We start from the raw sequence: 57,671 nt of genomic DNA on the forward strand, positions 1-57,671 counted from the left end.
GGCGCGGCACGGCGCAGTGCCGCGGTGTGAGACGCTGTTTGCGCCCCATCGCGCCGTATCGCCAGCGCAGCATCGCCCGCCTTCACCGGCGCCTTCCCAGTAGCGCAGCCGCGTGCACCGCGTCACATTCGCCTGTGACCCGTGCACCGATCTCATGACCCCGACTCTCGTCTCGCGCCGGCTCGTCGCGGCGCTGCTGCTCGCGACGGCGCCCGCGCCGGTCGCGCTCGCCCAGGGCGGCGTGCAGCCTAACGCGACAGCCCAGACCGTCACCGTCACGCGCGCGCCGTTCGGCGCACTGTCCGACGGGCGCGCCGTCGAGCTGTTCACGCTCAGGAACGCGCGCGGCACCGAGGTGCGCATCACGAACTACGGCGCGATCATCACGTCGGTCCGCACGCGCGACCGCGCGGGCAAGCTGGACGACATCACGCTCGGCTACGACTCGCTCGCCGGCTACCTGCGCGAGACGCCGTACTTCGGCGCCGTCGTGGGACGCGTCGCGAACCGGATCGCGCGCGGGCACTTCACGCTCGACGGCAAGACGTACACGCTGGCGATCAACAACGCGCCGAACGCGCTGCACGGCGGCACCGTCGGCTTCGACAAGGTGCTGTGGACGGCGGCGCCGTTCCAGCGCGCGGGCGCGGCGGGGGTGGTGCTGCGCTACCTCAGCAAGGACGGCGAGGAAGGGTATCCCGGCAACCTGAACGTGCAGGTGCGCTACACGCTGAACGCGCGCGACGAGCTGTCGGTGGAGTACGAGGCGACGACGGACAAGGCGACGCCGGTGAACCTGTCGCAGCACACGTACTGGAACCTCGCCGGCACCGGGCCGAGCACGCCGGCGCACGCGCCGCTGCCGACGGCGCTGCAGCACGTGCTCACGATCGACGCGTCGGCGTACACGCCGGTGGACTCGACGCTGATCCCGACGGGACAGATCGCGTCGGTGGCAGGGACGCCGTTCGACTTCCGCACGCCGACGGCGGTGGGCGCGCGCATCGGCCAGAAGGACACGCAGCTCCGCTACGGGAACGGCTACGACCACAACTGGGTGCTCGACCGGAACGGGCGTACGGGACTCGTGCACGCCGCGCACGTCTACGAGCCGACGACCGGTCGCACGCTCGACGTCAGCACGACGGAGCCGGGGATGCAGTTCTACACGGGCAACTTCCTCGACGGCAAGATCGCCGGGAAGGCGGGCCGCTCGTACCCGTTCCGATCGACGGTGGTGCTCGAGACGCAGCACTTCCCGGACTCGCCGAACCACCCGAACTTCCCGAGCGTGATCCTGCGGCCGGGGCAGACGTTCCGCTCGCAGACGGTGTTCGCGTTCGGCGTGCAGACGCCGGTGCACAAGTAGCGCCGCATCGTGTCGACACCCGACCCGTTCGTGCGCGACGCCGCGCTCGTCGTCGCGCTGATGGGCCGCTTCGATCTGCGCGAAGCCGACCTGTGCGCGGTGCGCCTGTCGCTCGGCCGCGGCAACGTGCCGGAGCTGGAGCTCGACCTGCAGCTCCCCGGTGCCGGCACGCCTAACGGCCGCGACCACCGCGTCACGCTGCTGTGCACCGACGTGTCGGATCTCTCGCTCGCCGACTTCGGCTCGTCGAACCTCGTCTCGTCGTACGCGCTCGCCGCCGACGGCGTGGACGAGGACGGGCGGCCGATGGTCCACGTCGCGCTCACCTGCGCGCCGGGGTGCGACGTGGACTTCCGGTGCCGCGAGGTGGCGGTCGCGCGCGTGGCGCCCGTGAGCACCTGACGCGGCGACGGCGCGTGACGGCGGCGGCCGGCGGCTCGTCGATGAGTCATGCCGCATCGCCGTCTCGCCGCGCACCGTGCCGCGCTCGCGCTGGTCGCGGTGGCCACGGGCTGCGTGCTCGAGCCTAACGATCGCCGCCTGCACGACGTCCCGCAGTCGCCGGCCCTCGCGTTAGGCGACACGCTTCCCACGCCGACCCGGCTGTTCCCGATTCTGCCGGGCCATTCCGCCGCCGACACGACGGGCGTCTTCCTGCCGGCGCGCGCCCTCCGGCGGTGCGATCCCGTGCCGGCGGCCGCGGGCTGGGTGCGCACGAGCGTGCACGGCTCGTCGCAGTGGTTCATCGGAGAGCTTGCCGTGAGCGTGCCGTCGCGCGTTCGCGTCTTCCCGCCCGAGGTCACGTACCCGCCGCTCGACACGCTGCGCCGGCGGTGGTGGGGCAGCCACGTCTACATCCAGGACACGACGTCGTACACCGCACCCGGACACGTGACTGCACTGGCCTGGCTCGACGTCGGGATCTCACGGGGCTACATGCCGCACCGCTTCCCGGTGGAGAGCCGCCAGCTGTCCGTGGCCGAGTGCGCGTTGACGACGCACGGCGGCGCGGCCGTCGCGTTCGCGATCGACTGGAAGGATCGCGCGGCGTGGTGGAATCCGCTCGCCGGACCGCAGTCGCACGGCCAGATGCACGTACTGACCGCCGTGTGGCCCGTCGGGCCGGGCCGTTGGGCGACGTTCAGCGGCCACACGCAACGGATCGAGGAACTTCCCGTGCTCTGGGGGATGCTCGCCAGCGCGCGCGTCGAGGGCGTGGCGCCGTAATGCGTCACGGCGCGCTGTGGCCGCTCGTCGCGATCCTCGCGTGCGGCTGCTTCCTCGATCCCGTCGACCGGCACACCACACGCGAGCGATCGCCGTCGGCGCGGTGGAACGCGATCATGGACACGTTGCAGGGGGTGCTGCTCCCGGACTTCGGTGGTGCGAGGTCGTGGCGGCGCGCGGGCCCGCTGATCGCGCCGGCCGTCGACGCGCCGACGTGTGCATCGGCGGCGCCGGCGTCCGACTGGCGCGCGGTCTCGCTCGACGTGTACAGCCGCTACCTCTCGGGGACCGTCACCGCGAACCTCCCGGGGCAGCATCCCGTCGTCAGGCCGCTTACCGGAGCCGAGCGGTTCTCGCCCCCGTACACGTCGTGGCCGGTGTTCGGGACGTGGCATGCCGACAGCGCGGGCGGCCTGGGCGTCCTCGTCGCAGTCGATCCGATCGACGCCGGCGGTTACCGCGGCACGTCGGTGGACAGCACGACGCGCCAGGTCGCCTGGAGCGAGTGCGTGACCGACCGACCCGTGCCCGGCACCGCGATCCTCACCACCGAAGTCGTGGCGCCGAACGTCGGGCACGTCTGGTTCGTCGAAGCGGTGTGGCCGATCGGACCGTCCCGGTGGTTGCGCGCGCGCGGCTCGACGAGAGTCGCCGCCGACGTGGCGACGCTGCGCGCCATCGTGGCGAGCTTCCGCGTCACGCAGTCCGAGTAGTCCGTCGCGGCTGATCTGAGCCTCGGACGTCGTCCGTCAGCTTCCTCGCGCGAGCGGGTGCGCCGTGAGCACGGCAGCCCGGCCGGCGCACTTGTCGCTCACCTTGGAGAGCACCAGGCGCGTCCCGCGCACGCTGTAGCGGTACGTGGCGGGCATGTGGCACGCATACGGCCCGGTATCCTTCGCGTCGAAGTAGACGCGGTGTCCCGGTTTCGGCTGCGCCGTGCCCACGACGACCTGCCGACCCTTCCACTGAACCGTCATGTGTCCGGCGGCGTCGAACGTCACCACCCACGGACCCGCCACGCTGTCGACCTCTGCGGGCGGCACCCGGCCCTTCAGCTCCGCCTTCGTCACCGTCGTCCGATAGGTGCCCGCGGGGATTCCGCCGGCCTGCGCCGCGGCGGAAGAGGTCATGAACGCTGCTGCCGAGAGGAGAAGCAGGGCGTGCGGCAACGTGGGCATGTGGGCCTCCGGGATGGTGGAGGGGTACGCGGCGAAGCACCGCGTGGTGGCAGTCTGGTCAGGCGCGCTCTCCCGCACCGGCGAAGTCCGCGTCCCCGAAGCTCGCCGCGTCGACGTCCGCCGCCGGGAGCCGCAGCGTGAACACGCTCCCCCCGCCGACGCGCGGCGCGAGCGTGAGCCCGCCTCCCTGCGCCTCGGCGAGCGCCACCGCGACCGCGAGCCCCAGCCCCGAGCCGCCGACGTCCGCCGCCGCGCCTGCAGCGCGGTAGAACGGCGCGAAGATACGCGTTCGCTCGCCGTCCGGCACGCCGGGCCCGCGGTCGCACACGTCGAACAGCAGCCACGCGCCGTCGCGATGCACGTGCAGCTCCACCGGCGCGTCGGCGGGCGCGTACTTCGTCGCGTTCTCGAGCAGGTTGCACAGCACGCGCAGCGCGGCCACGAAGTCGAACCGGCCGACGAGCGCGCCGACGTCGCCGTCGAGCGACCGATCGAGCCGCCGACCGGCGAACAGCGCGCGCGTCTGCCGGATCGCGGCGCCGACGAGATCCTCCGCCGCGTTGATCTCGAGCGCGAGCGGGATCGCGCCACCGCGCGCGCGCGACAGGTCGAGCACGTCGGCCACCATGCGCGTGAGGCGGTCGGCCTGCTCCTCGATCGCCGCCGCGTCCTCGTCGCCGCGCTGCGCGGCAGCGTGGGCGAGCGCCTTGATCGTCGTGAGCGGCGTGCGCAGGTCGTGCGACACCGACGCGAGCACGAGGTCCTTCAACCGGTCGGCCTCGCGCAGCCCGGCGGCGTGCTCCGCGTCCGCGACGAGCCGCACCCGCTCGGCGGCGAGCGCCGCGTACTGCGTGAGCGCGACGAGGAACGTGCGCTGGCCGTCGTCGAGCGCGAGGCCGCGGTCGTCGACGAGCCGCAGCACGCCCACCGTGCGCCGGTGCGCGCGCAGTGGAAGGAAACGCTCGACCCACACGCCTTCGGGCGCGGTGCCTAACGCTTCGGGCGCCTCGGCGCGCAGGATCTGCAGGGCGGTGTCGGCGGCGGACGCGTCGCTCGGCAGCGCGGTCTCGTCGCGCGCGGCGGCCGTCGCCCAGCGCACCGCGCCGTCGTCGTCGGCGACGAAGATGTCGCACCGACGCAGCCCGAGCGTGCGGCGGATGACGTCCGCCGTCGCGCGCAGCGACTCCTCGGCCGGGCCCGCGGCGAGCGTCTCCGCGCCGAGGTCCGCGAGCCGCTGCACCTCCCCGGTGCGCCGCCGCGCCGCCTCGGCTTCGGCGCGGGCGCGAGCGAGCAGCTGCGTCGCGATCCCCGCTGCGGTGACGAACGAGCCGAGCACGAGCCAGTCGTGCGTCTTGTGCACGACGAGCGTGTCGAACGGCGGCTGGAAGAAGTAGTCGAGCGCCGCGAAGCCGAGCAGCGCGAGCGTGAAGCCGAGCGGGCGTCCGCCCATCGCGCTGCCGAACAGCACGACGATGAGCAGCGGGAGCACCACGTGCGCCTGCTCCAGCCGCGCGCGGTACGGCACGAGCGCGGCGACGACGGCCACCATCAGGCCGACCGACACCGCCCACCGCCCGCGCCCGGCGAGCCGCATCGCGACGCTACGCGACGCGCGTCGGCGGCTCGAAGCGGTAGCCGACGCCCGGCTCGGTGACGATCAGGGTCGGCTCCGACGAGTCCACCTCGATCTTGCGGCGCAGGTGCGTGACGTGGACGCGGAGATACTGCTGCGCGTTGCCGTGGTCGCGGCGCCACACCGCATCGAACAGCTGGCGGTGCGTCAGCGTGCGGCCGGCGTGCGCGGCGAGCGTGCGCAGCAGCTCCCACTCGGTCGGCGTGAGGTGCACGAGCACCCCGGCGCGCGTCACGGTGCGGCGCGCGAAGTCGATCGTGATGTCGCCCGAGCGCACCGCCTCCGGGGCCGCCGCGTCGGACGGACGGCTGCGCCGCGCGAGCGCCCGCGCCCGCGCCAGCAGCTCGCTCGGCCCGAACGGCTTCGTGAGGTAGTCGTCGGCGCCGGCGTCGAGCAGGCGCACCTTCTCCTGCTCGGAGTGGCGCGCGGAGAGCACGAGGATCGGCACCGCGCTCTGCGCGCGCAGCGCCCGACACACCTCGTCGCCGGACACGTCGGGAAGCCCGATGTCGAGCACCACGAGGTCGGGCGCGTGCGCGTTCGCGAGGTCGAGCGCCTCGCGTCCCGTCGCGGCCTCGAGCACCACGTCGCCGCGCTCCCCGAACAGGTTGCGCAGCGCGCGCCGGATCTGCGGCTCGTCGTCGACCACGAGCACCGCCGCCTGCGTATCCATGGGTCGCAGTGTAGGGGACGGCGCGGGATGCCCCAAGGGGGGCGGCCCGCTAAGAACGCACTAAGACGGGGGTGCTCCCCCGGGCCCAGGCTCGGTGGCTGCGGTCGGGCAGCGGGGCCATATTCGCGCCTTCCTTGCCGGAGGGCATCGCGTGATCGGCCGCCGAGTGTCCCACTTCTACATCGTCCGCGCGCTCGGCAGCGGCGGCATGGGCGTCGTCTACGAGGCGCAGGACACGCGGCTTCCCCGCTCGGTCGCGATCAAGTTCCTCAAGCCGAGCATGTGGCGCGACGCCGAGGCCGTTAGGCGCTTCAAGCGCGAAGCGCGGCTGGCGTCGTCGCTCAACCACCCCAACATCTGCACGGTCCTCGACGTCGACGAGGGGGAAGGCGAAGGCGAGTCGTTCATCGTCATGGAGCTCCTCCGCGGCCGGAGCCTCAAGGCGCGCCTCGCCGCCGGACCGGTGTCCCTGGACGAGCTGCTCGACGTGGCGGTGCAGGCGGCCGACGCGCTGGCCGCGGCGCACGGTCGGAACATCGTGCACCGCGACATCGCGCCGGGCAACATCTTCCTCACCGACACCGGACTCGTGAAGCTCCTCGACTTCGGCGTCGCCAAGCTGTTCGCCGACGCGTTCGACGGCGACGCGTCCACCGACGAGCTCACGACGAGCGGCCTCGTGGCGGGCACGGTCGCCTACATGGCGCCGGAGCGTCTCGTCGAGGACGCGCCGGTCGATCACCGCTGCGACCTGTACTCGCTCGGCGCGGTGCTCTACCAGATGGCGACCGGCGCCCGGCCGTTCGACGTGGCGCCGCTGACCGCGCTGATGCGCGCCATCGAGCACGACGCGCCCGTGCCGGTCCGCGATCTCGCGCCGCACCACCCCGAAGCGCTCGCGCAGTTGATCGAGCGGCTGCTCGCGAAGCGTCCCGAAGACCGGCACGAGTCGGCCCGGGCGCTGCGTGTCGACCTCGATCGCCTGCGCCGCGCGTCGCCCGTGGCGCGGCCATCGAACGGCGAGACGCCGGCCGATCCGTCGGTGGCGGTGCTCCCGTTCGAGATCATCGGCCCGACCGATGCGGCGACGGCGCACTTCCGCGACGGGCTGGCCGAGGAGCTGCGCCGCCGGCTCGACACGTTAGGCGCCCGCGTCGCGCCCGCCACCTCCACGCGCGCGCTCGCCGGCCGCGCGGCGCGCGAGATCGGCGAGACGCTCGGCGTCGGCCTCGTGCTCGAGGGCGCCGTGCAGGGCACCGCGGAGCGCGTGCGGGTGACCGCCACGCTGGTGGACGCGGCGCGCGAGCGATCGGTGCTGCCCACGCTGAAGATCGAGCGGCGCGCCGCAGACCTCCTCGGCCTCCAGGACGACGTCGCGCGCGCCATCGCCGCCGGCGTCGCGCCGGCACTCGGCCGCGGCGCGCTCCGCCGCTTCAGCCGCGAGCCGAGCGCCTACCACGCCTTCCGGCGCGGGCAGCACTACTGGCAGTCGTGTCTCACCGGCGGGTGGCGTCCCGCGATCGAGCACTTCCAGTACGCCGTGCAGCGCGACGACGGGTTCGCGCTCGCCCACGCGGCGCTGGCGACCGCGTACAACTTCCTGGGGCTCTACTGCCTCATGAAGCCGAAGCTCGCGTTCGGCGTGGCGGCGCGCGCGGCGCAGCGCGCGATCGAGATCGACGACGCGCTGGCCGAGGCGCACGTCGAGGCGGCGATGGCGAAGTTCGGCGGCGAGTGGGACTGGGACGGGGCCGAGTCGGCGTTCCGGCGCGCGATCGCGCTCGACCCCACCAACCCGCTCGCGCATGCGTACTACGCGTGGCTGCTGATGCTCCTGCATCGCGACGACGCCGCCCTCGTGGAAGCCGAACGAGGCAGCGCGCTCGCGCCGTCGTCGCGCCTCGTCACGACGGCGCGCGCGCAGACGCTCTACATCGGCGGGCGACCGGAGGAGGCGCTCGCGCTGTGCAGCGCGTGCCTGCGCGCGGACCCGGCGTACGTGTTCGCCGTGCACCTCCGCGGCCTCTGCCACCTCGTGACGTCGGACCGCGAGCGCGCGGTGGCGGACCTGGAGCGCGCCGCGACGCTGAGCCGGCGCACGCCCTATCACCTCGGGCTGCTCGGCCGGTGCTATGGGCAGTTCGGCATGCGCGACGAGGCGTTAGGCCTCGTCGCGGAGCTGGACGCGCAGTCGCGCGACGCGTACGTGCCGCCGCAGAGCTACGTGTTCATCCACGCCGGCCTCGGGGAGCGAGACCGCGCGCTCGCGCATCAGGAGCAGGCGTACGAGGACGGCGCGTCGCCGCTGAACTATCTCGCGCCGGCGATCCGCGACCTCTACGCGCTCGACCCGTACCACAGCCAGCGGCTGAAGCAGATGCGGCTCACGCTCTGAGCCGCGGCTACGGCTCCCACGGCTCGTCGCGCCGCGCGTCCTGCGCCGCGGCCGCCTTCGGGTTCGCCGCGCGCTGCTGCTTCTGCGTCTCCACCATGCGCGCGACGTCGGCGAGCAGCTGCCGCGCGTCGTACACGATGCCGTCCTTGATCGTCCACCGCACGCCGCCGACGCGCTCCGGCTGCCCGGTCGCGTCGTTCAGCCGCAGCGCGCCGATGCCGTAGAGCACCTTGAGGTTCTGCAGCGGGTTCTGATCGACGATCGCGAGATCGGCGAGCATGCCCGGGCGCACGACGCCGAACTCGATCGGCTTGCCGCTCGGCTTCGCGAGCGTCTCGGCGCCGTACATCGTCGCCGAGCGGACCACCTCCAGCGGGTGGAAGCCGGCCTCCTGCAGCAGCTCCATCTCCTCGATCGTCGCGAAGCCCGGTGTGCTGTAGATGAAGCCCGCGTCCGAGCCCGTCGTCACGCGGCCGCCCATGTTCTTGTAGTCGTGCACGAACTCCATCCACACGTGGTAGAAGTTGCGCCACGCCACCTCGTCGGCGGTCGTCCAGTCGTACCAGTACGAGCCGTGGTTCGTGCGGCTCGGCGCGTAGTACGCGTACAGCGACGGCAGCGTGTACTTGTCGTGCCACGGCGCGTACATGTGGTGGATGACGTCGCGCCCGGTGAGGTAGATGCTGAACGTCGGATCGAGCGTGACGTCGCGCTCCTTGAGCCGCTTCAGGAACGCGTTCCACTTCTCCGAGCGCGGCGTCACGAGCTGCCACTGCCGCGCCACCTGCCCGAAGCGGTCCTGCTCGTCGTTGTAGTTCATCGTCACCGGCCACGGCTGCACCGTCGCGCTGTCGTACATGCTCTCGAACAGCCCGTAGAAGTGCGTGACGGTGCCCAGGCCGAGCCGCGTCGCCTCGTCGGCGTTCATCTGCGCGACGCCGGTCTGCTGCAGGTGCGCGACGGAGCCGAGTCCGAGCTTCCTCGCCTCGTCGAGCAGCGCCGCCATGAGGTCGGGACGCTCGGCGCCCAACTTCAGGCCGTCGGCGCCGTGGCTCGCGATCCAGCGCACCCACTCGCGCGCCTCGTCCGGCGTCTTCACCGGGCCGCGTCCCCAGCCGGTGCCGGGGCGCTGGTAGACGACGTAGCGCGGTGCGGCGATCGCGTTCGCCGCGCTGCGCTGCTTCTCGTGCACGCCGTACTCGAAGCTCGAGAACGGCACGCCGCGCACGGTGGTGATGCCGTGGCCGAGCCAGAGCTTGTTGTAGTACTCGGACTCCGGCGCCTTCTGCGGCGTGCCCTGGTGCACGTGCAGGTCGACGATGCCGGGCATGACGTACATGCCCGTGGCGTCGATCTCGCGCGCGCCGCCGCGCGGCCGGCGCGCCGAGTCCACGCGCACGCGCGGCACGCCGACGTCGCGCACCTCGGCGATGCGGTCGTTCTCGACGACGATGTCGACCGGGCCGCGCGGCGGCCCGCCGGTGCCGTCGATGAGCGTCGCGCCGCGGATGACGAGCCGCGCGTACGGGCCGTCGCCCTCGTGCCGGTCGGGCGCGTACTTCGGATCGGTGCGCCGCTCCTCGGCGTTGATCCGCTGCGTGGCCGTGTCGGGGATGACGGTGTTCGGCTTCTTCGGCTGCGCGCCTAACGGGGCAACGGCGAGCAGGAGCGAGAGGTAGAGTCGCATGGCAAGGGCACGGTGGCTCGGTAGTGCTCACGCGGAGACGCGGAGCACGCGGAGAACTGCCTCAACAGCAACAGCAAAGACCTGGGGATGAAAGGATCCCAGGATCCCTCAGGATCCTTTCAATCCCCAGAGCTCTTGCTGTCCGAATGGTTTTCTCCGCGTGCTCCGCGCCTCCGCGAGAGATCGCAGTTCGCGCGCTCAGCTCCCGCAGGCCGGCTGCGTGCTCGGCATGTTCGGGTTCGTCTGCCGCTCGATGTCGCCGATCGGCAGCTCGGCGCCGGGGCAGGTGAGCGTCTCCCCCTGCGCCGACCACGCGGGGTCGACGATGCCGAAGCGGTACATGTCGTTCAGCCGGCGGCCCTGCAGGAACAGGTTCACGCGCCGCTCGTGGATGAGGATGTCGCGCGCCGACGGCTGACCCGCGGCACCCGTCCACGCGGGCAGGTTGTTGAGCGCCCGCAGCGCGTTGATCTGCGTCGCGAACTCCGTCGTGTTCCCCTTCGCCAGGGCCACCTCGGCGGCGATCAGCCGCATGTCGCGCGCGCCCGTGGCGATGAGCGTCGTGAGCAGGTTGCCCGTCACGAATTCCTGCATGAGCGACTGGAGCACCGGGTCGGGCTGGTTCGTGATCGGGTCGCGCAGCGCGACGGTCAGCGCACGCGTCGTGTAGTTGTAGCTGCCGAGCGCGGGGTTGAACGCGATCTCCTTGCGCGAGTTCGTGCACGACGGCAGGAAGCAGTTGCCGATCGCCATCCCCGTGGTCACGGTGAGCGGCAGCCGCGCGTCGGCGCCGCCCGTGGTACCGGCGAAGATCGTGAGCGCGGCCACGGCGTCGTCGGCCGCGCCCTGGTCGGACACGAGCGGGTCGGCGGGTGCCTTGCCCGACGGATTGAGCTTCTGCCAGATCGCGCGGTCGAACTTGGCGCGGGCGCGCATGGCGGTGAGCTGGCCGCGCACGAGCGCGGTCGCCGACGTCGCGGGGAGCAGCGCGAGCCCGCGCGTCGCCGCCGCCTCGGCCGAGTCGTAGAGCGTGACCATCTTCGCCGAACCGATCGGCGCGCCGGCCTCGCGCTCCGCCGACGCGATCACGAAGTCGTCGAAGTGGTTCGCGAGGTAGTCGTACGTCACCGCCGCGTACAGGTTCGCGAGCGCGAGCTGCGTCGGGTCGGTGAGCTGGTTCGCCGCCTTGAACTGCTCGAGCTGCGCGACGGTGCGCGCGGCCATGTAGCGCGCCTGGCTCATCGCCGTCGTCGCGTCGATCACGAACTCGATGGTGGGGTCGCGCACGAAGCCGCGGTTCAGCCGGTCCATGCCGTCGAGCGAGCCGGTCCACGTCAGCTCGTCGCTCGCCGTGACGACGAGCCCCACCAGCTCGTTCGCGCCGCGGGTGAGCGCGGCGAGCTCGCCGTTCACCTGGTTCGGCGCCGAGGCGGGGTTCGACAGCGCCTCGACGTTCACGTTGTTCGGGTTGTCGACCTGCAGCAGGTCGTTGCACGCGGCCGCGCCGGCGAGCACCGCGGCGGGGACGAGCGCGATGCGCCGGAGGAGGGCAGTCCTCGTCATGGTGTCCTCCTCAGAAGGCCAGGCGGGCGGAGAACGTGAAGCGGCGCGGGATCGGCAGGCCGAACACGTCGCTCGCCTCGTAGAAGTTGTTGTCCGTCTGCGCGGAGCTCAGCGAGTTCGACGTGCCGTTGTAGTTGACCTCCGGGTCGGTGCCCGGGTATCGCGTCCACAGCACGAGGTTGCGCGCCGCCGCGACGAGCGAGAGCTCCCGCGCGCCGATCTTCGACGCGAACGCATGCGGCGTGGTGTACGTGAGGCTCACCTCGCGCCATCGCACGAAGTCGCCCGGCTTGTTCTGGTTGTAGCCGTCGTACGGCGAGAGCGCCACGAGGCCGAGCCACTGCTGCGCGGCGGCGAACCGCTCATCCGCGGTCGATGCCGGGTTGAGCAGCGTCGCCTCCACCCGCGCGGCCTCGATCCGGTTGCGGCCTAACGTGGGGCTCGCGTTGCGGAACGAGTCGGTGAGGTCGCTGATCGTGTAGTGCCCTGCCTTGTACTCGAACACGTTCGCCAGCCGCCACGCCTTGCCGAGGCGCACGTTGCCGCCGAACGCGCCCTGCCAGTCGGGGAACGGCTTTCCCTGGTAGTGGTCGTCGAACAGCTTGTTGCCGTCGTCGTCGGCGCGGAGCAGCACCAGGTTCGTCGGGTTGATCGGGTTCGCGAGCACCGCGCGCAGCTGCGCCTCGGTGTCCGGCTTGCCGTCGCGGTTCTGGTCGTAGGGCGTCTCGCCGGCCTGGTAGCAGCCGCCCTTCGCGTCCGTCGCCGGGTTCCGGTAGCTCGAGCACGGCTGGAAGATCTTCACGCCGAACAGCGCGCCCGGCGTGTACCCCTCCTTGATGAAGCCGCGGATGCGCACGTAGCTCCCCTGCACCTTGATCGGTGGCGCACCGCCGAGGCTCACGACCTTCTGCGACAGGTACGAGCCGTTCGCGAACAGGTCGACCGCGAAGTTCGCGCGATTCACGACGAAGCCGTTCAGCGCGAGCTCGATGCCGTGCGCATCCAGCCGGCCGATGTTCGTGAGCTGCCGCGACGAGAAGCCGCCCGACACCGGGAACTGCTTCGAGATGAGCGCGTCCTTCAGCGTGCGCGTCCAGTACGTGGCCGAGAGCTGCGCGCGGTTCGAGAAGAGCCCCGCCTCGAAGCCCCCCTCGATCTCCGTCGTGACTTCGGGCTTGAGGTCGGGGTTGCCGAGGTTGTCCGGCACGAGCCCCGAGCCGGTCGACGCGTTCAGCGGCGCGTACGTCGTGAACTTGTCGAACGCGCCCGGCTGCCGCCCCGACTTGCCGATGGCGGCGCGCAGGCGCAGCGACGAGAGCGTCGTCCAGTTCCACCCGCCGCGGTCGGAGGGCACCACCGACACGCTGAGCTTCGGGTACAGCACGCCGCCCGCGCTCTCGCCGAACGCGCTGTTGTAGTCGTAGCGCGCGCCGACGGTGCCGAAGATCCAGTTGTGGAAGCCGAGCTGCTCCTGCGCGAAGTACCCCGCGTTCACGACGCGGATGTACCCCTCCGACGACGACTGCGTCGCGCCCGCACCGGTGACGGCGAGACCGGGGCCGGGGAAGTCGCGGCCGCTACCGTTCTCGCTCTTCTGCGTCACCATGTAGCCCTGCGCGCCGAGCGTCAGCTGCGACTCGAACGCCGAGCCGAGGCGCGACGTCCAGTTCCCCTTCGTGTCGACGGTGACGTTCTGCGTCCGCAGGTCGTTCACGCTGCGCGTGCCTAACGGCGCCTGGGTGCTGATCAGGTCGACGTTGTTGCCGAACGGGTAGTAGCTGACGGCGCGCACGTCGGTGTTGTCGAGCCCCACCGTGGCGGCGAGGTTCAGCTTCTCCTGCGGCGCCCACCGCGCGCTGAGCGAGCCGGTGTAGTGCGTGCCGTCCTGGTACGCCTGCTGCTGCACCGACTCGCGCAGCGACGTGAACGTGCTGTTGCCGAACGGGTTGCCGGTGAGCTGACAGCGTGCGACGCCGCCGATGTAGTCGAGCGAGTGCTTCCCGTCCGGCCCGTTGCACGACGCGGAGTCGGGCTTCGCGTACATCGACTCGGCGTACGGCGAGTAGATCGAGTTCTGCCCCTGGATGCCGTCGAGGCGGAACACCGTGTAGTGCGTCTGGAAGCCGATCGTGATCTTGTCGGTCGGCAGCACGTTCAGGCTGACCGTCGCCTGGTTGCGCTTCAGCAGATCCTGCGCGAGGTCCGCCTTCACGTCGGTCGGGTTGGCGATCTTGTTCGACGTGAACGGGCCGTCCTCGTACTCGTAGCGGCCGCTCACGAAGTAGTTGACCTTCTCCGCGCCGCCGCTCACCGACGCGCTGGCGGTGTTGTTGAACCCCGTCTCCCAGAGCTGCTTCGTGACGTTGTACTCGAAGGGCTGGAACGGCTGCAGCGTGAGCCCGAAGATGCGGCCCAGCGTGTCGGCCTTCGCCTGGTTGCGCGCGAAGCCGGCGTTCGGCGCGACGCGGTCCGGGTAGGTGATCGCCGAGCGCGAGAGGTCGACGGTCCAGCGCGCGGGACCCTGCGAGCCCTTCTTCGTGAAGATCTGGATCACGCCGTTCGACGCTTCCGTGCCGTACAGCGTCGCGGCGGCGGCGCCTTTGAGCACCTCGACGCGCTCGATGGAGCTCGGGTCGATGTCCTCGAGGCGCGACGAGTTCGACGCACCGCCGGCGCTGGAGCCGCCGTTGTCGGCGCGTACGCCGTCGATGTAGATGACCGGGTTGTTCGACTGCGAGAGGCTGGCGTTGCCGCGGATGCGGATCCGCGCGCCGCTCCCCGTCGTGCCTCCGGACGGCAGCACCTGCACGCCAGGGGTGCGCGCGGCGAGCAGCTCGGAGGGGTTCTGGATCGGCGCCGACTTGAGGTCCTCGGTGTTGATCGTCGCCACCGTGTTGCCGAGCTTCTTCGTCTCCACCGCGGCGCCGGTACCGGTGACGACGACCTGGTCGAGCTGCAGCGCGGACTGCTGGAGGTCGAAGTCGGCGCGCGCCGTCTGGCCTAACGTCACGGCGACGGTCTTGCTCTGCGCGCCGTAGCCGATGAGCCGCACGCGCACCTGCACGGCCGGCCCGACGGGCACGTTCGCGATGCGGTAGGTGCCGTTCTCGTTGGTCGCCGCGCCGAGCGTGGAGTTGACGATCAGCACCTGCGCGTTCGCGAGCGGGCGGCCGCTGGCGACGTCGCGCACGGTGCCCTCGATGGCGCTGCCGCTGCCGCGTGGCGCGGGCTGTTGCGCGCTCACGACGCGCGCGCTGGCGACCGTGAGCGCGACGGCAGCCACGGCAGCGGCCGGCCGGAACGATCGGCGGACGGACTCTCGGATCATCCTTCGTCCCTCGAAGCGGGTGATGGGGCGGTGACCGATCGGCGGCGGCTGCGACCTGGGACGGCGACGTGCAAAGGCGACGTGCGACGGCGAGGCTACGGGGACGGACCGGTGGGCCCGCCGGGCGGCTCGGGGGTACCGCCGCCGTGCTGCGCGATGAGCACGAACATGGCGGCGAGCGCGGCGCCGGCGGCGCTCGCGGCGACGGCGATGGTGCGCCGCCGGTCCAGCACCCGCTGCTCGGCGCGCGCGATGACGGTGGTGGGAATCGTCACGCGCTCCCCCATCCACGCGATCGTGCCGCCGTACGTCTTCGTCGTCTGCGATACGACGACGGTCACGCCGCCCGCGCCGACGCTGTCGACGCGCCCATCGACGGCGAGCGTCTGCGGGCCGAGGCGCGGCTCGAGCCGCGCGGTGCCGTCGCCGGTGAGGTACAGGCGCACGGCGGCCCCGGGGGCGAGCGGTGCGGGGTCCAGGGGCACGTTCCGGTAGCACGCGGAGGCCGCGAGCGCGAGCCCGGTGGCGAGCACGCCGCGGCGCCTAACGATCGCCGGGCGGCGGGACGGACGGGGAGGAACGGCCACGAGCCGGCTGCGGGGGGGCGTCACGGTCGAGTGGATATGGTATCCAAAACGGGAGGCCGCAAGACCGTGGACCCGCCGTCTCGCACCCGCGTCACGGCCGGGTGACGGCCGGCGCGGGGGACATCCCGCGCGCTACCGATTCCCGCGATGGCTCCTCGGCGCGCGCATCGCGCCGGTGACTGCCGCGCCGGTGCCCGCCGCGCGATGATCGCCGAGGAAGTCGAGCAGCGACCGCCCGGCGCCGAGGACGTGCTCGCGCAGCAGGGCCGCGGCGCGCCGGACGTCGCGCCGCCGCGCCGCGTCGAGGATGGCGCGGTGCTCGCCGCTCGCGCGGTGCTCGCCGTGCGTGAGCGCGAGCTGCATGCGCAGGTAGCGGTCGCACTGCTGGTGCAGCCGCTGCACCACGCCGAGCGTCACCGGTCGATCGGCCGCGTCGTAGAGCGTGGAGTGGAACTGCCAGTTCAGCTCCCCGTACGCGAGCACGTCGTGCACGCGCAGCGCGTACTCGTAGCGGTCGAGCACCTCCGCCGCGCGGTCGAGCGCCGCCGCGTCGAGGCGCGGCACCGCGCGGCGCAGGAGCACCGGCTCGATGTCCGCGCGCAGCGCGAACACCTCGTCGATCTCGTCGAGCGACAGCGACGAGACCACCGCGCCGCGGTGCGGCGAGAACACGGCGAGGCCCTCCGCCTCGAGCTGGCGCAGCGCCTCGCGGATCGGCACGCGGCTCACCCCGAGCTCCGCGGCGATCGCGTCCTGCCGCAGCGGCTCCCCCTCGGGGTACGCGCCGCTGAGGATCCGCTCGCGGATCGCGTCGAGCGTCATGCCCGTCAGCGTCTGGCGCGGCAGCGGGACCGGCGGTCGTGCCTCGGGGCTCGAGCGGCGCGTCGCGGGCATGCGGGGATCTCGGTGTGGGGAAGCAGGGACGCGGCTCGCACGGCCGCGCGTGTGGTAGTCGAAATACGCGTACCGGTCATTCCCGACCCTTGCGTTCGCGGGCGATCGTCCGTCGACATCTCCCGCCATCGAGAAACTCCTCGCCAGAGCGAACCCCTCGCGTGGTTGGTGATCGCTCACGCGATGCCCGCTCTCGCCTTCGCCCGCGCGATGATCGCCGCCATCGTGTCGCGGTGCTTCGTGAACGTGTCGTCGACCACCTGCAGCGTGGGGATCGTGCTCGGGTAGAGGCCTAACGTTTCCGTGTTGAAGCGGCCGAACCCCGACTCGTGCACGCCGCTCGAGCCGCGCCCCGGCGCCGGTGCGCTGAGGTGCGAGTAGAAGCGCGAGTACTTCTGCCAGAGCGGGCCGCCGCCGGCGTGGAACATCGGGATGAAGCCGTGCAGCGCGTCGTACGGCATCTCGCCCACGGCGACCACCTTGGGATATTTCGCGCGCAGGTTCGTGATCATCCGCCGCGTGCCCTCGTGCATGTCGCCCGTCGTGCTGTTCACGTGCCCGCCGACGATGTCGAGGAAGTACGCATCCACGCCATAGCGCTCGATCATCTCGGCGATGCGCCCCTCGAGCCAGTTGCGCCACGGGTCGGCGCCGAGGTTCATGTACTCCAGCCAGCCGTCTTGGTGCCGATCGTTGTTCCAGTCCACCCAGTTCAGGTGGTACGTGTCGCCGTCGATCTTGCGCGTGACGCCGCCGGCGATCTTCGGCCACATGGCGAGCTTGCGGTTCGCCGAGTTCGTGCCGTACATCGGCATCATCTTGAACCCCATCCGCTGCCCCTCACCGATGAGCCGGCGGAAGCCCGCCTCGCCACCCATGCGCGCCGGGACCTCGTACTTCGGGTAGTCCCAGTAGTAGCGCCCGTCCCACGCGGCGAGGAACACGAGCACGCGGCTCGCCGGGATCTGCGTCGCCATCCAGCGGAGGATCTCGAGCTGCCGGGCGTAGTCGTTGAAGATGAAGCCCGTGTAGTGCTGGCCGTGCAGCGTCGTCACGAGCGCGACGTCGCGCATCCATCGCGGCACGTCGGTGCGCGCCTCCCACGTCTCGAGGTCGAACGCGCGCTCCACGTGCTGCATGTGCTGCTGCACCGCGGCGTCGAGCGACGTGGTGCGCGCGAGCCGCCACCGCGGCACGGCGACGCGCCGGTCGTCGCGCCACGCGTCGTGCTCGTAGATCGCCTCCACGCGGTAGGCGCGCTCGCCGGCCTGGAAGTAGAAGCGCTTCGGGCGCACCCGGTCGTCGAGCGTGGAGAGCGCGTACACGTCGCCGTCGCTCGGCAGCGCGGCGGCGATCGGCGTGGTGATGCTGATCGGCACGCCGGCGCCGTGCAGGTCGCCGGCGCCGAACGTGTAGCCGGCGAGCACGTCGCCGTCGGTCGGGTCGAACGGTGCGCCGCCGCCGACGGCGATGCGGCCGCGCGGCACGTCGCGGATCACCGTCGTCACGGTCTTGATGGGGTGCGGCATCTCGGCGACGACGTCCCACTCTATGGTGGTGCCGGTGCGGCGGAACGTCGCGGTGAGCGTGCCGGGCGCCTTCTCCTGGCCGCCGGCCCAGGTGAAGCCGTCGCAGGTGAGCTGCAGCGCGTCGCCGGTGCCGCCGGCCCGCATGCGGGCGCGGTCCAGGGCGTACGTGTTCTCCTCGGTGAAGACGAGGAAGCCGAACCGGTGGTCGCCGAACGCCACCGAGGGCTCGGGGAAGTCGAAGCTGAACTTCATGAACGACCGGCCCCGCGGCGGGATGAACACGTCGCTCGTCGACACGAGGTCGACGATGTCGCCCGGGGCGTGGACGTCCCGCACCTGAACGGCCGTCTGAACGGCGGGCGCGGGTGTGGGGGGCTCGGCGCCGGCGGGTGCGGGGGCGGCAGCCGATACGGCGGCGCCAGCGCTGGCGCCCGCGACGGTCTTGAGCCAGTCCCGCCGGGAGAAGGAGTCGGTCATGGGCGTCGCGGGTGGGGCCGGTGGGACGGCGCGATGAATGCCGGCATGGTGACGGGCGATCCCCTTGCCGGGTCTCGGGGATCGTATACGTTATTCAACCTGTCGAATGTTGGATACAATATGCGATGTAGCCGCCGTCGTCGCGATCCGGACCACGGTTCAACGATCCGGGGGGCTCCCGCATAAACAAAAGAGGCACTCGGCCACCCGGGGCGCCTCACGGGATCTCCCCGGCCGTTCACGCCCGGCCGGCGCCGCTTCACGTCCGTCCGCCTCCCCGCGCGCACCCGACGAAGCATCGATGTCCACTCGCCGCGACTTCCTCCAGCGTTCGGCGTCCGTCACCGCCGCCCTCGCCCTCGGCCCCCTCGCCGCGAAGGCCGGCGCCGCCGCGACGCTCGACGACGGCATCCTCGACCCCGGCGCGCTCGTGCCCGGCGCCGCCGGTGCCACGGGCGCCGCCGAGGTGGCCCACGCGGCCGCCGCGCCCACGACGCCGGCGGCAATTCGTGCGTTCGAGCGGCGAATGCTGCGGGCACGCCCGATCCCCTTCCATCAGGTCCGCGTGACCGGCGGCCCGCTGAAGCACGCGCAGGACCTCGACGTCGCGTACCTGAAGGAGCTCCAGCCGGACCGGATGCTCGCCTACTACCGCAAGGAGGCCGGGCTGACGCCGAAGGCGGAGGGCTACACCGGCTGGGACGGCGGCGGGCGCAACCTCACCGGCCACATCGCCGGCCACTACCTGTCCGCCATCAGTTACATGTATGCCGCGACCGGCGACCCGGAGTTCAAGCGCCGCGCGGACTACATCGTGAGTGAGCTCAAGCTCGTGCAGGACAAGCACGGCGACGGCTACTGCGGCGCCCTCGAGGGCGGCCAGAAGGCGTTCGAGGAGGTGTCGAAGGGCAACATCCGCTCGGGCGGCTTCGACCTGAACGGCCTCTGGTCGCCGTGGTACACGCTGCACAAGACCTACGCCGGGCTGCGCGACGCCTACCGCGAGACCGGCAACAAGCAGGCGCTCGACGTCGAGACGAAGTTCGCCGCGTGGGCCGAGCGGATCGTCGCGCCGCTCTCGTACGAGCAGATGCAGCGCATGATGCTCACCGAGTTCGGCGGTATGAACGAGGTCTTCGCCGACCTCTACGCCGACACCGGCGACGAGCGGTGGCTCAAGCTGTCCTACCGCTTCGAGCACGACGGCTTCACCCGTCCGCTGAAGCGTCACCAGGACAACCTCGGCGGCAAGCACGCCAACACGAACATCCCGAAGATGATCGGGTCGGCGGCGCGCTACGGGTACGTGGCCGACGCCGCGGACCTCGAGGCGGCGTCGTTCTTCACCGACCGCATCGCGCAGCACCACACGTACGCCACCGGCGGGCACGGCCAGTCGGAGTACTGGGGCCCCGCCGACCAGATCGGCGTGCGCGTCGACGGCCGCACGAGCGAGTCGTGCAACGCCTACAACATGGCGAAGCTGACGCGCCGGCTCGCCTCGTTCCGCCCGGACGCGGACTACGCCGACTACAACGAGCGCTGGCTGTTCAACCACGTCCTCGCGTCGATCGACCCGGAGGACGGGCGCACCTGCTACATGGTGCCGGTCGGCCGCGGCGTGCAGCAGGAGTATCAGGACATGCAGCGGAGCTTCACCTGCTGCGTGGGCTCGGGGATGGAGAACCACGCGCTGCACGGGCAGAACATCTACTTCGAGAACGACGACACGCTCTGGGTGAACCTGTTCATCCCGTCGACGGCGCAGATCGACACGGGCGCGCTGAAGGGCGTGCGCGTGGCGCAGACGACGGACTTCCCCGAGGGCGAGACGGCGACGGTCACGCTCACCGTGCCGCAGCCGCGGAAGTTCACGCTCGCCGTTAGGCGCCCGACGTGGGCCGGGGACGGCTTCCGCATCGCGGTGAACGGGGAGGCGCTCGCGCAGCCGTCGCTGGCCCAGCTCCGCGCGAGCGGCGGCGGCCGCGCGTCGCGCGAGGAGGAAGCGCGGCCGCAGCCGAGCAGCTACGTCGAGATCGAGCGGACGTGGAAGACCGGCGACACGATCCAGCTCACGCTCCCGAAGTCGCTGCGCCTCGAGCCGACGCCGGACCAGCCGCAGGTCGCGGCGATCATGTGGGGCCCGCTCGTGCTCGCGGGCGATCTCGGGCCGCGCCGCGAGGGACGCGGCCGCGTCGCCGACGGCTCGGCGACGAACGCGCCGGCGCCGCAGCCGGTGCCGGTGCTCGTCACCGGCGGGCGCGCGCTCACCGACTGGGTGGTGCCGGCCGGCGCGCCTAACGAGTTCACGGCGAAGGGCGTCGCGCTGATCCCCGAGCAGAAGAGCGCGCCGGGCGACGTGGCGCTGAAGCCGTTCTATCGCACGCATCGCCGCCGCTACAGCGGCTACTTCGACATCCTCACGCCGGCGCAGTACGAGGCGCGCGGCGCGGCGATCGCCGCGGAGCGCGAGCGCGTGCGCAAGCTGGAGGCGGCGACGGTGGGCTTCGTGCAGCCGGGCGAGATGCAGCCGGAGCGCGACTTCAACTATCAGAGCGAGCCGCTCGAGCGTCCGGTGTTGCGGGCGGAGGGGCGGGCGAATCGCGCCGGCCAGGGGTGGTTCTCGTTCGATCTCCCGGTGGACCCGTCGGCGCCGACGGCGGTGGTGGTGACGTACCTGAACAGCCAGGGTCTCGCGCCGGCCGCGGGCAACTTCCAGATCCTCGTCGACGGCACGCCGGTCGGCACGTTCGAGCCGAACGCGACGGCGATCGGGTTCTGGGACGCGCAGTACGCGGTGCCGCAGGATCTCGTGAAGGGCAAGAGCAAGATCACGGTCCGCTTCCAGGCGGCGTCGAACGGGCGGATCACGCCGGTGTTCGGCGTGCGCACCGTGCGCGCGACGAGCTTGTAGCTGCGTGGCTGCGTGGCTGCGTGAGGTGTCGCGCCGCGACGCAGCCACGCAGCAGCTGTTCGTATACAATAGACAACATCCAGGATCCCGCTCGACCCGTCCCCGCTCCCCGGAGTCCCAGACATGCGCATGTCATCCGTCGGCGGCACGATCGCCCTGTGCCTGCTGACCCCGTTCGCGGCCGAAGCGCAGGCCACCGGGCGGATCACCGGCGTGGTCACGTCCGACGCCGGCCGCCCCGTCTTCCGCGCCCAGGTCACCATCCCGGGCACCCAGCTCGGCGCGCTCACCGACTCCACGGGGCACTACCGCATCGCGAGCGTCCCCGCCGGGCGCCACGTCGTGCGCGCCGCCTCGCTCGGCTACTTCCCGGGCCTCGACACGGTCACCGTCACCTCGAACGGCGCCGTCACCGCCGACTTCCGCCTCGGCACGCTCGCCGTCTCGCTGCAGCAGATGGTCGTCGTCGGCTACGGCACCCAGCGCAAGGGCGAGGTCACGGGCTCCGTCGCGCAGGTCAACTCCGAGGAGTTCAACCAGGGCCCGGCGCGCGACGCCGCGTCGCTCATCGCCGGCAAGGTCGCCGGCCTGGGCGTCACCACGCCGAGCGGTGACCCGCGTGCCGGCACGCAGATCACGCTCCGCGGCATCACGACGATCCAGGGCAACACCAACCCGCTGATCCTCGTCGACGGCGTGCCGGGCGGCCTCAACACCGTCTCGCCGTCCGACATCGAGTCGATCAGCGTGCTGAAGGACGGCTCCGCGGCCGCGGTCTACGGCTCGCGCGCGTCGAACGGCGTCATCCTCATCACGACCAAGCGGCACAGCGGCGGCAAGCCGACGATGCGCTACGAGGGCTACGTCGCCGAACAGAGCATCTACCGCCGCCCCGACTTCCTCACCGCCGACGACTACCGCCGGCTCAAGGCGACGGGCCTCAACTTCGAGGACCTCGGCGGCAACACCGACTGGCAGGCGCAGATCCTCCGCAGCAACCCGACGAGCCAGTACCACAACCTGGCGATCGGCGGCGGCGACCGGCAGACGAACTACACCGGCTCGTTCACGTTCGACAAGGCGCAGGGGATCTTCCAGCGCTCCGACAACCAGAACCTGACGGCGCGCGGCACGGTGCACCACACGATGTTCGGCAACAAGCTGACCGCCGACGCGAACTTCCTGAACCGCACGCAGGACTACTTCACGGGGCCCAGCTACGGGTGGGCGTGGCGTCAGGCGCTGATCCGCAACCCCACCGACAACGTGCGCGCGGCCGACGGGACGTGGCAGGAGCGCGGCACGTACATGTACCAGAACCCGGTCGCGCTCATCGACGAGCAGAACGGCAAGTACGAGGGCCGCGACACGCGCCTGCACGGCACCGCGACGCTGACCCCCGTCAACCACCTGCGCCTGTCGCTCATGGGCGGCGTGTCGCGCTTCTCCTCGCTGAGCGGCGACGCGACGACGTTCGAGCACGCCAACACCACACTGAGCGGCCTGAACGGCACGGCGAACCGCAACACCTCGTCGAGCGAGGACCGCATCCTCGAGGGCACGGGCACGTACACGAACAGCTTCGGGCGGCACAACGTCACGCTGCTGGGCGGCTACAGCTACCAGGACAACGTGGCCGAGAACTTCGGCGCCAGCACGTTCAACTTCCCGACGGACCTGTTCGGCTACGACGCGCTCGCGCGCGGCACGGCGCTGACCGACGGCAAGGCGACGCTCTCGAGCGGCAAGACGGGCTACAACGTGATCGGCTTCTTCGGTCGCCTGAACTACGACTGGCAGAACCGCTTCCTGCTCATGGCCAGCCTGCGGCAGGAAGGGAACTCGCGCTTCGGCGCCGACCACAAGTGGGGCCTGTTCCCCGGCGCGTCGGCCGCGTGGCGTCTGAGCGAGGAGGGCTTCCTCAAGCGCTTCTCGTTCATCAACGACCTCAAGCTGCGCACGGGCTACGGCGTCACCGGCATCGCGCCCGGCTCGTCGTACCTCTCGCTCACCAGCTACTCGTACGGCGGCAAGATCCTGTACAACGGTCAGTGGGTGCAGGGCCTCTCGCCGTCGCGGAACGCGAACCCGAACCTCCGCTGGGAGGAGAAGCGCGAGCTGAACTCCGGCGCCGACTTCTCGCTGTTCGCGTCGCGGCTGAACGGCAGCGTCGACGTGTACAACCGCACGACGCACAACATGCTGTACAACTACTCGGTGCCGGTGCCGCCGTACCTGTTCGGCAGCATCCTCGCCAACGTCGGCTCGATGCGGAACTCGGGCGTCGAGGCGCAGCTCTCGTACGACGTGCTCCGCGGCAGCAAGCTGCGGTGGACGACGAGCGCGAACTGGTCGAAGAACAAGAACCGGCTGCTCACGCTCTCGAACGAGACGTTCCAGCCGTCGAGCGACTGCACGACGCTGGGCGGCACGGGTGAGCCGATCCAGGTGAGCACGCACCAGATGTGCGTCGGCCAGCAGATCGGCAACTTCTACGGTTGGCAGTCGGTCGACATCGACGACAAGGGCGTGTGGGTCGTCCTCGACAGCGTCGGCAATCGGATCTCCGTCGCGAACGCGAAGCCGAAGGACCGCCGGGTGATCGGCAACGGCATCCCGAAGCAGTACGCGGCGTGGAACAACAACGTGCGCTTCCGGAACTTCGATCTCGACGTGAACATGCGCGGCGCGTTCAAGTTCCAGATCCTGAACTACCAGCGCATGTACTACGAGAACCCGACGATCATTCAGTACAACATGCTGAAGTCGGCGTTCGACCCGGTGTACGGCAAGCGCCCGGTGAACTACAGCCTGGCGTACGTCAGCTACTACATCGAGAACGGCGACTACTGGAAGATCGACAACGCGACGCTCGGCTACACGCTGCCGCGGCGCCTGCTCAGCCGGTTCGGCGGCAACGTCCAGAGCGCGCGCGTGTACTTCTCGGGCCGCAACCTGCTGACGCTCACCGGCTACAAGGGGATGGACCCCGAGGTGCCGATCAGCGGGCTGACGCCCGGCATCGACGACCGCGACCAGTACCCGACGACGCGCACGTTCACCGGCGGCATGACCATCCAGTTCTGAGGCCACTTCGATGCGAACTCTCCTTTCGAAGCTCACGGTGCTCGGCGCGGTGGTTCTCGCCGGCGTCGGGGCGGCAAGCTGCACGGACCTCACGGAGACCCCGTACACCGAGGTCACCGAGGCGAACTTCAAGCCCACCGCCGCCGACCTCGCGGCGCTCATGGCGCCGGCGTACACGCCACTGCGCGGCATCTGGATGAGCTGGTACGGCATGGTCGACTTCCAGGAGGAGACCGCCGACGAGCTGCTCACCCCCGTGCGGCCGAACGGCTGGTACGACGGCGGCGTCTACATCCGCCTGCACGAGCACAAGTGGGACGCGAACCAGGGGCAGCCGAACGGCCTCTATAGCCAGTCGTTCAGCGGCATCAACGCCGCGAACCGCGTGATCTACCAGCTCGAGTCGGGCGTCATCCCGGTCGACGCGGCGACGAAGACGGCGACGCTTGCCGAGCTCCGCGCGCTTCGCGCGTACTACTACACGCTGCTGCTCGACAACTTCGGCAACGTGCCGGTCGTGACCGACTTCACGGCCACCGAGCTGCCGGAGCAGAAGACGCGGCAGCAGGTGTACGACTTCGTCGTGAAGGAGCTCACGGAGACGATCCCGCAGCTCTCGGCGGCGACGGGCACGGCGATGTACGGCCGCATCAACCAGTACGCCGCGAAGGGGATCCTCGCGCGCGTGTACCTGAACGCCGGCGTGTACACGGGCACCCCGCAGTACGACAAGGTGCTCACGCTCACGCAGGAGATCATGGCGGCGAACAAGTACCAGCTCGACGCCGACTACAGCACGCCGTTCTCCCGCACGAACGACAAGTCGTCGCAGGAGATCATCTTCGCGGTGCCCTACGACGCGATCAACGCGACGCAGAGCAACTTCCACATGAAGACGCTGAAGCCGGACCTCCGGTTCGTCTTCAACATGCAGGCGCAGCCGTGGGGCGGCTCGGCGTCGAACCCGCAGTTCATCGACACGTACGACAAGGACGACGCACGCCTCACCAAGACGTGGATGATGGGCACCCAGCGCGACGCGCAGGGGCGCGGCTACGACTTCAAGGAGTTCGTCCCGTCGATGACGAAGACGGACTTCGACAACGGCTACCCGGTGAAGAAGTACGAGATCTACCAGGGTGAGACCGGTGCGTCGGACGTCGACTATCCCGCGCTGCGCTACGCCGAGGTGCTGTTCATGCGGGCCGAGGCGCTGCTGCGGACCGGCCAGGCCGACGCCGCCGCTGCGCTCGTGACGCAGGTCCGGAAGCGCAACTTCACGGGCGCCGCGGCCGCGAAGGCGACGGTCACCGGCCCCGATCTGGTGAAGGGGAGCGTCTACAACTACGGGTGGTACGACACGGACGGCACCGTGAAGGACAAGGCGGGCGGCACGCCGACGTTCAACGGCGGCGCCGACATCCAGTACGGCCGCTTCCTCGACGAGCTGGGATGGGAGTTCGCCATCGAGGCGCACCGGCGCACGGACCTGATCCGCTTCGGCGTGTTCACGACGAAGAAGTGGTTCAACCACGTGCCGAACGGCAGCTTCCGCACGCTGTTCGCGATCCCGCAGAGCGCCATCCAGACGAACAGCAAGTTGAAGCAGAACCCTGGCTTCTGAGGACCGCTGCGTGGCTGCGTGGCTGCGTGCTGCTTATGATGAGCCACGCAGCCACGCAGCCACGCAGCTTCCTGTACGGTTCCCCGCGCCGGCCCACGAGGAGACCTCCAGATGGCGACACGAACCCTGCTCGTCCTGGCCACGCTCGGCGCGGCGGCGTGTGCGAAGCACGGGTCGGCGGGGGCCCCGCGTCCCGCCGACAGCGTGCAGGTCGGCTACGGCGCGCAGCCGCGGGAGAAGACGACGGGCGCCGTCACCGCGCTCTCCAGCGACGATGTGATGAAGGGGCGCCCGTTCAGCATCGAGGAGCTCCTCCGCGGCAAGGTCGCGGGGCTCGAGATCATCCAGACCGGCAGCTCGGTGCGCTTCCGCATCCGCGGCGCGGCGTCGATCAGCCAGGAGCAGGAGCCGCTCGTCATCGTCGACGACGAGATGATCCAGGCGGGCAACATCGTGAACGCGCTCGCCGGGCTCACGCCGAGCGATATCAAGCAGGTGGCGGTGCTGAAGGACGTGGCCTCGACGTCGATCTACGGCGGCCGCGGCGCGGGCGGCGTCATCCTCATCACGACGAAGAACAAGCGCGAGGACAAGAACGATTGAACGGCTCTCGTCATTGAACCGCGGAGGACGCAGAGGACGCAGAGGGGAACTCATTCGGTCTCCGGCTTTCCTCTGCGTCCTCTGCGGTTCGATGCTTTTTGCCTGCAGCCGCTCCGATCGCCCGCCGGCGCCGAGCTTCGCGGCGATCTTCCCGCCCGCCACCGGCGCGCTGATGAACGAGTCCTCGCCCGCGCTCGCGGACCTCGACGGCGACGGCGTGCCCGACATCGTGTTCGGCTCGGGCGTGGACCGCACGCGGCCGGCGGGGCGGCGGCTCGTGTTCACCGGACAGCCGGCGGTCTCCGGCTACGTCGTCGCCGTCTCCGGGCGCACGAACCGGATCCTGTGGCAGGTGCCGAACCCGCGCGACGCGTTCACCACGCCCCGCTTCGCGTACCTCGACCACGACCGCGTTCCCGACGTCGTCATGGGCGGACGCGAGGGAGTGCTCACCGCGTACGCGGGCACCGACGGCCACGTGCTGTGGCGCGTGCTGGGCGAGGACGTCGTCGCGACGCCGTTCCCGTACTACTTCCTGACGCCGGCCATCGTGCCCGACGTGAACGGCGACGGCGTGCCGGACGTCGTCGACACGTACGGCGGCAACGACACGCGCGCGCCGAGGGATGCGCGCGACGCGGGCTACGTGATGGTCGTCTCGGGCGCCGACGGCCGCGTGCTGAGGGCGCAGCGGGTGCCCGACGGCGCCGAGACGTACGCCTCGCCGCTCGCGTATCGGCGGCGCGACGGGAGCACGTGGGTGATCTTCGGCACCGGCGGCGAGACGAAGCCCGGCGCCGAGTGGCGCGCGCCGCTCGCGTCGCTCGTCGACAGCACGCTCGCCACGCGCGCGGAGCGCCTCGTGCTGGAAGGGACGAAGGGGGTCATCGCGCCGCCGACGCTCGTCGATCTCACCGGCGACGGCGAGCAGGACGTGCTCGTGAACACGTTCGACGGACGGCTCGTCGCCGTGGACGGCGCGACGGCGAAGCCGCTGTGGTCGCACGCCGACTCGTCGGAGGAGTCGTACCACCAGCCGGCGGTCGTGCGCCTAACGAGGGACGGCGGGCGCCTCGGCCTGTTCGTCTCGCGCGGCATCGGCGCCTTCCCGCGCTACGTCGGCACGGTGCACCGGCTGTACGACGCCGCGACCGGGCGCGTGCTGTACGAGTATCGCGATCCGAACTACCCGGCCGGCGCGCCGCTCGCCGTCGACCTCACCGGCGACGGCGTGGACGAGCCGGTGTTCTTCACGCAGCGCTTTCCGGCCGCCCAGGGCTCGCGCATCCACGTGCTCCATCTGCCGACGCATCGTCTCGCGTCGCACGACGTGCCGGACAACCTGTGGAGCACACCGGTGGTCGCCGACCCGCGCCGTACGGGCACGCTGGAGCTGATCGGCGTGTCGTGGCGCATGGGGCCGAACGGCATCGCGAGCCTGCCCGACGTGCAGTGGCAGCTGCTGCGTCTCGATCTCTCGGCGAAGACGCCGTCCGCGATCACGTGGGGCGGGTACATGGGGACGACGGCGGACGGGCGGTATCACGCTGGAGATCTCACGCGGAGCCGCGGAGCACGCGGAGAACACCAGTGAAGTGTTGTGCTCCGCGTGCTCCGCGGCTCCGCGTGAGACTGCTCCGCGCCGGCGCCGCGATCTCGCTCGCCGCGCGCGCGCATGCGCAGCCGATCGCCGCCGCTGGCCAGCCCGCGCAGCTCGACGTGCGTGCGGCGGGCGCGGCGAGCGTGCGCGTCACGCTGAAGCCGGCCGCCATGGCAGCGGCGTTCCCGTACACGCCGGCGCTCGTCGAGCGCACGTACGCGGCGCCAGCGATCAGCGTACGCGAGCTGCGCGCGCCCGTCAGGCGCACGGTCGGCGCGCTCACCGTGGAGGTGCGGCCGGACCCGCTCACCGTCGTGGTCCTCCGTGCGGCCGGCGACACGGTGCAGCGGCTCACGTTCCAGCCGGACGGGTCGCTCGCGTTCCGCGTCGACGACGCGCCGGTGCTGGGCATGGGCGAGGGCGGGCCGCGACCGCAGCAGGGCACGCCGTGGCGCACGGCGCCCATCCAGTTCGACCGCCGCGGGCGGCTCGACGAGATGGAGCCGCGGTGGCAGAGCGACGCGTACGGCTCGCGCAACCCGGCCGCGGTGCTCGTCGGCACCGGCGGCTGGGGCCTGTTCGTGCCCACGCCATGGGGGCAGGTGGATCTTCGCGACGCGCGGCGCGGTGTGCTCGTGCCGTGGGTGCCTAACGCGCGCGACAGCATCGTGCAGACCGAGCGCAACCAGCAGCAGGCGCTCGCGAAGGGAAAGCCGCCGGCGAACGCGGTCGTGGCGGGCGCCTACGACGTGTTCGTGTTCGACGCGCGCGACCCGGCCGCGCTCATGCGCGACCTCGCCGCGGTCACGGGCCCCGCCGCGCTCCCGCCGCGGTGGGCGCTCGGCTACATGCAGTCGCACCGCACGCTCGAGGACGAGCGGCAGCTGCTCGGCATCGTCGACACGTTCCGCGAGAAGCGCATCCCCGTCGACGCGGTGATCTACCTCGGCACGGGGTTCACGCCGAAGGGATGGAACACGCGGCAGCCGTCGTTCGCGTTCAACCCCGAGGTGTTCCCGCGGGGCGGCGCCGCGTTCGTGCGCGACATGCACGCGCGGCACGTGAAGGTCGTGCTGCACATGGTGCCGTGGGACCGCGATCGGCTGCCGAGGCTCGACTCGACGACCGCGCGCAGCTACTGGCAGGAGCACGTCGGGCTGTTCGACGCCGGCGTCGACGCGTTCTGGCCCGACGAGGGAGACTGGTTCGACCTGTTCGAGCGGCTCCAGCGCCATCGCCTGTACTACGAGGGGCCACTGTCGACGCGCCCCGACGTGAGGCCGTGGAGCCTGCACCGGAACGGCTTCCCCGGCATCGCACGCTGGGGCGGATGGGTGTGGTCGGGCGACACCGAGTCGTCGTGGAAGACGCTCGAGGGGCAGATCGCCGTGGGGCTCAACTACTCGCTCAGCATCGGCCCGTTCTGGGGATCCGACATCGGCGGCTTCTACGCCACGAACGAGCTGACGGGAGAGCTGTACGCGCGGTGGTTCCAGTTCGCGGCGTTCACGCCATCGTTCCGCGGCCACGGCCGCACCTGGCAGCTCCGACTGCCGTGGGGCTGGGGGCTGAGCGACATGGGCCCGCGCGAGGGGAACAACAGCAACACCGGCGACAGCACGCGCGGCGTGCTCCGCGCGGAGCTGAACAACCCGGCCATCGAGCCGATCGCGAAGCGCTACGACGAGCTGCGCTACCAGTTGCTGCCGTACACGTACACGCTCGCGTGGGAGGCGCGCACGACGGGGATGCCGCTCATGCGCGCGCTGTGGCTGCACTACCCGACCGACTCGATCGCGCGCGGCCTCGGCTCGGAGTACCTGTGGGGGCGCGACCTGCTCGTCGCGCCGGTGTTCGAGAAGGGCGCCGCGTCGCGCGCGGTCTATCTGCCGGCGGGCGACTGGTACGACTGGTGGACCGGCGCGCGCGCGGCCGGCGGCCGCACGGTGACGCGCCCCGTGGATCTCGCGACGATGCCGATCTACGCCCGCGCCGGCGCGATCGTCCCCGTCGATCCGGTGCGCCAGTGGGCGGACGAGCCGGTGAGCGCTCCGACGGTGCTGCGCGTATATCGGGGAGCGGACGGCGCGTTCACGCTGTACGACGACGACGGCCGCTCGCAGGACTACCTGCGCGGGATCGGCTCGTGGATCCGGCTCTCGTGGAACGACGCTCGGCGGCGCCTGACGCTCGCGCCGGGCGCGCCGCGGGGAGCGACGAACGTGGTACGGCCACGGACGTTCGACGTGGTGCTCATGCCCGACGGCGCTCGGAAGACCGTGCGGTACGGGGGCACGGCGATCGACGTGAGGTTCTGAGTTTCGAGTGGCGTCTCACGACCCCTCGGCAGTGAAGGGGCCTCGTGTTTGGACGCGGATCACGCGGATATCGCGGATTCGCGCGATCCGCGATATCCGCGCGATCCGCGTCCAAACTCACGGGGGCATGACGTACATGGAGTCTTGAACCGGAGCGAAAAAATGACGCGCTCGACCCTATCTCGTCGCGAGATGCTCGGCCTGACGGGCAAGGCCGCGGCGGCCGCCGCGCTGTATCCGATCCTGCAGACGGCCATCGCCCCGGAAGGCGAGGCGCAATCGTTAGGCATCGCCCCGCAGGTGAACGGCCTCGCCGGCGTCGACCGCGTGGTGGTGCTGCCGGGGAAGACGTACCTGCGCGGCTGGGCCGGGTACGGCGATCCGCCGCGCCGCGGCGAGCGCCGTCGCCCCGGGCAGCCCGAGCCGGCGCCGCCGCCGACCGGCCCCACGCCCAACGTCCGCTGGAGCAAGGCGTCAGGCCCCGGCCGAGTGACGTTCGCGAACCCGACGGCGCTTCAGACCACGGCGACGTTCACCGCGCCCGGCACCTACGTGCTCCGCCTCACCGCCGACAACGGCGCGACGACGTCGACGTCGGAGCTCACCGTGAAGGCCGAGAACCCGGCGCCGGCGCGCCAGCTCGGCGTCGTCCACACGAAGCGGTACACGATCGACAGCCCGCTGTGGAACGACCGATTCAAGGCGCTCATCGTGAGCTGGATCCCGCACTGCATCGACCAGCTCGAGCGCACCGACATCCCGGTCGGCGGCATCGACAACTTCATCGAGGCGGGGAAGGCGCTGCGCGGCGAGCCGCATGGCGCGCACAAGGGCTACGTGTTCTCCAACGCGTACGTGCACAACGCCGTCGAGTCGATGAGCATCGCGCTCATGATCGACGCGAAGGGCGATCCGGAGACGCTCGCCGCGCAGCAGCGCATGCGGGAGACGCTCGACCGCTGGATCCCGATCATCCTCGCCGCGCAGGAGCCGGACGGCTACATGCAGACCGCGTTCACGCTGCCGCGCGTGACGAACGCGGGCGGGAACGGCGGGCAGAACACGGGGCCGTTCGAGCACTGGACGCGCCGCGGCGATCACGAGGGATACACCGCGGGCTACTTCCTCGAGTCGGCCATCGTGCACTACATGATGACCGACCGGAAGGACGCGCGGCTCTACGACGCGGCGAAGAAGCTCGCCGACTGCTGGGATCGGAACCTCGGCCCGGCGCCGAAGAAGGCGTGGTACGACGGCCACCAGGAGATGGAGCAGGCGCTCGTCCGCTTCGGCCGCTTCGTGAACGACAACGAGGGCGCGGGGAAGGGCGACCGGTACATCAAGCTCGCGAAGTTCCTGCTCGACAACCGCTACGTCGCCGCGCGCGACGACCGCGAGCGCAGCGAGTACGACCAGAGCCACCTGCCGGTGATCGAGCAGTACGAGGCGGTCGGACACGCGGTGCGCGCGATGTACAACTACTCGGGGATGGCCGACGTGGTGACGGAGACCCACGACCCCGACTACCGCAGCGCGGTGAAGTCGCTGTGGGACAACATCGTGAACCGGAAGTACTACGTCACCGGCGGCATCGGCAGCGGCGAGACGTCGGAAGGGTTCGGGCCGAACTACTCGCTGCGCAACGCCGCGTACTGCGAGTCGTGCTCGAGCTGCGGCGTGATCTTCTTCCAGTGGAAGATGGGGCTCGCGTACCACGACGCGAAGTACGCCGACCTCGTCGAGGAGACGATCTACAACGCGCTGCTCGGCGGGCTCGCGATGGACGGCAAGACGTTCTACTACCCGAACCCGCTCGACGCGCGAACGCTGCGCACGGCGTGGCACTCGGTGCCGTGCTGCGTCGGCAACATCCCGCGCACGCTGCTGCAGATGCCGACGTGGACGTACGCGAAGGATCCGGACGGCACGGGGATCTACGTCAACCAGTTCGTCGGCAGCACGATCACGGTCGAGAACGTGGGCGGCACCGACGTGGAGATGGTGCAGCGCACGAACTACCCGTGGGACGGCAAGGTCGCCGTGACGGTGAACCCGAAGGGCGGCGCGAAGCGCATGACGGTGCGCGTGCGCGTGCCGGACCGCGAGACGAGCGCGCTCTACGCGTCGACGCCGGCGGTGAAGGGGCTCACGTCGATGACGGTGAACGGCAAGGCGGTGAAGCCGAAGATCGAGAACGGCTACGCGGTGCTGACGCGGTCGTGGACGCCCGGCGACCGGATCGACTTCGAGGTCCCGCTGACGATCCAGCGCGTGCGTGCGATCGAGCAGGTCGAGGCCGACCGCGGCAAGGTGGCGCTCCGCTACGGGCCGCTCGTGTACAACATCGAGAAGGTGGACGTGGGCGACGTCGCGAAGGTGCTGCCGCCGAACGCGCCGCTCAGCACCGAGTGGCGGGGCGACCTGCTGCACGGCGTCGCGGTGATCACGGGCGCGTTCGCCGACGGCTCGCCGATGGTGGCGATCCCGAACTACGCGCGCATGAACCGCGAGCCGGCGCCGCCGCCGCCACTGCCGCAGCCCGCCGATCCGTCGGCGACGAACGCGCCGCGCGAGCGGCCCGCCCCGCCGCCGATCGTGTCGGTGGTGTGGATCAACGAGGGGCGGGCTTCCTGAGTCGCCTCTCGGGACTCCACGTACGTGTTCTCATAGGACTGAAGAAGGACTGAAGAGTGACTGAAGAAGGATCAACCAAGACAAGAGTTGTTGTCGTTTGTCCTTCTTCAGTCGGTCTTCAGTCCTGGCAGTTGTCTTCCAGAAACACGTACGTGGAGTCGTGAACGCCACGCCCAGCCTTCCCCGATGATGCGCCGAATCCTGGTTGGAACGCTCGCTTCGCTTACGTTCGTCTCGTCGCCGCGCGCGCAGACGGTCACGGCGGCGGACTACGCGCGCGCGGCGCGGTTTCTCGCGCCCGGCGTGAACGCCCTCGTCGTCGGCGGCGTCGTGGTGCCTAACTGGCTCCCCGACGGGCGGTTCTGGTACCGCAACACGACGCTCGGCGGCCCGGAGATCGTCGTCATCGACCCGGTGAAGCGCTCGCGCGAGCGGTGTGACGCCGGCGCGACGACGTGCGCGGGCGCGACGATCTCGGTGCCGGCGAGTGGCGGCGGCGGACGCCGCGGCTTCGGGGGTGGGGGCGGACCGGTGAGCTCCACCGGGCAGCCGCTCGCGCTGTCGCCCGATGGCCGGAAGGGCGCGTTCGTGAAGGACTGGAATCTGTGGGTGAGGGACATGACCAGCGGCCAGGAGCGCGCCCTCACCACCGACGGCACGAAGTGGTTCGGGTACGCCATCGACAACGCCGGATGGAGCACGAGCGATCGCGCGATGGTCGCCTGGTCGCCAGACTCGCGGAAGATCGCCACGCAGCAGCAGGACGAGCGGAGCGTCGGCGAGATGTACCTCGTGAGCACCGTCGTCGGCCACCCGTCGCTGCGCGTGTCGAAGTTCCCGCTGCCGGGCGACAGCGTGATGGCGATGCTGCACCGCGTCGTGATCGACGTCGATGCCGGCACGGTCACGCGCCTCAGGATGCCACCCGACTACCACCGGGGCACCATCGGCGACGACATCCGCATGGGCGACTACGTGTGGAGCCCCGACGCGAGGCGCCTCGCGATCGCGTCGGTGGCGCGCGACCACAAGCGCGCGTGGCTTTCGATCGCCGACGTGGCGACGGGCGATGCGCGCAAGGTGTACGAGGAGACGGTACCGACGCAGTACGAGTCGCGCGCACAGTGGCAGGTGCTCTGGCCGACGAACGAGTTCGTGTGGTACTCGGAGAAGGACGGCTGGGGACAGCTCTACCTGCACGACCTCGCGACCGGCGCGCTGAAGAAGCAGATCACGACCGGCGAGGGGCCGGTGATGTCGGTCGCGCGGCTCGACGAGAAGGGGCGCGCGATCTGGTTCGGCGCGAACGGGCGCGAGCCAGGGCAGGACCCGTACTTCAACCACCTCTATCGCATCTCGCTCGAAGGCGGTCGTCAGACGTCGCTCACGCCGGAGGACGGCAACCACACGACGACCTTCTCGCCCGACGGGAAGTGGATCGTCGACACGTACTCGACGCCCGTGGTGCCGCCCACCGTGGTGCTGCGCGACGGCGCGACCGGGCGCGTGGTGATGCCGCTCGAGAAGGCGGACATCAGCCGCCTGCTCGCGACCGGATGGAAGCCGCCGATGCCGATCACGGTGAAGGCGCGCGACGGCAAGACCGATCTCTACGGCCTGATGTTCGTGCCGACGCAGCTCGACTCGACGAGAAAGTATCCGATCGTCAACAACGTCTACCCGGGGCCGCAGACCGGCAGCACGGGCAGCCGCTCGTTCGCCGCCGCGCGCGGCGACCGGCAGGCGCTGGCCGAGCTGGGCTTCGTCGTCGTCACGATCGACGGCATGGGCACGCCGGGGCGGTCGAAGGCGTTCCAGGACGCGTACTACGGCGCGATGGGGCGCGACAACACGATCCCCGACCAGATCAGCGGGATGACGGATCTCGCGCGGCGGTACCGCTTCATCGATCTCGACCGCGCGGGGATCTGGGGACACTCCGGCGGCGGCTTCGCGACGACCACCGCGATGTTCCGCTTCCCCGGCGTGTTCAAGGTCGGCATCGCCGAGTCGGGGAACCACGACCAGCGCGTGAACGAGGACGACTGGGGCGAGCGCTACCAGGGGCTCGTGGTGCGCGACGCGACCGGCACCGACAGCTACGCGGCGGAGGCGAACCAGGAGTTCGCGAAGAACCTCGTCGGGCACCTGCTGCTCGCGCACGGCACGATGGACACGAACGTCCCGCCGTACCAGACGATGCTCGTGGCCGACGCGCTCATCAAGGCGAACAAGGACTTCGACCTGCTGATGATCCCGAACGCGAACCACGGCTACGGCGCGGCGTCGAACTACATGATGCGGCGGCGGTGGGACTACTTCGTGAAGTGGCTGATGGGCAGCGAGCCGCCGAAGGAGTTCGATCTCGGGACGGCGACGCGTTGACGGGCCATCTACCGGCTTCGGTCCCCGACCCACGGCACGCATGCCCGATCGTCTCTCCCGGCGCGACGCGCTGAAGCGGCTCGGCGCGTTAGGCACCCTCGGCGGGCTCGGCGCGCTGCGCGGCGTGCTCCGCTCGGCGGAGATGGTCGTCGCGGGGCGGCCGGTGGAGGTGGCGGTGTTCGCCGTGAGCCGGGTGACGGTGCGCATCACGGTGCGGCCGATCGAGTCCGGCGACCCCGTGCCCGTGCCGACGACCGGCGCGCTCGTGAGCGACGCGCCGGGCACGCTCGTACGCCGGACGCGTGTGCCCGGCCCCGTGCGCGTGCGCGCGGGCGACCTCGTGGTGGGCCTGTCGGACGGCCCGCCGACGATCGTCGTCGAGACGCGGAGCGGCGAGACGGTGCAGCGCCTGACGCTGGACGCGTCGGCGCCGGGCATGTCGTTCCTGCTGCCTAACGGTCCGCTGCTGGGACTGGGTGAGGGCGGGCCGCAGTTCGATCGCAGGGGCGCCGCGGACCCGATGCGCAACGGCCAGGGCGGCTACCGGCTCGCCACGCACGGCACCCGCGCGCCGATCCAGTGGCTGATCGGTACGGGCGGCGGCTGGGCGATGTTCGTCCACCAGCCATACGGCGCGTTCGACCTCACGGGATCCCCGGGGCGCTTCACGCCGCCGGCGGAGAGCGCGCTGCCGCTCGACGTGTTCGTCGTCGCGTCGCACGACCCGGCGATCGTCATGCGCGAGTACGCGCGCGTCACCGGCCTCCCGATCATGCCGCCGCGCTGGGCGCTCGGCTACCAGCAGTCGCATCGCACGCTCGGCGGCCGCGACGAGATCCTCGGCGTCGCGCGCACCATGCGCGAGAAGCGGCTGCCGTGCGACGCGCTCATCTACCTCGGCACCGAGTTCGCGCCGTCGGGGTGGAACACGCGCAACGGCGAGTTCACCTGGCACGCGGGGAACTTCCCCGACCCGAAGGCGATGCTCGACACGCTGCACGCCGAGCACTTCCACGTCGTGCTGCACGCGGTGGTGGAGGGAAGGCGCCTGACGGGACGCGTCACCGACCCGTGCACCGCACCGCCGCTGCCGAGCGGACGCACGCCGGACAACCGGTGGCCGCCGGACCGCCAGGTGTCGTGCTACTGGCCCGCGCACCGCCCGCTCATGGCGCTCGGCGTCGACGGCTGGTGGCCGGATCAGGGGGACGGGTTCGACGGGCCGTCGCGCTTCAACCGCCATCGCATGTACTACGAGGGCTCGCTGCTCGAGCGGCCTAACGAGCGGCCGTACGCGCTGCACCGCAACGCGTCGGCCGGCGTGCAGCGCTTCGGCGGCTTCGTCTGGTCGGGCGACGTGCACTCGCGGTGGGAGACGCTCGCCACGCACGTCGCGGTCGCGATCAACAGCGGGCTGTCGGGGCTCCCGTACTGGGGCACCGACATCGGCGGCTTCGTGCCGACGGCCGAGCTCACGGGCGAGCTGTTCGTGCGCTGGTTCCAGTTCGGCGCGTTCAACCCGCTGTTCCGCTCGCACGGCCGCAACTGGCACCTGCACCTGCCGTGGGGGTGGGACGGCGGCGACGGCGGCCCTCCGGAGACGGGCAGCTTCCACGCCGACCCCGCGGCGCTGCACGACGCCGACGTCGAGCCGATCTGCCGCAAGTATCTCGAGCTGCGGATGCGGCTCATGCCGTACCTCTACACGGCCGTGCGTGACGCGTGCGACACCGGCATGCCGATCGTGCGCGCGCTCTGGCTCCATCATCCCGACGACTCCGCGGCGGTCGCCGACGGGACCGCGTACCTGTGGGGGCGCGACGTGCTCGTGGCGCCGGTGGTGGAGCAGGGCGCCACCGTCAGGCGCGCGTACCTGCCGCGCGGGCGGTGGTGGGACTTCTGGACCGGCGAGCCCGTGGACGGCGGGCGCACCGTGGAGCGCGCCGTGGATCTCGCGACGCTGCCGCTCTGGGTGCGCGGCGGCGCCGTGATTCCGTTAGGCCCGGTGCGCCAGTGGGTCGACGAGCCGTCCGACGCGCCGACGTCGCTGCGCGTGTACCCCGGCGCCGACGGGCGCTCGACACTCTACGACGACGATGGCCACACGCTCGACTACCGGCACGGCGCGTGGTCGCGTCTCGCGCTCACGTGGGACGACCGCCGCCGCCGACTCACCATCGCGCCCGCCGGCGGCACGCCCCGCGCGCGGGAGTTCGAGGTGGTGCTCGCGAACGGCGGCGAGCCGCGGCGGGTGCGCTTCACGGGCAAGGCGATCACGGTCGCGATGTAGTCGTGAGACGGTGCGGCGCAGCGGCTATCGGCGTCTCGCGATCTCCACCGCGTACACGTGGCGCGCGCCGTCGAAGTTGCCGGTGAAGATCACCCACTTCTTGTCCGGCGTGATCGAGCCGTTGGGCTCCACGCCGCCGCGGCCGGTCACGTAGTTGTGCCGTGACATGTCGACCAGCTTCTCGCGCCGCAGCGTGCCGTCGGGCTGCACGCGGAACAGGTTGATCCACCGGCCGTCCTTCGCGAACGCCACCTGCGTCTCGTCGCCGCCGTCGCCCATGAACAGCGAGTCGTCGCGCGACACGTTGTAGTGCACCGACCATGCGTCGCGGTCGACGCGGTAGCGCCGCTCCCTGCCGGTGGCGACGTCGACGCCGGCGATCCAGAAGACCCCGCTGCGCGGCGTCTGCAGATCGAACCAGATCGTGCGGCCATCGTGGCTCCAGAACTCATGGCCCGCGATCTCCATGTCCATCGTGCGCCGGTGGCGCAGCGTCATCTCGGATCCGTCGGTGCGGATCGTCCAGATGCGGTCCACCTCGTGCCACGTGCCCTCGTGGCAGTAGAGCAGCAGCGCGGGATCCGTCGGCGAGAACTGCAGGTGGTTGAGCCACGCGTACTGGTAGCCGGTGGTGCGCGACGCGCCGGTCTTCAGGTCGGTGAAGACGAACGCCATGCCGTCGGGGTTGAGCGCGCGCCGCGCGAGGCCGTCCTCCTTCGTCACCGCGTACTGCTGCTCCGGCGTCAGCTCGTCGAGCCGCTTGCCGGGGAACATGCGCTCGAGCTGCGGGCGCGGCTCGCGGTACGCCGGCCGCGGCGTGTGCCCGGAAGGATCCTCGGCCGCGACGGCCGTGGCGGCGACGCTCTCGTCGGCGTTGATCACGGTGCGCGTCGCGTGCGGCACGCGGCGCGTCGCCTTCGTGTCCATGTGGTACGCGAGCACCTCGCCGCCGCGGGTGAAGTAGATCTCGCGCGACCGCCGGGCGACGTACGCGCCGCCCGCCGGGCGCGGCACCGCCAGCTCGGCGCGCGGCGGCGCGGTGCCTAACGCCGTCAGATCCACCGTCATGATGCCGGCGGGACCCGTGAAGACGAAGCGGTCCCCCTCCGGCGAGTACGCGTTGTCGTGGAAGTAGAGCGTCTGACTCCCCGGCTCCGCGGACAGGCGGATGACGCGGTGGCCCGTAGCCGGATCCACCCAGTCGGTGCGCGGCTCCTGCGCCGCCGCGCGCGAGGCGATCAGCGCGGCGAGCAGCGGCGCGACGACGCGGAGCCGCACCTCACCACCACACGTACGGCGGGTCGTTCGGCCCGTCGTAGAAGCTCGGGCCGAGCTGATCGCCCTGGCCGCCCTGGTCGCCCGGCGTCGCGCCGCCGCCGTTGATCGCCTCGTCGGTCACGCCCGCGTTCCAGTTCGGCGGCGCGACGCCGAGCAGGTGCTCGACGAAGAAGTCGTTGCGCTTGCGCACCGCGTACGCGCCGCCCGCGCCGTGGCCGCCGTTGGGCACCACGAGCAGGTCGAAGTACTTGCCGGCGCGGATCAGCGCGTCCGCCACCTGGTAGCCCGACGACGGATCCACGTTCGTGTCGAACTCGCCGATGACGAGCATGAGGCTTCCCTGCAGCTTGCTCGCGTTCACCACGTTCGACGACGCCTCGTACTGCGGGCCTAACGGCCATCCCATCCACTGCTCGTTCCACCAGATCTTGTCCATCCGGTTGTCGTGGCAGCCCGAGTTCGCGTACGCCGCCTTGTAGAAGTCGGGGTGGAAGAGCAGCCCGCCCATCGCGTTCTGGCCGCCGGCGGAGGTGCCGTAGAGCCCCACGCGCGTGACGTCGTACCACGGGTTCCTCGCCGCGTACGCCTTGTGCCAGAGAATGCGGTCCGGGAAGCCGGCGTCGCCGAGGTTCTTCCACGCGACGTCGTGGAATGCCTTCGAGCGATTGTTCGTCCCCATGCCGTCGATCTGCACGACGACGAAGCCGAGCTCCGCGAGCGCCTGCAGCGACTGGCCGCCGCCCCACGTCTTCGGCACGAAGCTTCCCTGCGGGCCGGCATAGATCTGCTCGATCACCGGATACTTCCTGCTCGGGTCGAACGCGAGCGGCTTCACGACGATCCCCCAGATGTCCGTCGCGCCGTCGCGGCCCTTCGCCGAGAAGACTTCGGGCGGACGCCAGCCGGCGGCGACCTGCGCCGACATGTCGCCCTTCTCGATCGGCGTGAGGCGCCGGTCGCTCGTGCGGCGCAGCTCGACCACCGTCGGCAGGTCGACGCGCGAGTACGTGTCGACGTAGTACGCGTGGTCGGGCGACCAGTACAGCGTGTGCGTGCCGTTCGCCTCGGTGTAACGAACGAGTCCCGTGCCGTCGAAGTTGATGCGGTAGTAGTGGACGAAGTACGGGTCCTGGCCGGCGATCGTACCGCTCGCGCGGAAGTAGATCTGCCGGTGCGCGACGTCGACCGAGTCGACAGCGCGGACGACCCACGGGCCCTTGGTGATCTGGTTCTTCACCTTGCCCGTCGCGCCGTCGTACAGGTACAGGTGCGCCCACCCGTCGCGCTCCGACATCCACAGCACTTCCTTGCCGTCGTCGACGTCGTAGCGCCAGTAGCTGCCGTGGTCCGTCTGGTTGCCGTTCAGCGGCCGGTACGAGAAGAACGTCTTCGGCTCGTCGGACACGACGGCGCGCGCCGCGCCGGTCGCGGCGTCGACCTCGATGACGCGGTAGACCTGATGGCCGCGCTGGTTGTACTCGAACGTGAACCCGCGCGAATCCTTGTGCCACGCGGCCTGCGAGATCTGGTACGGGTTCGGGAACAGCGCGTTGTCGATCGGGCGCGCGGCGCGCGGCTCGACGTCGATCAGCACCGGCGTGGTGACGTCGAGCACGTCGCCCGGCTTGCGGTAGAAGATCGACGTGTCCTTCGGCTGGAGCTGATCGGCGGGCGACGAGAGGACGTAGTGCACGAGCCGGTTGTAGCCGGGGCGCCGACGATACGCGACGAGGTGCTTCGAGTCGGGCGACCAGCGGATCGACATGAGCTGGTACGCGTCGCCCTCGGAGCCGTCGAAGCTGAGCATCGTGTACGCGGGCGCCGCCCCGGGCGCGCCCCCGGCACCGGCCGTCGCGCCGCGCCGCCCGCACCGGGGCGCGGGCCGCCGGCGCTGTCGTTCGCCGAGCGCGACGGGCGCACGGCGACGTTGAAGTTCTGGATGAATGCCTCCGTGCGCCCGTCCGGCGAGATGCACGACGTGGTGCGCGGTCCGGCGAACGGGTTGCCCGACGCGGCGCCCGCGCTGCCTAACGCTGCACGAGCCCCGCGGCCGCCGGGCGGCAGGCACGCCATCCACGCGGTGAGCGTGTCGCGCCCCGTGTCGGCCGGCCCGCCGGGGCGCCCACCGCCGCCGAAGCGCCCGCCCTGCGACACGTCGGGCGACGCGGCGGCGCCGATGCGCACGCACGCGAAGTCGGCGAGCGCGCACCGCCAGCGCGAGCCGTTCGCGTCCACTTCCACGGCGGCGTCGCCGTTCACGAGCGCGAACTCGCCGAACGGGAGCGTCGACGCGGTATACGCGGTGCTCGGCCCCGCGGCGCGCGTGAGCGCGTCCGCGAGGCGCGCGTGGTCGAACGCGGCGCGCTTCTCGCCCGTCGTCGCGTCGACGACGACGAACGCGCTGCCGCCGCGCACCGATTTGCGGTACCAGAACCGGGTCGGCGAGATCCACGTCGGCGGCTGCGCGACGTCCACGGTGAGATTCGCGAAGCGCTCGCCGACCGCGGCCGCGCGGCGGTAGTCGGCGAGCGTGCCCTGCGCGCCTAACGGCGCGGCGAGCAGGAGGGACAGGGCGAGACGGCGCATATACATGGCGGGGGATCTCGGGCGGCTCACTTGGCCGGTTGGGCTCGGGGCACGCAGGCCGGGGTCGAGTCGGTGGGGCGCGAGGCGGTGCTGTCGTGCGACGCGGCGCGCGCGCTCTGGCGCTGCTGCTCGCGCTGCTGCTCGCGCTGCTGCTCGCGCGCCCACCACTCGGGGTTGTGCTCGCGCACCCAGCGCTCCATCTCGTCGCGCGGGCGCGCCGCGACGTTCGCCGTCGCGGGGACTCGCGTGCGCTCGGGGATGAGGCGGCTCACGAGCGAATAGAGCGTCGAGTCCTCGGCCTTCAGCCCCGCGCGATCGCGGCCACCGTTGCCGACGTACCACTCGACGCCGCCGGCCCAGTACTCGTTGAACGTGTTGCCCGCGTAGCCGAACGCGGTGCGCAGGCACGTCGCCTTCGCGTGCTTGTACGCGTCGACGATCGCCTGGAACCACGCCGGGTCGGCGTTGCCGATGCCGGCGCCCATGATCGCGTGCGAGAACTCGTGCACGCAGATGTTCGTCCCCCAGTATCGCGTGCGGTAGAACCCGAGGACGTTCTCCTCGGCGCACGTGGTGAGCGTACCGCCCATGCCGCGGGCGCGCGGGTTCCAGTAGCCCTCGGCGGACATCGAGCCGAGGCCGCCGGGCTCGTAGTAGCGCGCGCGCTCCTGCGGGGTGAGGCGCGGATCGAGGTACTTCGGCACCGTCCAGCTGCGCTGCTCCGGCACGTCCATCGTGTACTCGGTCTCCGCCATCACGACGACGCGCCCGCCGTGCGCGATCATGGAGTCGCGGACGTCCGGCCGGTGGCCGAGCATGAAGTTGACCTGGTCGCGTACGATCGCGATCGCCGCGTCGGACACCTTCGCGGATCCGAGGATCGGGTAGCCCGTGGCGTCCGCGTACTTCCTGTAGAACGTCGTGTCGAGCCTGAACCGCTCCACGATGTCCGCGGGCGGCGCGGTCACGACGTAGCGCAGGTAGTCGTCGACGATCGGCTTCGGGCGATCGGTGGGGAGCGCGGGCGGCGTGAAGCGACGGAGCTCGGCGGGGGGCGTCCACCCCGGCGGCGCGCAGTCGGGGATGCGCGCGCGCGGCGGCTCGACGACGCCGGCCGGCGTCGGCGCGCTCGACTCCCGGCTCGCGTCGGCGGTGGCGGCCGCGGTGGGCCACGGGCACGCGACCATCGCGGGACGCTCGCGCGCCGGGCGGGCGGCCGCGCCGCTCGCGCCGCTGGCGCTGCTTGCCGCGCGCGCGGGGGCCGGCGGCGTCGTCGCGGGCGGTGCGTGCGCGCAGGCGAGCGTGCCGGCGAGCACACCCGCGAGCAGGCGGTGGGATCCAGACATGCGACAGGGCATGAGACGTCGAGCAGTATGCGGGATGTTATCCAATATGCAATATGCAATATGCCGCGCGACTACGGCCCCACCACCCGCGCCGCCGTCACGGCGTCGCCCAGCGCCAGCCGGTCGACGACGTCGAGCCCCCGCACCACCCGCCCCACCGACGTGAAGTCCCCCTCGTTGTGCGGCTGCGGCGTGTTGCCGAGCGTGTAGCCCGGAACGCCCGTGTCGAGCCCCGCCGTCGCCCAGCTCAGGTTCCCCCGCAGCAGTCGCCGTCGGCTCACCTCGTCGCGCTGCAGACGCGCCCCGACGACCGGCCGCTGCTGCGCCACGAAGTCGGGCACCACGCGCGTGAACTCGGTGCCGACGATCGCGCCCGACGCGGTGAGGCGCATCACCTCCTCCACCGCCATCGGCGCGTCCCCCGGATAGAGCTCGATCTCGATCGCGCCGCGCGGCGTCGTCCACACCACGCGCGGCCGCGGCTTCCCCTCGTAGTCGGGCACCACCCACCGCTCCACGAGCCGGCGGTAGTCGGCGAGCCCGCGCGTCGTGTCCGGTCCCGGGCGCGGTGTGGCGCGCCGCGGCCCCGTGCTGCGCGCCGTGTCGCGGAGCGCCGTCAGCACCTGCGCCGCCGTCGCGCGGCAATAGGGCACGGAGTCGCGGGCGACCTCGGGCGCCGCGCCTAACGCCTCCGCCGGCGCCGCACCCTGGAGCGTGCGCAGGGCGGTGATGCGCAGCGCACACGGGTGGTCGGCCGCCGTGGCGCCGACCAGGGCCCGGACCACCGCCGGGTCGCGGACGCGCGCGAGTCCCTCCGCCGCGCTCACCGACAGCCACGTGTCGGCGGAGCCGAGCGCCGCGAGCAGCGTCTGCACGGCCGCCGAATCGGCGTAGGTGCCTAACGCCCGCACCGCCTCGGTGCGCACCCGCCGGTCCCGGTCGCGCGCGGCGGCGAGCAGCCGCGCCTCGGCCTCGGCACGCCGTCCGGCGGAGTCGGCCTGCGGACGCGAGAGGCCGCGCACCGCCCACGATCGCACGAGCGGCGACCGGTCGGCGGCCAGCGCGAGCAGCGTGGGGACCGCCGCCGGGTCGCGCGGACGGAACAGCGCCCACGTCGCGCGCCATCGCACCTCCTCGTCCGGCGACCGCGTCCAGCGCACGATCGGCCCCAGGTCGCCGCGCGCCGTGACGCGCCCGATCGCGAGCAGCGCCTCGCCCACCGTCGCGCGGCCGCGCGCATCGGTCGGCGCGGCCGCGAGGAAGCGCTCGAGCGCGTCGCGCGCCGTCACGGTGCGGATCTTCCCGAGCGCGGCCGCCGCCTCCGTGGCCACGGTCGGTGCCGTGCGCGGCGCGGAGAGCAGCGAATCGAGCCACGGCACGGCCGCGCTGTCGCGGAGCTGCCCCACGGCGAACACGGTGGCCGCGGCGACGGCGGTGTCGGCATCGAGCGGCCGCGCGCGCAGCAGCGCGACCCCGCGTCGGTCGGCGATGCGTCCGACCGCCACCGCCGCGCGTCGACGGACCTCGGCGTGCGCGTCGGCGAGCAGCGCCGCGAGCGCCGTCGTGTCGAGCCGGCGCCGGTCCTCCAGCATCTCGAGCGTCGCGATGGCGTCGACCTCGCGCGCGCCTAACGGTGGGGCGGCCCGGTGGCTCGGCGATTGACCGCAGAGGACGCAGAGGGACGCAGAGGAAAACAACAACGAAGTGGTCCTCCTCTGCGTCCCCCGCGTCCTCTGCGGTTCAAACGAACAGCCCGTCATGGCGCCGCCGCGTCGACCGGCTTCGCGATCACGTAGAAGTTCGGGTCGACGCGGAACTCGGACAGGTTCGGGAGCCGGACGCGCGTCCGCTGCCACGCGGTGGTCGGGCGCAGCCACGCGAGCTCGGGCCAGTCGAGCGTCGCCTTCACCGGCATGTCGAACCCCGGCACGACGTTCGTCCACCGGTACACGAGCGTGTCACCGGCGAGACGGTACTCGAGCGTCGGCACCATCGTCGTGCGCAGGTACTGGTCGAACACCTTCGTGAGGTTCAGTCCCGACTGGCGGGCGATGTACTCCTCGATCTGCCGCCCGGTCACGGTCTGGTGCCAGAACGTGCGATTGAGCCCGCGCAGGATGTCGCGCCACCGCGCATCGTCGTCGACGAGCTGCCGGATGGTGTGCAGCATCTCGCCGCCCTTCGGGTACATGTCGCCGGAGCCCTGGTCGTTCACGCCGTACGCGGGGATGATGGGACGGTCGTTCCGGATGCCGCGTCGGTTGCCGACGATGTAGCGCGCGCCGGCGTCCTTGCCGTGCAGGCACTCGGTGTAGATCCCCTCGGCGTAGTTCGCGAAGCTCTCGTGCACCCACATGTCGGCGTTGTCCTTCGCCGTGATGTTGTTCCCGAACCACTCGTGCGCGCTCTCGTGCACGATGATGAAGTCCCACGTCAGGCCGAGGCCCGTGCCCGAGCTCTCGCGCTTGCGGTAGCCGTTCGCGTACCAGTTGCCGTACGACACCGCGCTCTGGTGCTCCATGCCGGTGTTCGGCACCTCGATCAGCTTGTAGCCGTCCTCGTACCACGGGTATGGCCCGAACCACCGCTCGAAGCACTGCAGCATGGCGCGCGACTGCGGGAACTGCCGATGCGCGTCCGCGACGTGGTAGTCGAGCGGCCAGTAGTCGAGCGTGAGCTTTCCTTTCAGCCCGTCGTACGTGTCGGAGTAGTGCGCGTAGTGCCCGGCCGCGACGGCGATCGCGTAGTTGTTGATGGGGTTCGTGACGAACCACTCGAACGTCGAGGTGCCGTCGTCGTTGTGCCGCGTCGCGCGCAGCCGCCCGTTCGACACGTCGAGCAGGGGGTCGGGGACGGTGAGCGCCACGCGCTGCGAGTCGGGCTCGTCGGCCTGCGTGTCCTTGTTCGGCCACCACACGCTGGCGCCCATGCCCTGGTCGGTGGTGACGATCCACGGCCGGCCGAGGCTGTCCGCGGTCCACGTGAAGCCGCCCTGCCACGGTGGGTTGCGCGCGATCTGTGGTCGCCCGTGGTACCACACGGTGATCGTGCGCCGGTCGCCGACGCGGTGCTGTACGTTAGGCGTCGCGAAGAACGCGTTCCCGTCGCGGCGGAACCGCACGGGGCGCCCGTCCTGCAGCATGCTGTCGACGACGAGCGGCTCCATGAGGTCGATCTGGAGCTCGCGCGCCGCCGGGGGCGCGGCGGTCACGCGGTAGGTGATGGCGTTGTGGCCCGCGATCGAGCTGTCCTTTGGGTCGACCGCGACGTGCAGGTCGTAGAACGTGACGTCCCACCACCGCCGTCCGGGAGACGTGTACGAGCCGCGCAGCGTGTCGGCGTGCGACGACTTCGGCACGTACGTCACGCGCGGCGCGCGGGCCGAGCTGACGACCGTGTCGCGGGTCGGATTCTGGGCGAGGAGCGGCGTTGCCCAGGCGCACAGCAGCGCGGCGAGGCGCGTGGTTCGAGACATGAGCGTACGGCGTTGTAGTGAGTGAAGGTCGTCGTCGCGCCGTTCGGGGCTCCACGACGACGGTTTTCAATTCAGTGAATTCTCGAAATTCATTGAATCGAAACCCTACTTCGTGGAGTCGTGAATGGCGCCACTACGGCCACTCGACCACGACCAGCGACACGGCCTGCCGAGGCAGCGCGAACTCGAGGCGCGCGCTGCCCCCGTCGACGTGCACGCTCGACGGCCCGTCGAGCTTCGCGAGCTGCCCCGCGGCCAGGAGCCTGTCGTACTGCTCGCGGCTCGGCGCGATCGGCGATCCCATCCGCTTCCACTCGGCGAACGCGTTCGAGTGCGCGTCGTCCACCCGATAGTGCGTGACCCGCGCCTCGCGGGTGCCTGACGGCAGGCCGGCGAGCGACAGCGACACGCGCGCGCCGGGCCCCGGCACGTCGTCGTCGTGGTAGTGCCACACGAGCACGGCGAGCTTCCCCGGCGCGAGGCTCGCCAGCGCCGACACGTCGGGCGCGCCGCGCACGCCGTCGCGCACCATCGCGTCGAGCCCCGGATCCCGGTCGCTCTCCGCCGACACGTGCTGGCCGCCGAGCCCCGCGAGCATGCGAAACACGTTCAGCACCGGCAGGTCGATGCCGTTCGTGGCGAGCACGCGGAAGCCGGCGAAGTACGGCTGGTCCTCGAACTCGAACGCCCACGTCAGCGCGCCGAGCAGGTTCACGCCGTGCCGCTCGGCCAGCAGCACCGTGCGCGCGTAGGCCGCGGCGGTGTAGCTCGCGTACATCGTCCCGTTGCGGTAGCCGAGCTGCGGGCCCTGGCACGCGGCGCAGCCGTCGGGGTCCGACTCGCCGATCACGATCGGCGTCGCGCGCAGCTCGGGGAACGACGCGATGCGCGCGAATCCCTGATCGATCGTGCGGAGCTGCGCGGCGATGCCGGTGCGCACGTGCCCGTCCACGAAGCTCGGCGCGCCCTTGGCGTGGAACGACACGAAGTCGTGCGGCGTGCCCGTGGCGCCGGTGGCGAAGTTGCGGCCGCGCAGCACGTGCTCGAGGAAGCCCTGCATGAACGCGCCGCCGCTCCCCGCGACGTCCGGCCCGCCGACGCGCGCCGTGGGCAGCGCGCGGCGCACACCGGCGATCGCGTGGTCGTGCAGCCGCAGGAACTCCTCGGGCGTCCCCTTCCAATAGCCGATGTTCGGCTCGTTCCACACCTCCCAGTACCACCGCTCGACCTCCGCGCGGCCGAAGCGCTCGACGCAGTGCTTCACCCACCGGTACACGAGCTCCTCCCACTTCGCGTAGTCCTTCGGCGGGTAGGCCCAGCCCGTGTACACGTCGTCGTAGGGGAGCCCCGGGCGCCACGCGTGCTGGTACGGCTCGGGGTGCGTGGACAGCGCCTGCGGCATGAAGCCGATCTCGACGTACGGGCGCACGCCGCGCGCGAGGTAGGTCGCGAAGATGCGGTCGACGACGGAGAAATCGTACACGGGACGGCCGCGCGCGTCCTCGGTGTAGACGTTCGTGCTCCCCCACTTCAGCGCCGGCGTGCCATCGCCGGTGACGAGCAGATGGTGCGTGCGGAAGTAGACCTGCGGACCGCCGCTGTCGCCCAACGAGCCCAGCTCCGCGACGAGCTTGCGGCCGTCCTTCATCGTCGCGTAGTTCGGCTCGTCGGCGCCGAAGAACCGCCACGCGGGTGGCAGCGCGCCTAACGGTTTCGCGGCGTCGACGCGGATCGCGACCGGGAACGCGGGCTCCTGTGCGCCGCCCGCAAGCGCCGTAGCCGCCGACAGGATCAGCGACAGGAGCGACAGGAGTCCGACGCTCTTCTTCTCGACAGGATGAACAGGACGGACGGGATGAGAACCAACAACACGTGTAGTGCCTTTGTTGTTGGTCTTTATCCTGTCCGTCCTGTTCATCCTGTCGAACGCAACGGCAAAGGTGTCGTTCATCCCATCGGTCCTGTCTGCCCGCCCCGTAGCGGCTCGACGACGGCGGAGACGTCCTGCTCGCCGAGCCCCGCATCCACCGCGCGATCGAACGCGGTCTGCGCGGTCGCCGCGGTAGTGAGCGTCACGCCGTGGCGCTCGGCCGCACGCTGCGCGTACACGAGATCCTTGCGCATCAGCGCCAGGTGGAAGCTCGGCGCGTACGCGCGCGCCGCCATGCGTGACGCGAACGTCTTGATCAGCGGGCTCCCCGGCGCGCCGTTCGTCAGCACCTCGAGCGCCTGGTCGCGGTCGAGCCCCGCGCGTTCGACGACGGCGAGAGCTTCGGCGAGCGACGCCGCCTGCACGCCGCACAGGAAGTTGTTCACGAGCTTGAGCAGCGCGCCGCTCCCCGTGGGCCCCACGTGCACGACGCCGCGCCCCATCGCCTCGAACGCCGGACGCGCGCGCGCCAGCGCCGCCGCCGCACCGCCGACGAGGAACAGCAGCTCGCCCGCGTTCGCCTGCGTCTTGCTTCCAGTGACCGGCGCGTCGAGCAGCGCGCAGCCGCGCGCGTCCGCGGCGGCGGCCAGCTCGGCGACCCACTCCGGCGTCAGCGTGCTGGATTCGACCATCACCGTGTCGGGCGCAGCGGCGCCCAACGCGCCGCGGTCGCCGAGCCACACCGCGCGCGACGCCGCGTCGTCGGCGACCATCGCGATCACGATCGACGCGCCGGTGGCCGCGTCGCGCGGCGAGTCGGCCACGCGCGCGCCGGCGGCGGCGAGCGGCGCGGCGCGCTCGGCGGAGCGGTTCCACACGGTCAGCGGGAACCCGGCGCCCAACAGGCTTCGCGCCATGCCGCTGCCCATCGTGCCGAGGCCGAGCAGCGCGACGCGCGGGCGCGCGGTGTCGGCGCTCATGCGAGCGACCCCACGGCGACCGGCGCGTGCGACGCCGCGTCCACGCGCAGCGGGTTGCGCAGCGCGCGGCCGAAGCCGTCGAACGCCACGCGCATCACGTCGCCGTCGACGAGACGCAGACCGTCGCCGAAGCTCAGCGCGCAGGCGCCGAAGTAGTGCACGTGCGCGTCTCCCGGCCGCCGGTGCGCGGCGAACTTGAAGTGATGATGCTCGATGTTGGACAGGCTGTGCGACATCTCCGCCTCGCCGGTGAGGATGGTGCGCGACCAGACGTCGGTGCCGCCGCGCTCGATCGCCACCTCGCCGCGCACCGAGTCGAACGTGGGACCGACGACCAGCTCGGGGCCGAGCGCGCAGGTGCGCAGCTTGGATCCGGCGAGGTTGAGGTAGTTGCGCTTCTCGAACACGTGGTCGGAGAACTCGTTGCCCGTGCACATCCCCACGCGCCACGGCGTGCCGTCCGGCGCGACGACGTAGATGCCCGCGATCTCCGCCTCCTCGCCGCCGTCCTCCGCGTACGGGGGCACCTCGAGCGGCTCGCCGTGCGCACGCAGCGTGGTGCCGCATCCCTTGTAAAACCACTCAGGCGCCACGCCCACCACGCCGTCGGCGGGCCTGCCGCGCTCGAGGCCCCAGCGGAACATCCTCATGCTGTCGGTGAGCTGCGACTCGTCGCCGTGCATCGCCTGCCGGTCGCGCGCGCTGCCGAGGTGCGTGAGGCCCGTGCCGGTCACGAGACAGCGTGCCGGCTCCTCGGGATGGTCGAACGGCACCATGAGACGCCACGCGCTGCGGCCCTCGTATACCTCATCGTAGTCGAGCGTCTCGTCGCTCGCGTGCTCGTGCACGATGTCGGTGAGGGACTTGCCGCCGACGATCGCGGCCTGCGCGAGCGCGTACGTCGAGTCGAACGTGCCTAACAGTCGGAGCCGCGGCTCGTCCACGAGCGCGACGCGGCGCTCCGAGCCCCGGCGGAGTTGTGCGAGTCGGGTCATGCTCTGGAGGTCTCACGCGGAGACGCGGAGAACGCGGAGACAACCAACATGAGGTTGTTGCCGTTCTCCGCGTCCTCCGCGTCTCCGCGTGCAATGTCGACGTTCACTCGATCACCTCGAACCGCTCCAGCGACGCCTCGTTCACCGTCAGTCCCAGCCCCGGCACGTTCTCCGGAAGATCGATGAACCCGTCGGTCGGCGTCGGCTCGCCGTCGAAGATGTACCAGAACAGCTCGTTCCCGACCTCGACGTCGACCGGCGGGAAGAACTCCGCCATCGGCGAGTTGAGGCTCGCCATCACGACGTGGTAGTTGTGCATCTGCCCCGCGTGCGGGATCACCGGGATGCCGTGCGCCTCGGCCAGCGCGGCGATCTTGCGCGCCTGCGTGAGACCGCCCACGCGGTTCGTGTCGAACTGCACGTAGTCGAGCGCCCGCGCCTCGAGCAGATCGCGGAAGCCGGCGAGCGTGAACTCGTGCTCGCCGCCGGCGATCGGGATCGACGTGCGCCGCCGGAGCTCCGCGTAGCCGTGCGTGTCGTCGGGGATCACCGCCTCCTCCAGCCACCGCAGCCCGAACGGCTCGAGCAGCGGGAGCATGCGCTTCGCGTAGTCGAGCGACCAGCCCATGTAGGCGTCGGCCATCACGTCCACGTCGTCGCCGACCGTCTCGCGCACGGTGCGCACGAGATCGACGTTGTGCCGCATCCCGGCCGCGCCGTCGGTGGGACCCCAGCCGAAGCGGAGCTTCATCGCACGGTAGCCCTCGCGCTTGTAGCGCGCCGCCTCCGACGCCAGCTCGTCGAGCGGGGTGCTGTACAGCCGGCTCGCGTACACCGGGATGCGCGGCTTCGTGCGGCCGCCTAACAAGCGATACACCGGCTGCCGCGCCGCCTTGCCGAGCAGATCCCACAGCGCGATGTCCACCGCGCTGATCGCGACCATGCCGATCCCCTTCCGGCCGAACGCCATGGTCTTGCGGTACATGTGCTGCCAGAGGAACTCCACGTCCCACGGATCGGCGCCGACCAGCAGCGGCGCGAGATAGAGGTCGATCACCTGCTTCGTGACGCGCGGCGACAGTGCCGCGTTGCCGACGCCCACCAGGCCGTCGTCGGTGAAGATCTCGCACAGCAGCCAGCCGTGGAACGTGAACGTCCCCATGGTCTCGGGCGCGAGCGACGGGGCGACGAGGTCCATCGGGTTCGTGCAGAAGTGGGGCGGCAGCGGGACGACGGGTCCCTTCCACTCCACGACGCGGGTGCGGATCCGCGTGATCTTCATGCGGGTTGCGTGACGGGTTGCCGCTCGGCGAGAGCGGTCGAGAGCGGCCGGATGACGGGGATGCCGACGCACAGGACCGCGAACGCGATCACGTGCAGCGATCCCGAGATCACGAGCGCGGGGGTGTAGCTCTGGCCGTGGTCGCGCAGATACCCGACCACCTGGCCGAGCAGCACGCCGCCCATCGCGCCGCCGAAGCCGACCAGTCCCGCGAGCGTGCCGACGGCACGGCGCGAGATCATGTCGGTCGGGAGGATCATGACGAGCGTGGACCACGACTGCTGGCCGAAGAACGCGAGGCTGAACACGAAGATCACCCAGCCCACGGAGTGCAGCCCCGGCACGAGCATCACCCACGGCATGAGTGCCGCGCTCGCGCCGAGCGCGATCTTGCGCGCCGCGTTCACCGACAGGCCGCGCGCGAGCAGCCGGCTCGAGAGCGCGCCGCCGCACACGGAGCCGACACCCGACGCCGCGTACGGGATCCAGCCGATCGCGCCCGCGGTCCTGATGTCGAGGTGGAACGCGTCGAACAGGTACTTCGGGAGCCAGAACAGGTAGAAGTACCACGCGCCGTCGCTCAGGAACTTCGCGAGCACCACCGCCCACGTCTCGCGGTGGCGCAGCAGCGCGCCTAACGGAGAGCGCTCCACCTCCGCCGGCGCGGTCGCCGGCTCGGCCGGCGTGCGATAGACGCGCCACCACCACAGGGTCCAGAGCAGGCCGAGCGCGCCGGTGAGGAAGAAGACCCACCGCCACGGCGCGAGCCCGAGCCAGTCCACGCGCGTGAGCACGAGCGCGATGAGCGGCGGCGCGGCGACGGCGCCGACGGCGGTGCCGGCGTTGATCATCCCCATCGCGGTGGAGCGCTCGGTCACCGGAAACCACTCCGCCACCGCGCGCGTCGCCGTGGGAAAGCCGCCGCCCTCGCCGACGCCCAACAGCAGGCGACTCGCGCCGAGCATGAGGACGCCGAAGGGGAGGCCGAGCAGCGCGGGCATGCCGTGATTGCCGGCGAGCCCGTGGCTCGCGCACGCCAGCGACCAGAAGAGCATGATGACGAGGAACCCGCGCCGCGTCCCCTGCGCGTCCACGAACCGCCCGCCGCCGAGGTACATCAGCCCGTACGTGATCAGGAACGCCGAGTCGAGCGACGCCTTCGTCTCGTTCGAGATCGCGATGTCGCGCTGCACCGCGGCGATCGCCCACGGGAGCGTCTGCCGATCGAGATAGCTGATCGCGATCGCGACGGTGACGAGGAGCGCGATGCGCCACCGGCGATGCTCGATGCTTCGATCCGGCGGGCGTGGCTCCATGCGCGGGACGGCTCCTCGGGTGTGGGACGCGGATCGCGCCGATGTCGCGGATACTCGTGCTCGTTCCGATTCGTTGAGCACCGGCTTCTCCGTCGAATCAGCGCGATCCGCGTGATCCGCGTGATCCGCGACTCGACCGGGGAGTCGTCCGTGTCGAGGAGGCCGGACCCGGCGCGACGGAGAAGCGGTAGATCGTCGTCGACCGGAACGTCTCGCCCGGTCGCAGCACGATCGACGGGAACTCGGAGTGGTGGATCGCGTCCGGGAAGTGCTGGGTCTCGAGCGAGAACCCCGCGTGCCGCTGCAGCACGATCCCGCCGACGCCCGTGAGGCTTCCGTCGAACCGGTTGCCGGTGAAGAGCTGCACGCCCGGCTCGGTGGTCCACACCTCCATCGCGCGCCCCGACGCCGGCTCCTCGACGCGCGCCGCGAGTCGCAGCGTGCCGTCGGCGGAATCGATGACGAAGTTGTGGTCGTAGCCGTTCGTCGCGCCGTCGTACGCGCCGATGCGCTCGCCGATGCGATGCGGGCGCGCGAAGTCGAGCGGCGTGCCCGCGACCGCGGCGAGCGCGCCGGTCGGGATCAGCGCCGCGTCCACCGGCGTGTAGCGGCTCGCGTGCAGCGTGAGCACGTGATCGAGCACGGTGGCGCTCCCGGCGCCGGCGAGGTTGAAGAAGCTGTGATTCGTGAGGTTGACCGGCGTCGCGCGGTCGGCGGTCGCGGTGTAGTCGAGGCGGAGCGCGTCGTCGTCTCCGAGCGTGTAGGCGACGGTGACGTCGAGCGTGCCGGGGTAGCCCTCCTCGCCGTCGGCGCTCGTGTACGAGAACGCGACGCCGTGGTCGACCGGTCGGGCGCGCCAGACGCGCTTGTCGAAGCCGCGGGCGCCGCCGTGCAGGTGGTGCGGCGGCCGGTTCGCGGCGAGCGCGTAGTCGCGGCCGTCGAGCGTGAAGTGCGCGCCGGCGATGCGGTTCGCGACGCGGCCGAGCGTGGCGCCCATGTAGTAGCCCGAGGCGACGTAGTCGTCGAGCCGGTCGAAGCCGAGGACGACGTCGGCGCGCCGGCGGTCGCGGTCGGGGACCCACAGCTCGGTGAGCGTGGCGCCGTAGGTCGTGACCGTCGCGGCGGTGCCGCGGGCGTTCGTGATCGTGTAGCGGTCGACGGCCTCGCCGGCGGCGGTGGTGCCGAAGGCGCGGCGCTCGACGCGGGAGCGCGGCGTGGGGTCGCGCGGGGGTGCGGCGTGGCAGCCGGCCGCGAGGAGGACGGCGGCGATGCCGAGGGTGGGGCGGCGCATCGCGGCCGGATATAGTATCCAATAGCCGGCGCCGCAAGCGCGACTCGCGAGATCCCGGTTCGCAGGATACAATATCCACACCCTCACCCCGCCCGCGAGGCGTCTCGATGCGTCGTCCCCTCCGCTCCGCGCTCGCCCTCCTGCCGGTCCTGCCCCTGCTCGCGACCGCGCTCGCCGCTCAACCGCGCGGTGGCGGCGCGCCGCGCGCCCCCGCCCAGGATCCGTTCCGCTTCCAGCTCCTCGGTCCCGCGGGCGGCGGACGCTTCGCCGCCGTCGCCGGCGTCCCCGGCGATGCGCGCGTCCTCTACCTCGGCGCCGCGTCCGGCGGCGTGTGGAAGTCGAGCGACTCCGGCGCGACCTGGCTCCCCGTCTTCGATCGCCAGCCCGTCCAGGCGATCGGCGCGCTCGCCGTCGCGCCCACCGCGCCGAACATGATCTGGGCCGGCACCGGCGAGGCGTGGGCCATCCGCGACGCCGACGTCGTCGGCGACGGCGTCTATCTCTCCACCGACTCCGGCGCGACGTGGACGAACATGGGGCTGCGCGAGACCGGCCGCATCGGCCGCATCGTCGTCCACCCCACGAACCCCAGCACCGTCTACGTCTGCGCGCTCGGCCGCGGCACCGGGCCGCAGCAGGAGCGCGGCGTCTACCGCACCACCGACGCCGGCAAGACGTGGCAGCGCGTGCTGTTCGTCGACGAGAACACCGGCTGCTCGGGGCTCAACATCGACCGCACGAACCCGAACGTGCTCTACGCCGGCATGTGGCAGATGGTGATGCACACCTTCGCCATGTACAGCGGCGGCCCGTCGAGCGCGATCTACAAGAGCACCGACGGCGGCGGCACGTGGACGAAGCTCGCGCACGAGGGCCTGCCGAAGAGCCCCGTCGGCAAGATCGACGTCATGGTCGCCCCCACCGACTCGCGCCGCGTCTACGCGCTCATCCAGACGAAGGACCAGGGCTCGCTCTGGCGCTCCGACGACGCCGGCGGGAGCTGGCGCGTCGTGAACTGGCAGCGCGGGCTCATCGGCCGCGCGGGCTACTACATCAAGCTCGACGTCAGCCCCGTCAACGCCGACGAGATCATCGTCGCCAACAGCTCCGTGTGGCACTCCACCGACGGCGGGAAGAGCTTCGCCGAGGTGCCGTGGGGCGGCGACACGCACGACATCTGGTGGGACGCGAAGAACCCCGACCGCTTCGCGATCACGAACGACGCGAGCACGCGCTTCACGAGCGACCACGGACGCACGTGGCTCACCGTGACGCTCCCGATCGCGCAGATGTACCACGTCGCCGTCGACGACCAGGTGCCGTACTGGGTCTACGGCAACCGGCAGGACAACGGGACCATGCGCGGGCCCTCCACGGGACCCGAGCGCGTCGAGGGGACGCGCGGCATCCCGGCGCCGGAGGTGTTCGGGACTCGGGCCTCGGGACTCGGGACTCGTCCGCCCCGAGTCCCGAGTCCCGAGGCCCGAGTCCCGGGCGTCGACAGCACCACGCCGCGTCAGCCCGGCGACACGACCCGCCCCGCGCAGAGCGATCCCGGCGCGCCGGGCGGCTTCGGCGGCGGCGGCTTCGGCGGCGGCGCGGGCGGCGGCTTCGCGCCCACGACGTGGGACCACGGCATCGGCGGCTGCGAGTCGGGCTTCACGCTCCCCGACGTCACGAACACCGACATCGTGTGGGCGAGCTGCTACGGCAACACGGTCACCCGCTGGGACGCGAAGACGAAGACCGCGCGCTCCGTCGCGCCGTGGCGCCACACGCTCGACTCGCCGCCGCAGGAGCTGAAGTACCGCTGCCACTGGACGCCGCCGCTCGCCATCGACCCGTTCGATCACGAGACGGTGTACTACGGCTGCCAGGTCGTCTTCAAGACGAACGACCGCGGCCAGACGTGGAAGGTGCTCAGCCCCGATCTCTCGACGCGCGATCCGTCGCGCATCGTCTCGTCGGGCGGCATCGTCGAGGACAACCTCGGCCAGTTCTACGGCGAGGTGGTGTTCGCGATCGCGCCGTCGGAGGTCCAGCGCGGCCTGATCTGGGCCGGCACGAACGACGGCAAGATCTGGAACACGCGCGACGGCGGCGCGACGTGGAACGACCTCACGAAGAACGTCGCCGGGCTTCCGGCATGGGGCACGGTGCGCAAGATCGAGCCGTCGCACTTCGACCCCGCCACCGCGTACGTCGCGGTCGACGTGCACATGATGGACGACCGTCGGCCGTACATCTACAAGACGAGCGACTACGGCAAGACGTGGAGGAATGTCACCGGCGACCTGCCGGCCGATCACCCGCTCGCCTACGTCATGGCCGTCGCCGAGAACCCGAACCGGAAGGGGATGCTGTTCGCGGGTACGGGGCACGGCTTCTACTACTCGCTCGACGACGGCGCGCACTGGACGCAGTTCCAGGACGGGCTCCCCGCCGCGCCGGTGTCGTGGATCGTGACGCCGAACAAGCGGTGGCACGACGTGGTGGTGTCGACGTACGGGCGCGGCGTGTACGTGCTGCGCGACATCGCGCCGCTGGAGCAGAAGGACCGCGTCGTGGCGAGCGCGCCGGTGACGCTCTATCCGCCGCGCGCCGGCTACCGCGAGGCGCGCAGCGGCCGCGCCGACATCTCGTTCTCGCTCGCGCAGGCGACGCCGCGTCCGGTGAAGCTCGAGATCCTCGACTCCACGGGCGCCGTGATCCGCACGCTGCAGGTGCCGACGCGCGCCGGCATGAACCGCGCGACGTGGGACCTCCGCTACGAGCCGCCGAAGCGCCCGGAGCTGCGCACGGTCGCGCTGGAGAACCCGCACATCTGGGAGGAGCCGCGCTTCCGCAACCAGCAGACGCGCCCGATCACGCACTGGGGGATCCAGCAGCCGCAGGGGCAGGGGCCGCTCGCACTCCCCGGCCGCTACTCGGTGCGCCTCACCGTCGACTCCGCGTCGCGTGCGCAGACGCAGCCGCTCGTGATCATCAAGGACTCGCAGATCGCGAGCTCCGTCCCCGACCTCGCCGCGTCGACGCGTGCGCAGCTCCGCATCCGCGACGACATCGACACCACGGTCGCGATGATCAACAAGCTGGAGACGATGCGGAAGCAGATCGAGGACCAGCGCAAGGCGAACGCGGGCAACGCCGACGTCCTCGCGTCGCTCGACGCGCTGGAGAAGAAGATGCTCGACGTGGAGCTGCAGCTCGTGTCGAAGTCGGACCTCAACAGCGACGACAAGTACTACGTGGAGCGC

The 57,671-nt window shown here is 71.3% G+C and carries 36 protein-coding genes (1 of these 36 only partly in view); 16 read left to right on the forward strand and 20 right to left on the reverse strand.

The window, feature by feature from the left end:
• Nucleotides 1–154: 154 nt before the first annotated feature.
• The 4 genes from J421_RS24305 to J421_RS24320 are packed head-to-tail and all read left to right on the forward strand — an operon-like array spanning nt 155 to nt 3,309.
• Nucleotides 155–1,369 (forward strand): aldose epimerase family protein, encoded by a 1,215-nt coding sequence (locus J421_RS24305; RefSeq protein WP_025413717.1) that lies wholly within the window; start codon nt 155–157, stop codon nt 1,367–1,369.
• 9 nt (nt 1,370–1,378) lie between these two features.
• The gene (locus J421_RS24310) at nt 1,379–1,771 is read left to right on the forward strand and encodes a hypothetical protein (protein ID WP_025413718.1); all 393 of its coding nucleotides are present in this window, start codon (nt 1,379–1,381) and stop codon (nt 1,769–1,771) included.
• Between the two features lie 48 nt (nt 1,772–1,819).
• Nucleotides 1,820–2,596: a hypothetical protein gene (locus J421_RS24315; RefSeq protein WP_025413719.1), complete on the forward strand. Its 777-nt coding sequence runs from the start codon at nt 1,820–1,822 to the stop codon at nt 2,594–2,596.
• Nucleotides 2,596–3,309, forward strand: a complete 714-nt coding sequence (locus tag J421_RS24320) for a hypothetical protein (RefSeq protein WP_025413720.1) — start codon at nt 2,596–2,598, stop codon at nt 3,307–3,309. Before J421_RS24315 ends, J421_RS24320 begins: the two co-directional genes overlap by 1 nt.
• Before the next feature lie 36 nt (nt 3,310–3,345).
• Here J421_RS24320 and J421_RS24325 read toward each other — a convergent pair whose 3' ends face one another.
• The 3 genes from J421_RS24325 to J421_RS24335 all read right to left on the reverse strand — a co-directional run bounded on the left by J421_RS24325 (nt 3,346) and on the right by J421_RS24335 (nt 6,080).
• On the reverse strand, nt 3,346–3,726 hold the full coding sequence (locus tag J421_RS24325; protein ID WP_148306515.1) for a hypothetical protein: 381 nt from the start codon (nt 3,724–3,726) through the stop codon (nt 3,346–3,348).
• Between the two features lie 106 nt (nt 3,727–3,832).
• Nucleotides 3,833–5,368, reverse strand: coding sequence for a sensor histidine kinase (locus J421_RS24330; protein ID WP_025413722.1), 1,536 nt, complete (start codon nt 5,366–5,368; stop codon nt 3,833–3,835).
• A 7-nt stretch (nt 5,369–5,375) separates the two neighbouring features.
• Entirely contained in the window at nt 5,376–6,080 is a 705-nt protein-coding gene (locus J421_RS24335) for a response regulator transcription factor (protein WP_025413723.1), read from the reverse strand.
• A 151-nt stretch (nt 6,081–6,231) separates the two neighbouring features.
• Between J421_RS24335 and J421_RS24340 the strand changes: the two genes are divergently transcribed.
• A complete protein-coding gene (locus J421_RS24340; RefSeq protein ID WP_025413724.1) occupies nt 6,232–8,475 on the forward strand; it encodes a protein kinase domain-containing protein in 2,244 nt (747 codons plus the stop codon).
• 7 nt (nt 8,476–8,482) lie between these two features.
• On the opposite strand, the gene J421_RS24345 is transcribed toward J421_RS24340, so the two are convergent.
• The 6 genes from J421_RS24345 to J421_RS24370 all read right to left on the reverse strand — a co-directional run bounded on the left by J421_RS24345 (nt 8,483) and on the right by J421_RS24370 (nt 18,540).
• Nucleotides 8,483–10,162 carry an amidohydrolase family protein gene (locus tag J421_RS24345; RefSeq protein ID WP_025413725.1) on the reverse strand — a complete coding sequence of 560 codons (1,680 nt, stop codon included), beginning with the start codon at nt 10,160–10,162 and terminating at the stop codon, nt 8,483–8,485.
• A 198-nt stretch (nt 10,163–10,360) separates the two neighbouring features.
• A complete protein-coding gene (locus tag J421_RS24350; protein ID WP_025413726.1) occupies nt 10,361–11,725 on the reverse strand; it encodes a RagB/SusD family nutrient uptake outer membrane protein in 1,365 nt (454 codons plus the stop codon).
• Between the two features lie 10 nt (nt 11,726–11,735).
• Nucleotides 11,736–15,053: a SusC/RagA family TonB-linked outer membrane protein gene (locus J421_RS24355; protein ID WP_104023246.1), complete on the reverse strand. Its 3,318-nt coding sequence runs from the start codon at nt 15,051–15,053 to the stop codon at nt 11,736–11,738.
• A gap of 95 nt (nt 15,054–15,148) precedes the next feature.
• A complete protein-coding gene (locus J421_RS24360; RefSeq protein WP_148306516.1) occupies nt 15,149–15,664 on the reverse strand; it encodes a hypothetical protein in 516 nt (171 codons plus the stop codon).
• 108 nt (nt 15,665–15,772) lie between these two features.
• Nucleotides 15,773–16,534: a GntR family transcriptional regulator gene (locus tag J421_RS24365; protein ID WP_236646364.1), complete on the reverse strand. Its 762-nt coding sequence runs from the start codon at nt 16,532–16,534 to the stop codon at nt 15,773–15,775.
• Between the two features lie 176 nt (nt 16,535–16,710).
• A complete protein-coding gene (locus J421_RS24370; RefSeq protein WP_148306517.1) occupies nt 16,711–18,540 on the reverse strand; it encodes a hypothetical protein in 1,830 nt (609 codons plus the stop codon).
• A gap of 301 nt (nt 18,541–18,841) precedes the next feature.
• On the opposite strand from J421_RS24370, the gene J421_RS24375 reads away from it, so the two are divergent.
• The 9 genes from J421_RS24375 to J421_RS24415 all read left to right on the forward strand — a co-directional run bounded on the left by J421_RS24375 (nt 18,842) and on the right by J421_RS24415 (nt 37,995).
• Nucleotides 18,842–21,454 (forward strand): glycoside hydrolase family 127 protein, encoded by a 2,613-nt coding sequence (locus tag J421_RS24375; protein WP_158508888.1) that lies wholly within the window; start codon nt 18,842–18,844, stop codon nt 21,452–21,454.
• 123 nt (nt 21,455–21,577) lie between these two features.
• A complete protein-coding gene (locus J421_RS24380; RefSeq protein WP_025413732.1) occupies nt 21,578–24,541 on the forward strand; it encodes a SusC/RagA family TonB-linked outer membrane protein in 2,964 nt (987 codons plus the stop codon).
• 10 nt (nt 24,542–24,551) lie between these two features.
• Complete coding sequence (locus J421_RS24385; RefSeq protein WP_025413733.1) at nt 24,552–26,165, forward strand: RagB/SusD family nutrient uptake outer membrane protein; 1,614 nt, start codon at nt 24,552–24,554, stop codon at nt 26,163–26,165.
• A 111-nt stretch (nt 26,166–26,276) separates the two neighbouring features.
• Entirely contained in the window at nt 26,277–26,768 is a 492-nt protein-coding gene (locus J421_RS24390) for a TonB-dependent receptor plug domain-containing protein (protein WP_025413734.1), read from the forward strand.
• A gap of 91 nt (nt 26,769–26,859) precedes the next feature.
• Nucleotides 26,860–28,362: a PQQ-binding-like beta-propeller repeat protein gene (locus J421_RS24395; RefSeq protein ID WP_025413735.1), complete on the forward strand. Its 1,503-nt coding sequence runs from the start codon at nt 26,860–26,862 to the stop codon at nt 28,360–28,362.
• Between the two features lie 32 nt (nt 28,363–28,394).
• Nucleotides 28,395–30,686 carry a glycoside hydrolase family 31 protein gene (locus J421_RS24400; RefSeq protein WP_025413736.1) on the forward strand — a complete coding sequence of 764 codons (2,292 nt, stop codon included), beginning with the start codon at nt 28,395–28,397 and terminating at the stop codon, nt 30,684–30,686.
• Nucleotides 30,687–30,848: 162 nt separating this feature from the next.
• Nucleotides 30,849–33,320: a glycoside hydrolase family 127 protein gene (locus J421_RS24405; protein ID WP_104023248.1), complete on the forward strand. Its 2,472-nt coding sequence runs from the start codon at nt 30,849–30,851 to the stop codon at nt 33,318–33,320.
• 186 nt (nt 33,321–33,506) lie between these two features.
• Nucleotides 33,507–35,705 (forward strand): S9 family peptidase, encoded by a 2,199-nt coding sequence (locus J421_RS24410; protein WP_025413738.1) that lies wholly within the window; start codon nt 33,507–33,509, stop codon nt 35,703–35,705.
• A gap of 40 nt (nt 35,706–35,745) precedes the next feature.
• Nucleotides 35,746–37,995 carry a TIM-barrel domain-containing protein gene (locus tag J421_RS24415; protein WP_025413739.1) on the forward strand — a complete coding sequence of 750 codons (2,250 nt, stop codon included), beginning with the start codon at nt 35,746–35,748 and terminating at the stop codon, nt 37,993–37,995.
• Nucleotides 37,996–38,019: 24 nt separating this feature from the next.
• On the opposite strand, the gene J421_RS24420 is transcribed toward J421_RS24415, so the two are convergent.
• Nucleotides 38,020–39,273, reverse strand: coding sequence for an oligogalacturonate lyase family protein (locus J421_RS24420; protein WP_025413740.1), 1,254 nt, complete (start codon nt 39,271–39,273; stop codon nt 38,020–38,022).
• 1 nt (nt 39,274) lies between these two features.
• The gene (locus tag J421_RS24425) at nt 39,275–41,080 is read right to left on the reverse strand and encodes a prolyl oligopeptidase family serine peptidase (protein WP_104023249.1); all 1,806 of its coding nucleotides are present in this window, start codon (nt 41,078–41,080) and stop codon (nt 39,275–39,277) included.
• Between the two features lie 132 nt (nt 41,081–41,212).
• Between J421_RS24425 and J421_RS24430 the strand changes: the two genes are divergently transcribed.
• Nucleotides 41,213–41,794 carry a hypothetical protein gene (locus J421_RS24430; protein ID WP_148306518.1) on the forward strand — a complete coding sequence of 194 codons (582 nt, stop codon included), beginning with the start codon at nt 41,213–41,215 and terminating at the stop codon, nt 41,792–41,794.
• Nucleotides 41,795–41,885: 91 nt separating this feature from the next.
• On the opposite strand, the gene J421_RS24435 is transcribed toward J421_RS24430, so the two are convergent.
• From J421_RS24435 to J421_RS24475, 9 genes are all read right to left on the reverse strand, one after another.
• Nucleotides 41,886–43,205, reverse strand: coding sequence for a hypothetical protein (locus J421_RS24435; RefSeq protein ID WP_025413741.1), 1,320 nt, complete (start codon nt 43,203–43,205; stop codon nt 41,886–41,888).
• A 71-nt stretch (nt 43,206–43,276) separates the two neighbouring features.
• Nucleotides 43,277–44,905 (reverse strand): HEAT repeat domain-containing protein, encoded by a 1,629-nt coding sequence (locus J421_RS24440; protein WP_158508889.1) that lies wholly within the window; start codon nt 44,903–44,905, stop codon nt 43,277–43,279.
• 56 nt (nt 44,906–44,961) lie between these two features.
• Nucleotides 44,962–46,680, reverse strand: coding sequence for a M1 family metallopeptidase (locus J421_RS24445; RefSeq protein ID WP_025413743.1), 1,719 nt, complete (start codon nt 46,678–46,680; stop codon nt 44,962–44,964).
• A gap of 133 nt (nt 46,681–46,813) precedes the next feature.
• Nucleotides 46,814–48,598 carry a GH39 family glycosyl hydrolase gene (locus J421_RS24450; protein ID WP_025413744.1) on the reverse strand — a complete coding sequence of 595 codons (1,785 nt, stop codon included), beginning with the start codon at nt 48,596–48,598 and terminating at the stop codon, nt 46,814–46,816.
• A 29-nt stretch (nt 48,599–48,627) separates the two neighbouring features.
• Entirely contained in the window at nt 48,628–49,530 is a 903-nt protein-coding gene (locus tag J421_RS24455) for an NAD(P)-dependent oxidoreductase (RefSeq protein WP_025413745.1), read from the reverse strand.
• Complete coding sequence (araD1, locus tag J421_RS24460) at nt 49,527–50,525, reverse strand: AraD1 family protein (protein ID WP_025413746.1); 999 nt, start codon at nt 50,523–50,525, stop codon at nt 49,527–49,529. The genes J421_RS24455 and araD1 overlap by 4 nt, the downstream gene beginning before the upstream one ends.
• 103 nt (nt 50,526–50,628) lie before the next feature.
• The gene (locus J421_RS24465; protein WP_025413747.1) at nt 50,629–51,807 is read right to left on the reverse strand and encodes an L-rhamnonate dehydratase; all 1,179 of its coding nucleotides are present in this window, start codon (nt 51,805–51,807) and stop codon (nt 50,629–50,631) included.
• Nucleotides 51,804–53,123, reverse strand: a complete 1,320-nt coding sequence (locus J421_RS24470; protein ID WP_025413748.1) for an MFS transporter — start codon at nt 53,121–53,123, stop codon at nt 51,804–51,806. The genes J421_RS24465 and J421_RS24470 overlap by 4 nt, the downstream gene beginning before the upstream one ends.
• Nucleotides 53,124–53,220: 97 nt before the next feature.
• Nucleotides 53,221–54,414, reverse strand: coding sequence for an aldose epimerase family protein (locus J421_RS24475; protein WP_025413749.1), 1,194 nt, complete (start codon nt 54,412–54,414; stop codon nt 53,221–53,223).
• A gap of 107 nt (nt 54,415–54,521) precedes the next feature.
• Here J421_RS24475 and J421_RS24480 point away from each other — a divergent pair, with 107 nt between their 5' ends.
• Nucleotides 54,522–57,671, forward strand: partial view of a VPS10 domain-containing protein gene (locus tag J421_RS24480; protein ID WP_025413750.1) — the 5' portion only. The gene runs 231 nt beyond the window's last position; 3,150 of the gene's 3,381 nt are visible here — the first part of the coding sequence; it begins with the start codon at nt 54,522–54,524; its stop codon lies off the right edge, out of view.

Source organism: Gemmatirosa kalamazoonensis, from assembly GCF_000522985.1.
Lineage (GTDB): Bacteria > Gemmatimonadota > Gemmatimonadetes > Gemmatimonadales > Gemmatimonadaceae > Gemmatirosa > Gemmatirosa kalamazoonensis.

Bases quoted from the DNA above. Each gene is read 5' to 3' on its own strand.
- J421_RS24380 (WP_025413732.1), top strand. From the start codon at position 21,578: ATGCGCATGTCATCCGTCGGCGGCACGATCGCCCTGTGCCTGCTGACC.
- J421_RS24445 (WP_025413743.1), bottom strand. From the start codon at position 46,680: ATGTCTCGAACCACGCGCCTCGCCGCGCTGCTGTGCGCCTGGGCAACG.
- J421_RS24350 (WP_025413726.1), bottom strand. From the start codon at position 11,725: ATGACGAGGACTGCCCTCCTCCGGCGCATCGCGCTCGTCCCCGCCGCG.
- J421_RS24455 (WP_025413745.1), bottom strand. From the start codon at position 49,530: ATGAGCGCCGACACCGCGCGCCCGCGCGTCGCGCTGCTCGGCCTCGGC.
- J421_RS24395 (WP_025413735.1), top strand. From the start codon at position 26,860: ATGCTTTTTGCCTGCAGCCGCTCCGATCGCCCGCCGGCGCCGAGCTTC.
- J421_RS24470 (WP_025413748.1), bottom strand. From the start codon at position 53,123: ATGGAGCCACGCCCGCCGGATCGAAGCATCGAGCATCGCCGGTGGCGC.
- J421_RS24305 (WP_025413717.1), top strand. From the start codon at position 155: ATGACCCCGACTCTCGTCTCGCGCCGGCTCGTCGCGGCGCTGCTGCTC.
- J421_RS24375 (WP_158508888.1), top strand. From the start codon at position 18,842: ATGTCCACTCGCCGCGACTTCCTCCAGCGTTCGGCGTCCGTCACCGCC.
- J421_RS24370 (WP_148306517.1), bottom strand. From the start codon at position 18,540: ATGACCGACTCCTTCTCCCGGCGGGACTGGCTCAAGACCGTCGCGGGC.
- J421_RS24385 (WP_025413733.1), top strand. From the start codon at position 24,552: ATGCGAACTCTCCTTTCGAAGCTCACGGTGCTCGGCGCGGTGGTTCTC.
- J421_RS24345 (WP_025413725.1), bottom strand. From the start codon at position 10,162: ATGCGACTCTACCTCTCGCTCCTGCTCGCCGTTGCCCCGTTAGGCGCG.
- J421_RS24475 (WP_025413749.1), bottom strand. From the start codon at position 54,414: ATGCGCCGCCCCACCCTCGGCATCGCCGCCGTCCTCCTCGCGGCCGGC.
- J421_RS24320 (WP_025413720.1), top strand. From the start codon at position 2,596: ATGCGTCACGGCGCGCTGTGGCCGCTCGTCGCGATCCTCGCGTGCGGC.
- J421_RS24465 (WP_025413747.1), bottom strand. From the start codon at position 51,807: ATGAAGATCACGCGGATCCGCACCCGCGTCGTGGAGTGGAAGGGACCC.
- J421_RS24355 (WP_104023246.1), bottom strand. From the start codon at position 15,053: ATGATCCGAGAGTCCGTCCGCCGATCGTTCCGGCCGGCCGCTGCCGTG.
- J421_RS24430 (WP_148306518.1), top strand. From the start codon at position 41,213: ATGAATGCCTCCGTGCGCCCGTCCGGCGAGATGCACGACGTGGTGCGC.
- J421_RS24365 (WP_236646364.1), bottom strand. From the start codon at position 16,534: ATGCCCGCGACGCGCCGCTCGAGCCCCGAGGCACGACCGCCGGTCCCG.
- J421_RS24390 (WP_025413734.1), top strand. From the start codon at position 26,277: ATGGCGACACGAACCCTGCTCGTCCTGGCCACGCTCGGCGCGGCGGCG.
- J421_RS24415 (WP_025413739.1), top strand. From the start codon at position 35,746: ATGCCCGATCGTCTCTCCCGGCGCGACGCGCTGAAGCGGCTCGGCGCG.
- J421_RS24450 (WP_025413744.1), bottom strand. From the start codon at position 48,598: ATGAACAGGACGGACAGGATAAAGACCAACAACAAAGGCACTACACGT.
- araD1 (WP_025413746.1), bottom strand. From the start codon at position 50,525: ATGACCCGACTCGCACAACTCCGCCGGGGCTCGGAGCGCCGCGTCGCG.
- J421_RS24410 (WP_025413738.1), top strand. From the start codon at position 33,507: ATGATGCGCCGAATCCTGGTTGGAACGCTCGCTTCGCTTACGTTCGTC.
- J421_RS24425 (WP_104023249.1), bottom strand. From the start codon at position 41,080: ATGCTCAGCTTCGACGGCTCCGAGGGCGACGCGTACCAGCTCATGTCG.
- J421_RS24435 (WP_025413741.1), bottom strand. From the start codon at position 43,205: ATGTCTGGATCCCACCGCCTGCTCGCGGGTGTGCTCGCCGGCACGCTC.
- J421_RS24335 (WP_025413723.1), bottom strand. From the start codon at position 6,080: ATGGATACGCAGGCGGCGGTGCTCGTGGTCGACGACGAGCCGCAGATC.
- J421_RS24315 (WP_025413719.1), top strand. From the start codon at position 1,820: ATGCCGCATCGCCGTCTCGCCGCGCACCGTGCCGCGCTCGCGCTGGTC.
- J421_RS24325 (WP_148306515.1), bottom strand. From the start codon at position 3,726: ATGACCTCTTCCGCCGCGGCGCAGGCCGGCGGAATCCCCGCGGGCACC.
- J421_RS24330 (WP_025413722.1), bottom strand. From the start codon at position 5,368: ATGCGGCTCGCCGGGCGCGGGCGGTGGGCGGTGTCGGTCGGCCTGATG.
- J421_RS24405 (WP_104023248.1), top strand. From the start codon at position 30,849: ATGACGCGCTCGACCCTATCTCGTCGCGAGATGCTCGGCCTGACGGGC.